The sequence below is a fragment of the Paenibacillus sp. JJ-223 genome, assembly GCF_927798175.1.
Lineage (GTDB): Bacteria > Bacillota > Bacilli > Paenibacillales > Paenibacillaceae > Paenibacillus > Paenibacillus hubeiensis.
The window spans coordinates 1-55,913 of record NZ_CAKMMP010000026.1; the positions used below are offsets into that span (position 1 = coordinate 1).

The 55,913-nt window shown below is 49.2% G+C and carries 69 protein-coding genes and 1 other annotated feature (1 of these 70 running past the window's edge); of the genes, 68 read left to right on the forward strand and 1 reads right to left on the reverse strand.

What is annotated here, in order from left to right; translation table 11 throughout:
* Nucleotides 1–252 precede the first annotated feature (252 nt).
* The 8 genes from L6H98_RS29940 (at nt 253) to pssA (ending at nt 10,162) form a co-directional block, all read left to right on the forward strand.
* Nucleotides 253–1,431: a GNAT family N-acetyltransferase gene (locus L6H98_RS29940; RefSeq protein WP_236421429.1), complete on the forward strand. Its 1,179-nt coding sequence runs from the start codon at nt 253–255 to the stop codon at nt 1,429–1,431.
* A 433-nt stretch (nt 1,432–1,864) separates the two neighbouring features.
* Nucleotides 1,865–2,326: a CtsR family transcriptional regulator gene (locus L6H98_RS29945; RefSeq protein WP_236421367.1), complete on the forward strand. Its 462-nt coding sequence runs from the start codon at nt 1,865–1,867 to the stop codon at nt 2,324–2,326.
* Between the two features lie 22 nt (nt 2,327–2,348).
* Nucleotides 2,349–2,873: a UvrB/UvrC motif-containing protein gene (locus L6H98_RS29950; RefSeq protein WP_236421368.1), complete on the forward strand. Its 525-nt coding sequence runs from the start codon at nt 2,349–2,351 to the stop codon at nt 2,871–2,873.
* Between the two features lie 37 nt (nt 2,874–2,910).
* Nucleotides 2,911–3,981, forward strand: coding sequence for a protein arginine kinase (locus L6H98_RS29955; protein ID WP_236421369.1), 1,071 nt, complete (start codon nt 2,911–2,913; stop codon nt 3,979–3,981).
* Between the two features lie 173 nt (nt 3,982–4,154).
* Nucleotides 4,155–6,614, forward strand: coding sequence for an ATP-dependent protease ATP-binding subunit ClpC (gene clpC, locus L6H98_RS29960; RefSeq protein WP_236421370.1), 2,460 nt, complete (start codon nt 4,155–4,157; stop codon nt 6,612–6,614).
* A 274-nt stretch (nt 6,615–6,888) separates the two neighbouring features.
* Nucleotides 6,889–8,256: a DNA repair protein RadA gene (radA, locus tag L6H98_RS29965; RefSeq protein ID WP_236421371.1), complete on the forward strand. Its 1,368-nt coding sequence runs from the start codon at nt 6,889–6,891 to the stop codon at nt 8,254–8,256.
* Between the two features lie 12 nt (nt 8,257–8,268).
* On the forward strand, nt 8,269–9,345 hold the full coding sequence (gene disA, locus L6H98_RS29970; RefSeq protein ID WP_236421372.1) for a DNA integrity scanning diadenylate cyclase DisA: 1,077 nt from the start codon (nt 8,269–8,271) through the stop codon (nt 9,343–9,345).
* Nucleotides 9,346–9,442: 97 nt separating this feature from the next.
* A complete protein-coding gene (gene pssA / locus L6H98_RS29975) occupies nt 9,443–10,162 on the forward strand; it encodes a CDP-diacylglycerol--serine O-phosphatidyltransferase (protein WP_236421373.1) in 720 nt (239 codons plus the stop codon).
* Between the two features lie 191 nt (nt 10,163–10,353).
* On the opposite strand, the gene L6H98_RS29980 is transcribed toward pssA, so the two are convergent.
* Nucleotides 10,354–10,749 (reverse strand): DUF1573 domain-containing protein, encoded by a 396-nt coding sequence (locus L6H98_RS29980; protein WP_236421374.1) that lies wholly within the window; start codon nt 10,747–10,749, stop codon nt 10,354–10,356.
* Between the two features lie 168 nt (nt 10,750–10,917).
* Here L6H98_RS29980 and L6H98_RS29985 point away from each other — a divergent pair, with 168 nt between their 5' ends.
* The 60 genes from L6H98_RS29985 to L6H98_RS30280 form a co-directional block, all read left to right on the forward strand.
* Nucleotides 10,918–12,006, forward strand: a complete 1,089-nt coding sequence (locus tag L6H98_RS29985) for a PIN/TRAM domain-containing protein (RefSeq protein WP_236421375.1) — start codon at nt 10,918–10,920, stop codon at nt 12,004–12,006.
* A 104-nt stretch (nt 12,007–12,110) separates the two neighbouring features.
* Nucleotides 12,111–12,803 carry a 2-C-methyl-D-erythritol 4-phosphate cytidylyltransferase gene (ispD, locus tag L6H98_RS29990; RefSeq protein ID WP_236421376.1) on the forward strand — a complete coding sequence of 231 codons (693 nt, stop codon included), beginning with the start codon at nt 12,111–12,113 and terminating at the stop codon, nt 12,801–12,803.
* Entirely contained in the window at nt 12,800–13,297 is a 498-nt protein-coding gene (gene ispF / locus L6H98_RS29995; RefSeq protein WP_236421377.1) for a 2-C-methyl-D-erythritol 2,4-cyclodiphosphate synthase, read from the forward strand. Before ispD ends, ispF begins: the two co-directional genes overlap by 4 nt.
* A 16-nt stretch (nt 13,298–13,313) precedes the next feature.
* Complete coding sequence (gene gltX / locus L6H98_RS30000; protein ID WP_236421378.1) at nt 13,314–14,777, forward strand: glutamate--tRNA ligase; 1,464 nt, start codon at nt 13,314–13,316, stop codon at nt 14,775–14,777.
* Nucleotides 14,778–15,420: 643 nt separating this feature from the next.
* Complete coding sequence (gene cysE, locus L6H98_RS30005) at nt 15,421–16,101, forward strand: serine O-acetyltransferase (protein ID WP_236421379.1); 681 nt, start codon at nt 15,421–15,423, stop codon at nt 16,099–16,101.
* A 129-nt stretch (nt 16,102–16,230) separates the two neighbouring features.
* Entirely contained in the window at nt 16,231–17,631 is a 1,401-nt protein-coding gene (gene cysS / locus L6H98_RS30010; RefSeq protein WP_236421380.1) for a cysteine--tRNA ligase, read from the forward strand.
* Nucleotides 17,628–18,185, forward strand: a complete 558-nt coding sequence (locus L6H98_RS30015; protein ID WP_356724922.1) for a ribonuclease III domain-containing protein — start codon at nt 17,628–17,630, stop codon at nt 18,183–18,185. Before cysS ends, L6H98_RS30015 begins: the two co-directional genes overlap by 4 nt.
* A 98-nt stretch (nt 18,186–18,283) precedes the next feature.
* The gene (gene rlmB, locus L6H98_RS30020) at nt 18,284–19,030 is read left to right on the forward strand and encodes a 23S rRNA (guanosine(2251)-2'-O)-methyltransferase RlmB (RefSeq protein WP_236421381.1); all 747 of its coding nucleotides are present in this window, start codon (nt 18,284–18,286) and stop codon (nt 19,028–19,030) included.
* Nucleotides 19,031–19,035: 5 nt separating this feature from the next.
* A complete protein-coding gene (locus L6H98_RS30025; RefSeq protein ID WP_236421382.1) occupies nt 19,036–19,557 on the forward strand; it encodes an NYN domain-containing protein in 522 nt (173 codons plus the stop codon).
* Between the two features lie 184 nt (nt 19,558–19,741).
* Nucleotides 19,742–20,386: an RNA polymerase sporulation sigma factor SigH gene (gene sigH / locus L6H98_RS30030; RefSeq protein ID WP_236421383.1), complete on the forward strand. Its 645-nt coding sequence runs from the start codon at nt 19,742–19,744 to the stop codon at nt 20,384–20,386.
* 312 nt (nt 20,387–20,698) lie between these two features.
* Nucleotides 20,699–20,848 carry a 50S ribosomal protein L33 gene (rpmG, locus tag L6H98_RS30035; protein ID WP_072735843.1) on the forward strand — a complete coding sequence of 50 codons (150 nt, stop codon included), beginning with the start codon at nt 20,699–20,701 and terminating at the stop codon, nt 20,846–20,848.
* Nucleotides 20,849–20,869: 21 nt separating this feature from the next.
* Nucleotides 20,870–21,061, forward strand: a complete 192-nt coding sequence (secE, locus tag L6H98_RS30040) for a preprotein translocase subunit SecE (protein WP_236421384.1) — start codon at nt 20,870–20,872, stop codon at nt 21,059–21,061.
* A gap of 22 nt (nt 21,062–21,083) precedes the next feature.
* Entirely contained in the window at nt 21,084–21,617 is a 534-nt protein-coding gene (nusG, locus tag L6H98_RS30045; RefSeq protein ID WP_236421385.1) for a transcription termination/antitermination protein NusG, read from the forward strand.
* A gap of 67 nt (nt 21,618–21,684) precedes the next feature.
* A complete protein-coding gene (gene rplK / locus L6H98_RS30050) occupies nt 21,685–22,110 on the forward strand; it encodes a 50S ribosomal protein L11 (RefSeq protein WP_236421386.1) in 426 nt (141 codons plus the stop codon).
* A gap of 95 nt (nt 22,111–22,205) precedes the next feature.
* Nucleotides 22,206–22,898 (forward strand): 50S ribosomal protein L1, encoded by a 693-nt coding sequence (rplA, locus tag L6H98_RS30055; protein WP_236421387.1) that lies wholly within the window; start codon nt 22,206–22,208, stop codon nt 22,896–22,898.
* A 67-nt stretch (nt 22,899–22,965) separates the two neighbouring features.
* Nucleotides 22,966–23,114 (forward strand) — a sequence feature (ribosomal protein L10 leader region).
* Nucleotides 23,115–23,157: 43 nt separating this feature from the next.
* On the forward strand, nt 23,158–23,661 hold the full coding sequence (gene rplJ, locus L6H98_RS30060) for a 50S ribosomal protein L10 (RefSeq protein WP_236421388.1): 504 nt from the start codon (nt 23,158–23,160) through the stop codon (nt 23,659–23,661).
* 71 nt (nt 23,662–23,732) lie between these two features.
* Complete coding sequence (gene rplL / locus L6H98_RS30065) at nt 23,733–24,095, forward strand: 50S ribosomal protein L7/L12 (RefSeq protein ID WP_236421389.1); 363 nt, start codon at nt 23,733–23,735, stop codon at nt 24,093–24,095.
* Between the two features lie 101 nt (nt 24,096–24,196).
* Nucleotides 24,197–24,811 (forward strand): class I SAM-dependent methyltransferase, encoded by a 615-nt coding sequence (locus L6H98_RS30070; protein WP_236421390.1) that lies wholly within the window; start codon nt 24,197–24,199, stop codon nt 24,809–24,811.
* A gap of 399 nt (nt 24,812–25,210) precedes the next feature.
* A complete protein-coding gene (rpoB, locus tag L6H98_RS30075; RefSeq protein ID WP_236421391.1) occupies nt 25,211–28,756 on the forward strand; it encodes a DNA-directed RNA polymerase subunit beta in 3,546 nt (1,181 codons plus the stop codon).
* Between the two features lie 113 nt (nt 28,757–28,869).
* Entirely contained in the window at nt 28,870–32,484 is a 3,615-nt protein-coding gene (gene rpoC / locus L6H98_RS30080) for a DNA-directed RNA polymerase subunit beta' (RefSeq protein WP_236421392.1), read from the forward strand.
* Between the two features lie 204 nt (nt 32,485–32,688).
* On the forward strand, nt 32,689–32,937 hold the full coding sequence (locus tag L6H98_RS30085; RefSeq protein ID WP_236421393.1) for a ribosomal L7Ae/L30e/S12e/Gadd45 family protein: 249 nt from the start codon (nt 32,689–32,691) through the stop codon (nt 32,935–32,937).
* 150 nt (nt 32,938–33,087) lie between these two features.
* A complete protein-coding gene (rpsL, locus tag L6H98_RS30090; RefSeq protein WP_236421394.1) occupies nt 33,088–33,510 on the forward strand; it encodes a 30S ribosomal protein S12 in 423 nt (140 codons plus the stop codon).
* Between the two features lie 85 nt (nt 33,511–33,595).
* Nucleotides 33,596–34,066 (forward strand): 30S ribosomal protein S7, encoded by a 471-nt coding sequence (rpsG, locus tag L6H98_RS30095; RefSeq protein WP_007432586.1) that lies wholly within the window; start codon nt 33,596–33,598, stop codon nt 34,064–34,066.
* A gap of 47 nt (nt 34,067–34,113) precedes the next feature.
* Nucleotides 34,114–36,192, forward strand: coding sequence for an elongation factor G (fusA, locus tag L6H98_RS30100; RefSeq protein WP_236421395.1), 2,079 nt, complete (start codon nt 34,114–34,116; stop codon nt 36,190–36,192).
* Between the two features lie 104 nt (nt 36,193–36,296).
* A complete protein-coding gene (tuf, locus tag L6H98_RS30105; RefSeq protein WP_236421396.1) occupies nt 36,297–37,487 on the forward strand; it encodes an elongation factor Tu in 1,191 nt (396 codons plus the stop codon).
* 424 nt (nt 37,488–37,911) lie between these two features.
* Nucleotides 37,912–38,220, forward strand: coding sequence for a 30S ribosomal protein S10 (gene rpsJ / locus L6H98_RS30110; protein WP_017692074.1), 309 nt, complete (start codon nt 37,912–37,914; stop codon nt 38,218–38,220).
* 43 nt (nt 38,221–38,263) lie between these two features.
* Nucleotides 38,264–38,887 carry a 50S ribosomal protein L3 gene (gene rplC / locus L6H98_RS30115; RefSeq protein ID WP_236421397.1) on the forward strand — a complete coding sequence of 208 codons (624 nt, stop codon included), beginning with the start codon at nt 38,264–38,266 and terminating at the stop codon, nt 38,885–38,887.
* Nucleotides 38,888–38,912: 25 nt separating this feature from the next.
* Nucleotides 38,913–39,536: a 50S ribosomal protein L4 gene (gene rplD, locus L6H98_RS30120; protein ID WP_236421398.1), complete on the forward strand. Its 624-nt coding sequence runs from the start codon at nt 38,913–38,915 to the stop codon at nt 39,534–39,536.
* On the forward strand, nt 39,536–39,826 hold the full coding sequence (rplW, locus tag L6H98_RS30125) for a 50S ribosomal protein L23 (RefSeq protein WP_236421399.1): 291 nt from the start codon (nt 39,536–39,538) through the stop codon (nt 39,824–39,826). Before rplD ends, rplW begins: the two co-directional genes overlap by 1 nt.
* 31 nt (nt 39,827–39,857) lie before the next feature.
* On the forward strand, nt 39,858–40,688 hold the full coding sequence (rplB, locus tag L6H98_RS30130) for a 50S ribosomal protein L2 (protein WP_236421400.1): 831 nt from the start codon (nt 39,858–39,860) through the stop codon (nt 40,686–40,688).
* 71 nt (nt 40,689–40,759) lie between these two features.
* A complete protein-coding gene (gene rpsS / locus L6H98_RS30135; protein ID WP_236421401.1) occupies nt 40,760–41,038 on the forward strand; it encodes a 30S ribosomal protein S19 in 279 nt (92 codons plus the stop codon).
* A 36-nt stretch (nt 41,039–41,074) separates the two neighbouring features.
* Nucleotides 41,075–41,407, forward strand: a complete 333-nt coding sequence (gene rplV / locus L6H98_RS30140) for a 50S ribosomal protein L22 (protein ID WP_236421402.1) — start codon at nt 41,075–41,077, stop codon at nt 41,405–41,407.
* A 15-nt stretch (nt 41,408–41,422) separates the two neighbouring features.
* The gene (rpsC, locus tag L6H98_RS30145; RefSeq protein WP_236421403.1) at nt 41,423–42,088 is read left to right on the forward strand and encodes a 30S ribosomal protein S3; all 666 of its coding nucleotides are present in this window, start codon (nt 41,423–41,425) and stop codon (nt 42,086–42,088) included.
* A gap of 2 nt (nt 42,089–42,090) precedes the next feature.
* Nucleotides 42,091–42,528 (forward strand): 50S ribosomal protein L16, encoded by a 438-nt coding sequence (gene rplP / locus L6H98_RS30150; RefSeq protein ID WP_236421404.1) that lies wholly within the window; start codon nt 42,091–42,093, stop codon nt 42,526–42,528.
* Nucleotides 42,515–42,712 (forward strand): 50S ribosomal protein L29, encoded by a 198-nt coding sequence (gene rpmC, locus L6H98_RS30155; RefSeq protein ID WP_236421405.1) that lies wholly within the window; start codon nt 42,515–42,517, stop codon nt 42,710–42,712. Before rplP ends, rpmC begins: the two co-directional genes overlap by 14 nt.
* 47 nt (nt 42,713–42,759) lie before the next feature.
* Entirely contained in the window at nt 42,760–43,026 is a 267-nt protein-coding gene (rpsQ, locus tag L6H98_RS30160) for a 30S ribosomal protein S17 (RefSeq protein ID WP_236421406.1), read from the forward strand.
* Between the two features lie 35 nt (nt 43,027–43,061).
* A complete protein-coding gene (gene rplN, locus L6H98_RS30165; RefSeq protein ID WP_236421407.1) occupies nt 43,062–43,430 on the forward strand; it encodes a 50S ribosomal protein L14 in 369 nt (122 codons plus the stop codon).
* Nucleotides 43,431–43,469: 39 nt separating this feature from the next.
* Nucleotides 43,470–43,823, forward strand: a complete 354-nt coding sequence (gene rplX, locus L6H98_RS30170; RefSeq protein ID WP_090924672.1) for a 50S ribosomal protein L24 — start codon at nt 43,470–43,472, stop codon at nt 43,821–43,823.
* Nucleotides 43,824–43,855: 32 nt separating this feature from the next.
* Entirely contained in the window at nt 43,856–44,398 is a 543-nt protein-coding gene (gene rplE, locus L6H98_RS30175) for a 50S ribosomal protein L5 (protein WP_236421408.1), read from the forward strand.
* Between the two features lie 72 nt (nt 44,399–44,470).
* A complete protein-coding gene (locus tag L6H98_RS30180; protein WP_013312154.1) occupies nt 44,471–44,656 on the forward strand; it encodes a type Z 30S ribosomal protein S14 in 186 nt (61 codons plus the stop codon).
* Nucleotides 44,657–44,688: 32 nt separating this feature from the next.
* Complete coding sequence (rpsH, locus tag L6H98_RS30185; RefSeq protein ID WP_236421409.1) at nt 44,689–45,087, forward strand: 30S ribosomal protein S8; 399 nt, start codon at nt 44,689–44,691, stop codon at nt 45,085–45,087.
* 30 nt (nt 45,088–45,117) lie between these two features.
* Nucleotides 45,118–45,660: a 50S ribosomal protein L6 gene (gene rplF, locus L6H98_RS30190; RefSeq protein ID WP_236421410.1), complete on the forward strand. Its 543-nt coding sequence runs from the start codon at nt 45,118–45,120 to the stop codon at nt 45,658–45,660.
* Between the two features lie 117 nt (nt 45,661–45,777).
* Nucleotides 45,778–46,146: a 50S ribosomal protein L18 gene (gene rplR, locus L6H98_RS30195; protein WP_236421411.1), complete on the forward strand. Its 369-nt coding sequence runs from the start codon at nt 45,778–45,780 to the stop codon at nt 46,144–46,146.
* 30 nt (nt 46,147–46,176) lie between these two features.
* The gene (rpsE, locus tag L6H98_RS30200; RefSeq protein ID WP_236421431.1) at nt 46,177–46,674 is read left to right on the forward strand and encodes a 30S ribosomal protein S5; all 498 of its coding nucleotides are present in this window, start codon (nt 46,177–46,179) and stop codon (nt 46,672–46,674) included.
* A gap of 13 nt (nt 46,675–46,687) precedes the next feature.
* Nucleotides 46,688–46,873 carry a 50S ribosomal protein L30 gene (rpmD, locus tag L6H98_RS30205; protein ID WP_236421412.1) on the forward strand — a complete coding sequence of 62 codons (186 nt, stop codon included), beginning with the start codon at nt 46,688–46,690 and terminating at the stop codon, nt 46,871–46,873.
* Between the two features lie 42 nt (nt 46,874–46,915).
* Nucleotides 46,916–47,356: a 50S ribosomal protein L15 gene (gene rplO / locus L6H98_RS30210; RefSeq protein WP_236421413.1), complete on the forward strand. Its 441-nt coding sequence runs from the start codon at nt 46,916–46,918 to the stop codon at nt 47,354–47,356.
* Entirely contained in the window at nt 47,356–48,654 is a 1,299-nt protein-coding gene (secY, locus tag L6H98_RS30215; protein WP_236421414.1) for a preprotein translocase subunit SecY, read from the forward strand. Before rplO ends, secY begins: the two co-directional genes overlap by 1 nt.
* Nucleotides 48,655–48,745: 91 nt before the next feature.
* Nucleotides 48,746–49,390 carry an adenylate kinase gene (locus L6H98_RS30220; protein WP_236421415.1) on the forward strand — a complete coding sequence of 215 codons (645 nt, stop codon included), beginning with the start codon at nt 48,746–48,748 and terminating at the stop codon, nt 49,388–49,390.
* A 4-nt stretch (nt 49,391–49,394) separates the two neighbouring features.
* Nucleotides 49,395–50,147 carry a type I methionyl aminopeptidase gene (gene map / locus L6H98_RS30225; RefSeq protein ID WP_236421416.1) on the forward strand — a complete coding sequence of 251 codons (753 nt, stop codon included), beginning with the start codon at nt 49,395–49,397 and terminating at the stop codon, nt 50,145–50,147.
* A 10-nt stretch (nt 50,148–50,157) separates the two neighbouring features.
* Nucleotides 50,158–50,466, forward strand: a complete 309-nt coding sequence (locus L6H98_RS30230; protein WP_236421417.1) for a KOW domain-containing RNA-binding protein — start codon at nt 50,158–50,160, stop codon at nt 50,464–50,466.
* Between the two features lie 3 nt (nt 50,467–50,469).
* The gene (gene infA / locus L6H98_RS30235) at nt 50,470–50,685 is read left to right on the forward strand and encodes a translation initiation factor IF-1 (protein ID WP_017692098.1); all 216 of its coding nucleotides are present in this window, start codon (nt 50,470–50,472) and stop codon (nt 50,683–50,685) included.
* Between the two features lie 151 nt (nt 50,686–50,836).
* Entirely contained in the window at nt 50,837–50,950 is a 114-nt protein-coding gene (gene rpmJ, locus L6H98_RS30240; RefSeq protein ID WP_003333770.1) for a 50S ribosomal protein L36, read from the forward strand.
* A gap of 20 nt (nt 50,951–50,970) precedes the next feature.
* Nucleotides 50,971–51,339, forward strand: coding sequence for a 30S ribosomal protein S13 (gene rpsM, locus L6H98_RS30245; RefSeq protein ID WP_095293406.1), 369 nt, complete (start codon nt 50,971–50,973; stop codon nt 51,337–51,339).
* 19 nt (nt 51,340–51,358) lie between these two features.
* Nucleotides 51,359–51,754 (forward strand): 30S ribosomal protein S11, encoded by a 396-nt coding sequence (rpsK, locus tag L6H98_RS30250; protein ID WP_017692100.1) that lies wholly within the window; start codon nt 51,359–51,361, stop codon nt 51,752–51,754.
* A 136-nt stretch (nt 51,755–51,890) separates the two neighbouring features.
* Nucleotides 51,891–52,835, forward strand: a complete 945-nt coding sequence (locus L6H98_RS30255; RefSeq protein ID WP_236421418.1) for a DNA-directed RNA polymerase subunit alpha — start codon at nt 51,891–51,893, stop codon at nt 52,833–52,835.
* 33 nt (nt 52,836–52,868) lie between these two features.
* Nucleotides 52,869–53,234, forward strand: coding sequence for a 50S ribosomal protein L17 (gene rplQ, locus L6H98_RS30260; RefSeq protein ID WP_236421419.1), 366 nt, complete (start codon nt 52,869–52,871; stop codon nt 53,232–53,234).
* A gap of 160 nt (nt 53,235–53,394) precedes the next feature.
* On the forward strand, nt 53,395–54,168 hold the full coding sequence (gene truA, locus L6H98_RS30265) for a tRNA pseudouridine(38-40) synthase TruA (RefSeq protein WP_236421432.1): 774 nt from the start codon (nt 53,395–53,397) through the stop codon (nt 54,166–54,168).
* A gap of 202 nt (nt 54,169–54,370) precedes the next feature.
* Nucleotides 54,371–54,808 carry a 50S ribosomal protein L13 gene (gene rplM / locus L6H98_RS30270; protein ID WP_236421420.1) on the forward strand — a complete coding sequence of 146 codons (438 nt, stop codon included), beginning with the start codon at nt 54,371–54,373 and terminating at the stop codon, nt 54,806–54,808.
* Nucleotides 54,809–54,827: 19 nt separating this feature from the next.
* Nucleotides 54,828–55,220: a 30S ribosomal protein S9 gene (rpsI, locus tag L6H98_RS30275; RefSeq protein ID WP_236421421.1), complete on the forward strand. Its 393-nt coding sequence runs from the start codon at nt 54,828–54,830 to the stop codon at nt 55,218–55,220.
* A gap of 566 nt (nt 55,221–55,786) precedes the next feature.
* Nucleotides 55,787–55,913 carry the 5' portion of a phosphoadenylyl-sulfate reductase gene (locus L6H98_RS30280; RefSeq protein ID WP_236421422.1) on the forward strand. 566 nt of this gene lie beyond the right edge of the window, so only the first 127 of its 693 coding nucleotides appear in the window; it begins with the start codon at nt 55,787–55,789; its stop codon lies off the right edge, out of view.

The window sequence follows — 55,913 nt, forward strand, 5'->3', positions numbered from 1 at the left end:
TCCCGAACACGACCGTTAAGCCCTCTAGCGCCGATGGTACTTGGACCGCAGGGTCCTGGGAGAGTAGGAAGCCGCCAAGCGAAGAACCACTGCCGATGTCATCGGTGGTGGTTTTTTTATTTTATAATAATAAGTATACATGAATTGACTTTGTTCCGTACCTCTGACAGACTCATAAGATGAGACATTCTTTTGGATCAATGGCTTATAGTGGCTCAATCCGAAAATTCAGAGAACGAGGTGCAGAAGGATATGGACATTCGCAAATTAACGACAGATGACTACGAAGACAGCATTGCGCTCTCCCAGTATGCCTTTCAGTACGTTTTGACCGAAGAAAAGAAGGAGAAGCGGCGCAGTCAGTTTAATGCTCAGGACACATGGGGTGTATATGAAGGAGGACAACTGGGAGCGAAGCTCCACATTGTTCCTTTTGAGACCTATATTCATGAAAAGGCTTTTGCCATGGGCGGGATTGCGGGGGTTGCCACCTGGCCCGAATATCGACGCAAAGGATGGGTCGCCAGCTTATTGCGCCATGCGCTAAAAGAGATGAATCGCAACAAGCAAAGCATTTCGTTTTTACATCCATTTTCATTTGGCTTTTACCGCAAATACGGATGGGAAGCGTACATCGAATACAAGAAGTATCGAGTCCCGGTAACGCATCTGCCTGCAAAGAAGGAGACCCCTGGTGCGATTCGTCGGGGTGAGCCTGAGCTCGAACTGCTCGATAGGATATACCAGGCTTACGCAAGCCGGTTTAACGGAACGCTCGTTCGGGATCGAAATTGGTGGGAGTACTCCGTATTGACGGAAGGTACCAGCCAGAAGGCCGTGTATTACGATGCAGCCAAACAACCGCAGGGCTACGTTTTATACGAGGTGAAGGATCGCAAGTTTACCATCGATGAGATGGTCTGCCTGAACGAAGAAGCGAAACAGGGGCTCTGGACATTCATTGCCAACCACGATTCCATGATTGAAGAGGTGACGCTTCAGGCGCCTGCGAGCGATGATCTTGCTTTTCGACTGGATAATCCGCGAATCCAGCAGGAGATCGTTCCATACTTTATGGCGCGAATCGTGAGCGTGGAGCAGTTTGTATCGCAGTACCCTTTTGCAGACCTGGATTCCCCGATTCGCCTTATGCTTCAAGTCCAGGACGAACATGCTCCATGGAATGAGGGCGTATGGGAATTGAATATTGCGTTAAACGGCACGGCCTCCATCTGGAAGTCTTCTGCAGAAACGAACGCGGACGGACAAGACGTCAAGGTCAGCATTCAGACGCTAACAACGATGCTTTTGGGCTATAAAAGACCTTCGGAGCTGTTGGCTATGGGTCGTATTGAAGGCAATACGGAGAGTGTGGCCGCACTGGAACGGGCCATTCCGAATAGGGAGACGTATCTGCTGGACTTTTTTTGAGATGTCCTGCCGGAAACGGTGGGGAGCGAGGAATTCCCGATTGGGGCATGGTACGCTTAACGAGAGATACGGAGAAAATGGAAGACAAAAGGACTTCTTTCCACGATGGAGAGAGGTTTTTTTGTATATGCGGAATATTTCGTGTAAAATCGTAAAAAATGAAGGAAGACCCCTCTTGGCAAAACCACAGAATATGTTATAATGTAAATAAAGTCAAAGAAAGTCAAAGTCAACTGAAAGTCGAAATCAGCCTTGATCTTGTGGTGATAAGGCGAATTTCCATCAGAACTTCAAGCGTCCTCACCCACCGGTTGCCGGCTTGGAATGCAGATTCGTTGTTTCCTTGAATGGTTAAAATGGGGGAGAGGTTGTACTCTGTGGGGGCGTGTGGGTCCTAATTGACTTAACGTTTCAAACAGTGGAGGATGAGTCGATGCGTAATATCTCTGATGTTATCGAACAATATCTGAAGAGTATTTTGCATGAAAGTCCCGAGGGGATGATTGAGATTCAGCGCAACGACCTTGCTGATCAATTCTCATGCGTGCCTTCGCAGATCAACTATGTCATCAGCACGCGTTTTACGCTCGAAAAAGGTTACCTGGTCGAAAGCAAACGTGGTGGCGGCGGTTATGTCCGGATACAGCGGATCGAATTGCCCGCACATTCGGACCTACATCACCATTTGCACCATAGCATAGGCGAGGAGATCGGGCAGACGGCGGCTGAGGGGCTGATTTATCAACTTGAGGAAGCGCGTTTCCTGAGCAAGCGGGAGGCAGCTTTAATGCGTGCCGCGATGTCGAGGGAAATTATAATGGTCAAACTTCCTTACCGGGATCAAATTCGTGCCAGAATGTTGAAAGCAATGATCATCTCGTTGCTCGGTAAATAAAACGTTTGGGGGGTACATCATTATGCTGTGCCAGGAATGCAACAAACGTCCGGCGACACTTCATTTCACGAAAATCGTAAATGGAGAAAAGACGGAATTTCATATTTGCGAGTCATGTGCTCGCGAAAAAGGGGAGATTATCCCCGGAACAGCAGGCGGATTCTCGATTCACAACCTGTTGTCGGGGTTGCTTGATTTCGATCCTGCCGGCAAAAACGGCTCCGCAGGCGCATCCTCTCCACAATCGCTGAGATGCGAAGAGTGCGGAATGACCTATTCACAGTTTAGCAAAATCGGCCGATTCGGCTGCAGCTCATGTTATAAATATTTCGACAGTCGGCTGGATCCGTTATTCAAGCGGGTGCATGGCAGCACCTCTCATGTGGGTAAGGTCCCTGCGAGAGCGGGGGGACGCATCAAGCTGAAACGGCAAATCGCCGATCTGAAGAAGGACCTTCAGGAAAGCATTGCCGGAGAGGAATTCGAAGCCGCCGCGGGGATCCGCGATCAGATCCGGGAGCTTGAAAAACGGCTGGCTCAGGAGTAAAGTTTGGTCAAGAGTCATGAGTAGGAGGGATATGCAAATGCCTAGTCTGCGCTTCACGGAACAGGCACTAAGCGACTGGATGCGAAGCGATGCAGCCGATTCCGAAATCGTCATCAGCAGCCGCGTTCGGATCGCCCGCAACCTGCAGCACTATCCGTTTCCGATGCTGGCCACCAACCAGCAATCCGAAGAAGTGCTGAACAAACTGAGCGAAGTGCTTCAACATGATGATATTCGGGCTTTTGCCAACTTCCACACGTTGGAATTGGCAGATGTCCCTGACCTTGATAAAAGGGTGCTCGTCGAGAAACATCTGATCAGTCCCAGCTTGGCGAGCGAGTCCAGAAATGGCGCCGTCATTCTGAGCGAGGATGAATCCATCAGCATCATGATTAACGAAGAGGACCATCTGCGCATCCAATGTCTTTATCCGGGATTTCAGGTGAAGGAAGCGTGGGAGAGGGCATCTTCGATCGATGATGCTTTTGAAGCCCATGTGGATTATGCCTTCGATGATCGAAGAGGTTATCTGACCAGCTGTCCGACGAATGTAGGCACAGGGGTCAGAGCATCGGTCATGATGCATCTGCCTGCACTGGTCATGACACAGCAGATTGGCCGTATTTTGACGGCCGTTTCCCAAGTGGGGCTTACCGTACGAGGCATCTATGGGGAAGGCAGTGAGGCGATGGGAAACCTGTTCCAGATTTCCAACCAGATTACGCTTGGACAGACGGAGCAGGAAGTCATCGACAATCTGCACGGCGTGGTGCTCCAAATTATCGAGCATGAACGTACAGCGAGAAAACGTTTGATGACAGACTCCAGGCTGCGAATCACGGATAGGGTGATGCGTTCTTACGGTATTTTGTCCTATGCGGCTGTCATGGATTCCAAAGAAGCGGCACAGCGCCTCTCCGACGTCAGGTTGGGTGTGGACCTTGGTCTCCTTGATGGATTGTCCATCCCCGTCATGAATGAGCTTAACGTCATGACGCAACCCGGCTTTTTGCAGAAAACGTTCGGGGAAGACATGCGAGCGGATGAACGGGACATCTACCGTGCGCAGCTGATTCGTGATACGATCAGTACAACCAAAAATTCCTAACGGCTTCACCAGAGAATCGATTTGGGTTTCACGTCCGCGTTAAAGCGGCTTTTATATAATGATATTATTCGCGGCATATGGTCGCAAAAAGACATTACAACAAAGATTACTACAGCGGAGCCTTTGATTAGGATGGTCCCGCTTATATCCAAAACCATGGAGGTGCAGGAGATATGATGTTTGGAAGATTTACGGAACGGGCCCAGAAGGTGCTCGCACTCGCGCAGGAAGAAGCTGTCCGTCTCGGTCACAATAACATCGGTACAGAGCATATTTTGCTCGGCCTCATTCGAGAAGGCGAAGGCATTGCGGCCAAAGCGCTGATCGGCCTGGGACTCGGATTGGAAAAAATTCAAGATGAAGTAGAGACGCTGATTGGCCGCGGCCAGGAGCAGCCTACGAACATTGCATATACGCCTCGTGCGAAAAAAGTGATCGAATTGTCCATGGATGAGGCACGCAAGCTGGGCCACACTTATGTGGGCACAGAACATATTTTGCTTGGTCTGATCCGCGAGGGTGAAGGCGTTGCGGCACGTGTGCTCAACAATTTGGGTATCAGCCTCAACAAGGCTCGTCAGCAAGTATTGCAATTGCTTGGCAGCAGCGAAGCGGTATCCAGCCATAATGGAGCACCTGCGAACGTTAGCACGCCAACGCTGGACAGCTTGGCCCGCGATTTGACGGCATACGCGAAAGAAAACAACCTTGATCCGGTTATTGGCCGCAGCAAGGAAATCGAACGCGTAATTCAGGTGTTGAGCCGCCGCACCAAAAACAACCCGGTATTGATCGGGGAGCCGGGCGTAGGTAAAACGGCGATTGCCGAAGGCCTTGCCCAAAAAATCATCAATAACGAAATTCCGGAAACGCTGCGAGACAAACGCGTAATGACTCTGGATATGGGTTCGGTCGTTGCAGGTACGAAATACCGGGGCGAATTCGAAGATCGTTTGAAAAAAATCATGGACGAAATTCGTCAGGCAGGCAACATCGTGCTGTTCATTGACGAGCTGCACACCCTGATTGGTGCAGGTGGAGCCGAAGGCGCCATCGATGCTTCCAACATCCTGAAACCGGCGCTGGCACGCGGTGAGCTGCAATGCATCGGGGCAACAACGCTGGATGAGTACCGCAAATACATCGAGAAAGACGCTGCGTTGGAGCGCCGTTTCCAACCGATTACGGTGGATCAGCCTTCTCCGGAAGAAGCCATTCAAATTTTGCACGGCTTGCGTGATCGTTACGAAGCGCATCACCGCGTGAAAATTACGGATGAGGCCATTGTACAGGCCGTGAAACTGTCCGATCGGTATATTACGGATCGTTTCCTGCCAGACAAAGCGATTGACCTGATTGACGAAGCGGGTTCCAAAGTAAGGCTGAACTCGTATACCATTCCGCCGAATCTGAAACAGCTGGAAGGCCGTCTTGAAGATATCCGCAAGGAGAAAGACGCAGCCGTCCAAAGCCAGGAATTCGAAAAAGCGGCAGCGCTGCGCGATACTGAACAAAAAATTCGCGAAGAACTGGATCTGACCAAAAACCAATGGAAAGAAAAACAGGGACGCACCGATTCCGAAGTAACACCGGAAGACATCGCTCAAGTCGTAGCGAACTGGACCGGCATTCCGGTGAACAAGCTGAAAGAAGAAGAAACTCAGCGTTTGCTGAATCTGGAGCAAATTTTGCATGAACGCGTCATCGGTCAGGATGAAGCCGTTAAATCCGTGAGCCGTGCCGTACGCCGCGCACGTGCCGGTCTGAAAGATCCGAAGCGTCCAATGGGCTCCTTCATCTTCCTCGGTCCAACCGGGGTCGGTAAAACCGAGCTGGCTCGTGCCTTGGCAGAAGCGATGTTCGGTGACGAAAATGCGGTAATCCGCATCGACATGTCCGAATATGGCGAGAAACACTCCACGGCTCGCCTGGTCGGAGCGCCCCCAGGATACGTTGGTTATGAAGAAGGCGGTCAGCTGACCGAGAAAGTGCGCCGCAAACCATATTCCGTCGTATTGCTGGACGAAGTTGAGAAGGCACACCCTGAAGTGTTCAACATCTTGCTGCAGGTGCTGGAGGATGGACGCCTGACCGATTCCAAGGGCCGGGTTGTCGACTTCCGCAATACCCTCATCATTCTGACATCCAATGTCGGAGCTGAAGCGATCAAACGCAATTCCACGCTCGGCTTCACCGCGGTTATGGATGCGGGCGCCGATTACAGCAACATGAAGGGCAAAGTGATGGATGAGCTGAAGAAAAGCTTCCGTCCGGAGTTCTTGAACCGGATCGACGAAATCATCGTATTCCATTCTCTCGAAGAGAAACATATCGCCGAGATCGTTTCTCTTATGAGCGAAGAACTGCGCAAACGTCTGCGTGATTACGATGTGGACTTCGAATTGACGGATTCGGCCAAAGCGTTCCTGGCTAAAGCAGGCTTTGATCCCGCTTACGGTGCACGTCCATTGCGCCGGGCCATTCAGAAGCACATCGAGGATCGTCTGTCCGAAGAATTGCTCACAGGCAGCGTAAAGAAAGGCGATTCGTTGTTGATTGATGAAAAAGACGGCGAGCTGTCGGTTACGAAAAAGGAAATTGCTCCTGCCAATGAGGAAATCGAAACCAAATAACCGGATCTTCATGGACGGGTTCCGTCCTAGATCCGACCATAAAGTTATTCCTTTCGGCTTCGGCCGATCGGACGTTAAGTACAAAGAGGCCTGCCGATTTTTGGCGGGCCTCTTTTTGCTATGCAACAACATGTGTAAAGTTTACGATAATCCTTTACGAAAAATCTCAAACAATGGTAAACTTTTAGTATGCCTGCCTGTCAGGATGTTCGGGTCAAAATTCGTCGAAAAATGCAAAACGTTGAAATAAAATAAAACTTTTCAGGAGGCTGAAGTGGCTAAAACAAAGACCAAGTTTCAGTGTACAGAATGCGGCTACGAAGCCCCGAAGTGGTACGGCAAATGCCCGGGCTGCCAATCCTGGAACTCCATGGTGGAGGAAACGGAAACAATTGTCAAAACGCAGGGGAGAAATTCACCTCTGTTTGACAGTAAAGATAAACCCCTTCCCATCATAAACATAGATAGTGGCCAGGAACCTCGCGTGCATACGGGCATCGGTGAGTTGAACCGCGTGCTGGGCGGCGGCATCGTTCCAGGCTCCCTTGTATTGGTGGGGGGAGACCCCGGAATCGGGAAATCCACGCTGATGCTTCAGACATCCCATGCGTTAACCCATTCAGGTTTGAGGGTGTTATACGTTTCGGGAGAGGAGTCGGTGAAACAAACCAAATTGCGGGCAGATCGCCTCAATGCGTTATCGCCCGAATTGTACGTTTTATGCGAGACGAATATGGAACGTGTTGAAGAGGCGGTGGAGCAGATCCAACCGCATTTTCTTGTCATCGATTCGATCCAGACCGTGTACTTGCCCGAGGTGACCAGCGCCCCCGGCAGCGTTGCCCAAGTCAGGGAGTGTACCTCGCGATTCATGCGAATTGCGAAAGGCAAGGGCATTGCAACCGTACTTGTGGGGCATGTTACGAAGGAAGGAGCCATTGCGGGTCCCCGCTTGCTGGAGCATATGGTGGATTGCGTTCTTTATTTCGAGGGAGAGCGTCACCACACGTATCGCTTGTTGCGAGCGGTCAAAAACCGTTTCGGCTCAACAAACGAGATCGGCATTTTCGAAATGGGCGAGGATGGGCTGCGCGAAGTGGGCAACCCTTCCGAATTGTTTTTGTCGGAGCGCCCGCTCGGCGTGGCAGGATCTACCGTCGTCGCCAGCATGGAAGGCACGCGGCCGATGCTTGTGGAACTGCAGGCGCTGATATCGGCAACCCACTTTCCATCCCCGCGCCGGATGGCGACAGGCATCGATCATCATCGTTTAAACCTGATCATTGCCGTGCTGGAGAAAAGGATGGGCATGTTTTTGCAAACGCAAGACGCCTATCTGAACGTGGCGGGCGGAGTCCGTCTGGATGAGCCGGCTGTTGACCTGGCCGTCGCGGTCAGTATAGCATCCAGCTTGCGGGATGTGCCGACCAAGCCGGATGACGTCATTTTTGGCGAAATCGGCCTGACGGGGGAGGTCAGAGCGGTATCGCGTGCAGAACAGCGCGTAAAGGAAGCGGAGAAACTTGGATTTAAACGGGTCATTTTACCCGAAAAAAGTTTGAAGGGATGGAAGCATCCCCGCGGAATACAGTTGATCGGTGTGAATACTGTGGCAGATGCACTAGCGGTTGCTTTAGATTAGGGGGCATAAGAGATGAAGGATTCGAGCCAACTGGATAAAATGAATGATTTATTAAGGCTGATCGCGCCAGGCACACCGTTCCGGGAAGGGTTGGAGAACGTGCTGCGCGCCAAAACGGGAGCATTGCTGGTCGTCGGCTACAGTCCCGAGGTAATGGAAGTGGTGGATGGAGGATTCTCCATTAATTGCGACTTCTCCCCGAACTATTTGTATGAGCTTGCCAAAATGGACGGCGCCATCATTCTTAGCGAAGATTTGAAGCGCATTTTATATGCCAATACTCAGCTGATCCCGGATTCATCGATCTCGTCCTCAGAGACGGGCATTCGTCACCGGACAGCGGAACGTGTGGCAAAGCAAACGGGAAAACTCGTCGTTTCCATCTCCCAACGGAGAAATATCATTACCCTTTATCAAGGAACGCTGCGATACTCGCTCAAGGAGATCGGAGTCATTTTGACGAAAGCGAATCAGGCCATCCAGACGCTGGAGAAATACAAGGCGGTTCTCACGCAAGCTCTGACGAATCTTAGCGCATCGGAATTCGAAGAGCTGGTGACGATTCCGGAGGTGGTCAATGTCATCCAACGGACCGAGATGGTCATGCGCATCAAAATGGAAATCAAACGTTACATCCACGAGCTTGGCAACGAAGGACGGCTGATTTCGATGCAAATGGAGGAACTGGTCGGCACAACGGAGGAAGAAGCCTGGTTGCTCTATAAGGATTATGCGCGCGACGATAGCGATGAAAAAATCCGCGATATCATTTTGGGATTGAAACGGTTGTCTGACGACGAATTGCTGGACGCGCATCATATCGTGCGTTTGTTAGGTTATCCTTCCTCCGCTGCGACATCCGAAGAATCGGTTGCGCCTCGCGGATTCAGGGTATTGAATAAGATACCTCGTCTTCCCAACGTGATCATTCACAATTTGGTGGAACGGTTCGAACAGCTTCCGCACGTGATCATGGCAACGATCGAAGAATTGGATGAGGTGGACGGCATCGGTGAAGTCCGTGCCCGCACGATCAAGGAAGGCCTGAAACGTCTGCAGGAGCAGATGTTCATTGACAGACAGATGTAACCCTTAACTCCACGGTGCCGTAAACAGATAAGAATGGAATATTTGAACGTGAATAGGGTTCTGCGAGAATGGTTCCAAGACGATGAGGTGAACAACGATGATAACAAGATTCATTCCGAATCTCTTTACCCTGGGCAATCTGTTTCTTGGAATGATGGCGATTCTGCTGGCAATCAACGAAAGTTACAGCTTGGCTGCCATTATGGTCATCATCGCCATGCTGCTGGATGGTTTGGATGGCAGGGTGGCCCGGGCTCTAGATGCTCAAAGCGACTTCGGGAAAGAATTGGATTCCCTTTCGGACATGGTTTCGTTTGGAGCAGCGCCAGCGCTGATCATGTTCATGGTATCGTTTCAGGACACCCTGCCCATGCTGGCATGGATCGCCACGGCAAGCTTCCCCATCTGCGGCGCGATCCGTCTGGCTCGCTTTAACGTACGTCCCGGAATCCCGGGGTATTTTACGGGTCTTCCGATTCCGGCAGCCGGAGGCGTGCTTGCAACGCTGACGTTGTTCAATAAAGACATCAGTCCGGTCAGCATGATGATTGCCACGCTCTTGTTGTCTTATCTTATGGTCAGCTCCCTCAAGTATCCCAATTTCAAAAAAGTGGGCTTTCCGCGAAAAGCGATATGGATCGCACCCTGGGTTGTATTGCTGGCCGTGGGGATGGCGGTGATGTTCCCGGAGCAGTTATCCAAACTGATTTTTATCCCCTTGGTGTTATACGCACTCTACGGAATGAAACATAGCATGCGAACCACCGCGTCCCGAAACCGGGCCAAAAAGCGCAAGGACGAAAAATCCTCCCGGTGATTCCAATTGACGTTGTGCCGTTCATTATTATTGCATAGCCGATCCAAGAAACATGAGAAAAGCACGCATTTCCGAAAGGAAAGAGGCGTGCTTTTTTGAATTTATTTTCCATGCCACCTAGGTGCCAGGAAATGATTTATGCAAGGTGCTATTAACTTAACGATTTGCAAGCCGTGTGATCTGTATTTTACTTAAGACAAATTAAACATGCCAAGCGTCGAGCATTTCTGGGACTCGCTTTCCACGACGTCTTCCATGCTAATGTTCAGCAGATTGCAGAGTGCCGACATATAAAACAGGTTGCGGCCCAGTTCGGAGCTGATAACCTCCTTGCAGTTTTCGCACAATTCACCTTCCACATGGGTCTCGAGCAAGGGCGTATTTTGCGCAATATTGCGCTCAGGAGCATACTTCTGCTTGGTGGCGTGCAGTTCAATGCAGCCACACTCGGTAATGGCCTTGGACACGGCACGGTTCACGGAAGCACCAGCTTGTCCCGTTTTGGACAGTACATCAATCAGACTGCGATGACGAAGCAACAGCTCGGAAACCTGATCCTGAAATGCCTGTAAACTTGGCGTACTCATTTTGCCCACTCACCTCGGTTATGAATTGAATTCATTATATGCCAATAATTTACCTCCTTCAACCAAGGATTGCTTCACTTCCAAAAAGTTCTTGTTTAACGGATTAGCAATCCACGAATTGGATCATACTGGATATGAGAAAACATTTGAAGGAGGTGCAGGGGACTTATGTGGAAAAGAGGCATTTTAACTTTTACGGGATTGTGCGGTGCATGGTTTGGTTACACGGCATATCAACTGGCTGGAAAATCGGTCCCTTGGATGGCGGAATGGATTCAATCGGCAGGGTTGTTGGGCGCGGGCATAGCGACCATTCTCGGTGCGGTGCTGTTCATCGCATTATGCAGCATTGGAGGAACAATGCTTGCCGCGAAATTGAATCATGGCATTGATGCACTGGCCAAAATTCCGATGAACGAACTGGCTGCTGGTGCAGCCGGCATCCTCACAGGACTTGTCGTTGCGCTGCTGCTCTCCCCGTGCCTGGCATGGTTGGGAACATCCGGGGAAGTGCTTCAGCTGGCTTTGACGATGATCAGTGCGTATTCGGGATATATGCTGGCCATGGCAAAGAAAGAGGATCTGGCAGCCTTCTGGATGTCCGGACGCTGGGGACACGGCGATGGTGCAGAAGAAGAGAGACGGCTCGAGGAGCACAAAATTTTGGATACGAGTGTCATCATCGATGGCCGCATCGCGGATATCTGCAAAACCGGATTCATTGAGGGAACCATCGTCATTCCGGAATTCGTGCTGGAGGAGCTGCAGCATATTGCCGATTCCTCGGATCTGCTCAAGCGTAACCGCGGCCGGCGTGGTCTGGACATTCTGAACAAAATCCAGAAAGAGCTCGACGTTAAAGTTTTGATCTACGAAGGAGATTTCGAAGAGATTTCCGAGGTCGACAGCAAGCTGGTCAAGCTGGCCAAAGTACTGCAGGGCAAAGTGGTAACCAACGATTTCAACCTCAACAAAGTGTGCGAGCTTCAAGGGGTTTCGGTGCTGAACATCAACGACCTTGCCAATGCAGTGAAGCCGGTGGTGCTGCCTGGCGAAGAGATCATGGTACAGATCATCAAGGACGGCAAGGAAAACGGTCAGGGCGTCGCTTATCTGGATGATGGCACCATGATCGTAGTTGAAGGCGGGCGCGATTACATCGGCCTGATGATGGAGGTGCTCGTCACCAGCGTACTGCAGACTTCTGCGGGACGAATGATTTTTGCGAAACCGAAACTGTTGGAAAAAGCCCAATAAAGCGGTATGATGGGTAGTGTGTCGTTTGGCGATAGCCCGAACGCGTCCCGAGGCGCGGGAATATCGATCAGCGATAAACTGACAGACAAGGCAGGGATCGCGGCATGAGGAAAGAATGGGGCGTTGTCGTTGTGGCAGCAGGACGGGGAACCCGAATGGGTACCGATGAGAGCAAGCAGTTTCTGCTGCTGCAGGACAAGCCCGTTTTCATACATACGCTTGAAGTGTTTGCCGCTTTGGACGACATTGGCGAAATCGTGCTGGTGACTGGAGCGGCGGACGTTGAACGCTGCCTGAAATGGGTAAAGGAATATCGTCTGGAATCGCGCGTACGCGTCATCCCCGGAGGGAAGGAGCGGCAACATTCGGTGCATGAAGGCTTAAAAGCTCTGGGCACCGAGTGGGTCCTCGTTCACGACGGGGTTCGTCCTTTTGTGAGCGGGGAACAGATTCGGGCTTGCATGCAGGCCGCGATAGACATTGGAGCTGCCGTGCTGGCTGTACCGGTGAAGGATACGATCAAACAAGTCAATGCTGAGGGCATCGTCATTGCAACGCCTGAACGCAGCAGTCTGTGGAGCATTCAGACCCCGCAGGCTTTTCGTCTTTCTTCCCTGCTCCATGCGCACGAGTCGGCGGAACGGGACGGATTTCTGGGAACGGACGATGCCATGCTGGCGGAGCGCCACGGCATGTCCGTCAAAGTTGTGGAAGGCAGTTATACCAATATCAAATTGACTACACCGGAAGATTTGCATTATGCCGCATTTGTGCTGGGGGGAGAGAAGAAACAATGATACGCGTAGGACAAGGGTTTGACGTACACCAACTGGTAGAGGGGCGCCCGTGCATTATTGGCGGAGTCACGATCCCGCATGACAAAGGTTTGCTGGGGCATTCCGATGCCGACGTGCTGCTGCATGCCATCAGCGATGCCATTCTCGGGGCGCTTGCGCTGGGAGACATCGGCAAGCATTTCCCGGATACGGATCCCGAATTCAAGGATGCCGATAGTCTGAAGCTGCTTGAGCATGTATGGAAGCTCGCCAAAGAGCGTGGATACCGTCTGGGTAACATTGATTCGACCATCATTGCCCAGAAGCCGAAAATGGCTCCGTATATCCCTCAAATGGCGGAGATCATTGCCAAGGCGCTTGAAGCGGACGTGGAGCAAGTCAACGTCAAAGCGACGACGACCGAGCAGCTTGGATTCCCGGGCCGAGGAGAAGGTATAGCTGCCCAATCCGTGGTTTGCCTGGTTCGGGGACCCGTGGTATCATCAACGAATTAGAGACGGAGGGGATAGTATGAGCACGGAAGTTCGTGTGCGCTATGCGCCGAGTCCGACAGGGCACCTGCATATCGGGAATGCCCGGACCGCGCTGTTTAACTACTTGTATGCCAAACACAATAACGGAAAATTCATCATCCGTATAGAGGATACGGACGTGAAACGCAACATTGCGGGCGGGGAAGAAAGCCAGCTGAAATATTTGAAATGGCTGGGCATGGATTGGGACGAGAGCATTGATGTGGGGGGCGAATACGGACCGTACCGCCAAACCGAGCGCCTTGACATCTACCGGAAATATACGCAGGAATTATTGGATAAAGGGCTGGCATACCGCTGCTACTGCACGGAAGAAGAACTGGAGCAGGAGCGTGAGGAGCAGACCGCTCGTGGCGAAACGCCGCGTTATTCAGGCAAGCACCGGAACCTGACTCCGGAGCAAATTGAGGCGTTCGAGGCCGAGGGCCGCGTGGCTAGCATCCGTTTCCGCGTACCTGAAGAGCGGGTATACACGTTCGATGACATGGTGAAGGGCACTATTTCGTTTAACAGCAAAGAGAGCGGAGACTTCGTCATCGTAAAAAAAGACGGCATTCCCACGTACAACTACGCCGTTGCCATTGACGATCATCTGATGAAAATCACCCACGTACTGCGGGGAGAGGATCATATTTCGAACACGCCGCGTCAGCTGATGATTTACGAAGCGCTCGGCTGGGAGCCGCCGATATTCGGCCACATGACGCTGATCGTAGGCGAGAACCACAAAAAGCTGAGCAAACGCGACGAATCCGTCATTCAGTTCATCTCGCAGTATGAAGAGCTCGGTTATTTGCCCGAAGCGTTGTTCAATTTCATTTCCTTGCTTGGCTGGTCTCCGGAAGGGGAAGAGGAAATTTTCTCTCAAGAGCAGCTGATTTCCATTTTCGATACGAAGCGCCTGTCGAAGAGCCCGGCAGTTTTCGATACGAACAAGCTGGCCTACCTGAACAACCATTACATCAAAAATGCCGATCCGGAACGAATTGCCGAAATGGCCATTCCGCATTTGCAAAAAGCGGGCCGCCTTCCGGCCGAATTGTCGTCCGAGCAGCGGGAATGGGCGCACGCGCTTGTACGTTTGTACCAAGAGCAAATGACGGCTGCTTCCGACATCGTGGCCTTGTCTGAGGTGTTTTTCCGCTCGAGCCTGGAACTGGACGAGGAAGCAAGTGCTGTTCTGGCAGAGGAGCAAGTGCCGACTGTGCTGAAGGCTTTTGCCGATAAGGTACAGGACAGCGATGAATTCACGCCAAGCAAAATGGCTGCTTTGATCAAGGAAGTGCAGAAGGAAACCGGGTTTAAGGGCAAACAGCTCTTTATGCCGATTCGTGTAGCGTTGACCGGTCAAACCCATGGTCGCGATTTGAACCAAACGATCGTGCTGCTGGGCAAGGATACGGTCATCGAGCGTCTGCACGCACAGGTTCAAGGCGCGTAACTCGTTTAACATTTTGTGTGTCTGAGGCAAGGAACGTTATTGTCAGTCTCTGTCCTTTTCGCTATAATAGCAACACAAAGGCATAAGTTTTGATTTTAGATGTTCAATTTACGTTAATCATACAAACGGCAAGGACCGGGAGGAGTACGCTGAACCGGACAGCACCAGAGAGGATGGTCCCGTTCGCAGGGTTGAAAAGGCCTGTGAGCGGTGGCTGCGAGCCATCCGCTGTCCGTCAGCCGAATTGCGCCCGTGAGCCGCACAGCCGAATCCGGCCCCGCCTGAGCACGAATAGATCAGGAAAACGTCAGGATAGGTTATGCCGAGTGGTTCCCGTTACCGGACCGCAAGAGGGTTCTTGCGTGCGTTACGCATATTTTGCGTTGCTTACGAAAGAACCAAGCAGAGTGGGACCGCGACCAACGCCTCTGCAGCTTCGGGCTGCAGGGGCGTTTTTTTATTGCACCTGGGAGCGCGGACTCACGATTATCCTGCGGAAGCCATTAGGGTGCGCGATGGTGGTTCGCTTTAAAAATCCCGGTACACCAATGCATGAGAGAGGATTCGAGCTTGGCGCACGATCATGAAGATCCTGTTTCCTGCGCAAGCGGGAGAACGCAGAACTGAACAAGAGGGGAAGAACATGTTCAAAAAGATCAGATCGGATATTCAGGCGGTATTTGAAAACGATCCGGCGGCGCGCGGTTGGTTTGAGGTGGTGTTTACCTATTCCGGCTTGCACGCCATATGGGCACACCGCATGGCACACGCGTTGTACAAACGGAAATGGTTTTCTTTGGCACGGGTTATTTCGCAAGTCAGCCGCTTTATGACAGGTATTGAGATTCACCCTGGCGCAACGATCGGCGAGCGGTTGTTCATTGACCACGGCATGGGCGTCGTGATTGGCGAAACGTGCGAGATCGGCGATGATGTCGTCATCTACCAGGGGGTGACCCTCGGGGGGACCGGGAAAGAAAAGGGAAAGAGACACCCCACAATTGGCAATAATGTGGTTATCTCGTCAGGTGCAAAGGTGCTGGGTTCATTTCGCGTCGGCGATCAGAGCAATATCGGCGCCAATTCGGTCGTGCTGAAGGAAGTTCCGCCAAACAGTACGGTGGTGGGCATTCCGGGAAAGATCGTCAAACGGGACGGCAAACGGGTGGATCGCTTGAACCAGCAGCTTCCCGATCCGGTCGTTGACTCCTTGCGCAGCATGCAGCAGGAAATCGAACGATTGCGGGACGAAATGCGTACAATGCAATCAGCGCGCGAAACCGAGCGCGAGCGTGATACAATTAACGGGGGAAGCAAAGGTTAATTTGGCAGAGGCTTGCACCGGTTAAGCGGCTGTTGATACGATCGCTCTCCCGTGCCAAAGAACGGTGATTAACGTTCAGAATTTTAGGTTCAGGTTTTATATACGGAAACGGACGAAAGGAAAGTGACTATGACGCTTCATATTTATAATACGATGAGTCGTGCGAAGGAAGAATTTGTTCCCCAAGAGCAGGGGAAGGTAAAAATGTATGTATGCGGCCCGACCGTATATGATTATATTCACATCGGGAATGCCCGGCCGGTGATCTTTTTCGACGCGGTTCGCGGTTATCTTGAACAGATCGGCCATGAAGTGAATTATGTCGTGAATTTTACCGATGTCGACGACAAGCTCATCCGCAAAGCAGAGCAGCTTGGAACAGATGTGCCTCATGTCGCCGAGAAGTTCATCGCGGCGTATTATGAAGACCTTGAAGGATTGGGCATTCCGAGAGCGAGCAGCAATCCGCGCGTAACGGAGAACATGCCGCTTATCATCGATTTTATCCGTGAGTTGGTCGACAAAGGGTATGCCTATGAAAACGGAGGGGACGTCTATTACCGCACGGGCAAGTTCCCCGAGTATGGCAAATTGTCCAAGCAAAACCTGCAAGAGCTGCAGTTCGGCATCCGCATCGGCGTGGATGAGCGCAAGGAACATCCCGAAGATTTCGTGCTTTGGAAGGCTGCGAAGCCGGGAGAGATTTATTGGTCGAGCCCATGGGGAGACGGGCGTCCGGGCTGGCATATCGAATGCTCGGCCATGGCGCGCGAATATTTGGGCGACACGCTCGATATCCATGGCGGCGGACAGGATTTGCAGTTCCCGCACCATGAGTGCGAATGCGCGCAATCCGAAGTGCTGACCGGCAAGCCGCTGGCCAATTATTGGATGCATAACGGCTTTATCCGCATCGATAACGAAAAAATGTCGAAATCGCTCGGAAACGGCGTGTTGGTCAAAGATTTGCGAACACAATACAAACGCGAGGCCATCCGTTATTTTATGTTGTCGACGCATTATCGCAATCCGTTGAACTTTACGGAGGATACGATGGAGCAAGCTCAGAAAAGCGTAGACCGGATCGCGAACGCTGTGGGCAACCTCAAGCACCGTCTGCAGGCCGTGACGATGGAACGGGAAACTTCGGCGGAGCTGGCAGCCCGCCTGGAACAGATTCGCAGCCAGTATCATGAGAAGATGCAGGATGATTTCAATACGCCTGACGCGATCACGGCATTGTTCGAATGGGCTGCCGAGGCCAACCTTCTGCTGCAGCAGGATGTGGTCAATGCGGGAGACATTCGCGCGCTGCTGGAATTGTTCGCGGAATTGAACGCCGTGCTCCGCCTTTATACGGAAGCGGAGCCGGAGCTTCTGGACGAGGAGATCGAGCGTTTGATCGAAGAGCGCACCGAAGCGCGCAAAGCGAAAAACTGGGCAAGAGCCGATGAAATTCGCGACATTTTGTCGGCAGAAGGCATTTTGCTGGAGGATACGGCACAAGGCATGAGATGGCGGCGCAAATGAGCGAGGGCCTGAAGAAAACGTCCATAGACTCCACCGCTCCCAACGTGGCTGAAACGACTGGACACGACGCGGATCTGCAGGCTGAGCCGGCAGGCGGGGCGGCGGATTCGTCCGGCGGTCGTTCGGCGGAACGCTCGGCCGGGGGCTGGTTCCCGTATCCCCCTTCGCGTCCGGCCCATCTGATTCCGCCGATCGCTCTTGCTTACATCGGCGATGCGGTTTACGAAGTCGCGGTTCGACAATATTTGCTGTCCAAGCCCAATATGCGACCCGCTCATTTGCATCGAAGTGCGACGGGGCTGGTGTCGGCCAAGGCCCAGAGTCGAATTTTGGCAGGCATCGAAAGTTTGCTGAACGAAAAAGAACAGGATATCGTCCGGCAGGGACGCAACGCCAAGTCGGGCAGCGTTCCGAAAAATGCAGACGTGCTCGAGTACAGGCATGCCACGGCGCTGGAATGCCTGATCGGCTATTTGTACAGCAGCGGACAACATGAACGGATGATCGAGTTGATTACACAGGGCATCGAACACGCCCAAAGCTTGACGAAATAAACGGAAAATCAACGAAATGCGCGAAGTTGAGCATGGGGACAGGCTGTCGAATCGGCCCGACCCAACAACTTGGCGCTACAGAGAGGATAGAACGAAACATGGAAGAAGAATGGATTGCCGGCAAACACTCCGTCACAGAGGCGCTGCGTTCAGGCCGGACCATCAACAAAATATGGATTGCAGATACGGCGCAAAAACATTTGACAGGACCGATCATTGCGGAAGCCAAAAAACTGGGGATCGTTATCCAGCACGTGGACAAACGCAAGCTGGACCAAGCGGTCCCAGGCATTCAGCATCAGGGCGTGGTGGCCCAAGCCGCTCCCTACGCTTACGTCGAAGTAGAAGACATTTTGGCCGCGGCTGCGAAAAAGGACGAGCCTCCTTTCCTGATCTTGCTGGACGAGATTGAAGATCCGCATAACCTGGGTTCCATCCTGCGTACGGCAGACTGCACGGGAGCTCATGGCGTCATTGTGCCCAAACGCCGCTCGGCGGCCGTTACGGCAACCGTGTCCAAAACCTCGGCAGGAGCGGTGGAATACGTGCCTGTAGCCCGGGTCAGCAACCTGGGCCAAACGATTGATCGGCTGAAAGAGGCAGGGATATGGGTAGTCGGCACGGACGTTGCCGCGACAGAGAACGTGTTTGGCAACGGCGTGTTCACGGGTCCCGTAGCGCTTGTGATCGGAAACGAAAACAAAGGCATGGGCCGGCTCATTCGCGAGAAATGCGACGTGCTCATCAAACTGCCGATGCAAGGCCAGATCAATTCGCTCAACGCTTCGGTAGCTGCGGGCGTTGTCATGTATGAAGTGCTCCGGTCGCGCCAAGCGCAAGGATAACAGCCATGGCTGATTCCCGTGATGTGCTTCTTGTGGACGGGTACAACATGATCGGTGACTGGCCGGAACTGACCCGATTGGCGGAAAGCGGGCTGGAGGAAGCGAGGAATCGGCTTCTTTCCCGCCTTGCGGACTATCAGGCATTTTCCGGCCGCCGGGTCATCGTGGTGTTTGACGCATACCTCGTGCCCGGACTCGGCAGGTCGTATTCTCAGAGCAAGGTTCAGATTTATTTTACCAAGGAAAAAGAGACGGCCGATGAATGCATCGAGAGACTCGTTCGGGAGTTGAGCACGCGAAGACGCCAAATCTACGTAGCTACCAGCGATATGGTGGAACAGCATGTCATTTTCGGTCAGGGAGCGCTAAGGGTATCTGCCAGGGAGCTGCTCATCGAGGTCGAGCAGAATGAAAAAGAACTGCAAAAGCGGCTCGAAGAAGATCAGGCGAAATCCACAAGAAATACGCTTGGGGCCAAGCTGAGTCCCGAAATATTAAAGCAATTCGAACGCTGGCGCCGGGAGTGATCCGGGGAAATTCGGCGATGTCTGGCATAAATTTCAATCTTGAAACTCTTGACAATTATGTTATTCATGATCTTTTTTAGGGACGGCGTGGTTGACGGTGTGAGGTGGCATCATATATACTGTTCGTATATTTCATAGAGTAGAGTAACGGGGGTACCTTGCGTTGCAGCCGGAGGGATTGTCTGTGAGTGTCGACCTCAAAGATATCATGTTATCCAAGTATGATTACCAAAGCGACGAAGACATTGTCGAAGCGGTCCGTGAAGGTGAGAGCGAAGCGCTGGAATATCTGATCAACAAATATCGGAATTTCGTACGCGCCAAGGCGAGATCTTATTTTCTGATTGGGGCTGATCGGGAGGACATCATTCAGGAAGGAATGATCGGCCTCTACAAGTCTATTCGGGACTTCAAAGGGGACAAGCTGGCCTCGTTCAAAGCGTTTGCCGAGCTGTGCATTACCAGGCAGATTATTACGGCAATCAAGACAGCGACGCGGCAGAAGCACATTCCGCTGAATTCCTATGTGTCACTTGATAAGCCAATTTATGACGAAGAATCCGATCGTACGTTACTCGACGTAATTTGTGGAACACAGGTTAGCGATCCAGAGGAACTGATCATCAACCAGGAAGAGTTTGTTGGCCTGGAAGACAAAATGTCGGAGATTCTGAGCGACCTGGAACGAAAAGTGCTGATGCTGTATTTGGACGGAAGATCCTATCAGGAAATTGCCGTAGACCTGGATCGGCATGTGAAATCGATTGATAATGCGCTTCAGCGCGTCAAGCGCAAGCTGGAGAAGTATTTGGAAGTTCGTGATCATTGAGCTGGATAAGAAGTTGTCGTTGACGGAAAAGGCTCGGAAGTTGAGTCTTTTTTTGCTTGTCTTTCGTTTAGAAAATTTGAAAATGACTATACTAGTAATCGCTTGGTTCGAGCAGGAGCAGAGGAAAAAAAGGAGAGGTGAAGCGGCTGCGTAACGGCCGGAACTTTTACCAGGTTCTGAAAGGTGATTCTTTCGTTGACATGGAAATACCCTTATGATAAAGTGTTTTAGGTAGGCCTAAATTCGCGGCTTTTTTTTAGGTTCAATTAAGAGACTCTGCTTCAAAGTGGAAGTCTTCGGGAGGTGTACATCATGCGGGTAATTATTACTTTGGCTTGTACAAATTGCAAACAAAGAAATTACACAACGACAAAGAACAAGCGTAATCACCCCGACCGCATGGAGATGAAGAAATTTTGCAAGTTTTGTAACGAGCAGACTTCTCATCGCGAAACCAGATAGTTTTTGGGAGGTGTAGTCGGCGTGAAACGCAGTTTCAAATCTCTGTTTTCCTTTTTCTCCGAAAGCTGGGCTGAACTTAAAAAGGTTCGCTGGCCTAATCGTAAAGAGCTGACCAACTACACATTGATCGTTCTAGGCACTGTTGTGGTTATGACGCTGTTTTTTTGGGTCGTTGATATCGGCATCTCCGCTGTGATCGAAGCGATTATTTAAGAAGGGTCCCAGGTGGCTTGATATGGAAAAAAGATGGTACGTTGTTCATACCTACTCCGGGTATGAGAATAAGGTCAAAGCCAATTTGGAAAGACGCGTAGAGTCCATGGGCATGGAAGACAAAATTTTCCGCGTTCTTGTTCCTATGGAAGAAGAAGTGGTAAACAAGGACGGCAAGAAAAAAACCGTCATGCGTAAAGTTTACCCCGGATATGTTTTGGTGGAAATGATCCAGACGGACGATTCTTGGTATGTTGTTCGCAACACGCCAGGGGTTACGGGATTTGTCGGTTCGACAGGTTCCGGGTCCAAGCCAACCGCCTTGCTGCCCGAAGAAGTGGAACAAATTCTGAAGCATATGGGCATGGTTGAACCGAAGCCGAAAATTGAATTCGATATTAAGGAATCCGTGCGCATCAAAGTGGGTCCTTTTGCGAATTTTGTGGGCTCCGTGGAAGAAATTTTGGTAGACAAAAGCAAGTTGAAGGTTCATGTGAACATGTTTGGACGGGAAACGCCGCTTGAGTTGGAATATACCCAAGTGGAGAAGATATAGCTCTTCAAGTTTCTTGTGGGAGGACCGGAAGGTCCGGTGACCACTATTTCGCAAGGAGGTGTCAATCATGGCAAAAAAGGTAATCAAAATGGTAAAACTGCAAATTCCAGCAGGTAAAGCGAATCCAGCGCCTCCAGTAGGTCCGGCTTTGGGTCAAGCGGGTGTCAACATCATGGCATTCTGTAAAGAGTTCAATGCGCGTACAGCTGATCAAGCGGGATTGATTATTCCTGTTGAAATTACAGTATTCGAGGACCGTTCCTTTACGTTCATCACCAAAACTCCACCAGCAGCAGTCCTGCTGAAAGTTGCGGCGAAAGTCGAAAAAGGTTCCGGCGAACCGAACAAGAAAAAAGTTGCTACCGTTAAACGCGACACAGTTCGCCAAATCGCGGAGCAAAAAATGCCTGACCTGAATGCAGCGAACGTTGAGTCCGCTATGCGTATGGTCGAAGGTACTGCCCGTAGCATGGGTATCACCATCGAAGACTAATTTTTCTTAGGAAACATGGCTTCGTAAAGCCGGCCGATTCGCGGCCGGTCAATGTGGGAGGTATATCCGCTAAAACCACAAAGGAGGAATATAACATGGCTAAACACGGTAAAAAATACCTGGAAGCTGCCAAGCTGATCGACAGCGAAGCAACTTACGAGCCTTCAGAAGCTGTTGAGCTTGTGAAAAAGGCAGCCACTGCTAAGTTCGATGAAACCATCGAAGCTGCAGTGCGTTTGGGCGTAGACCCTCGTAAACAAGACCAGGCTGTACGTGGTGTTGTTGTCCTGCCGCATGGTACAGGTAAAACACAACGCGTACTGGTATTTGCAAAAGGTGACAAAGCGAAAGAAGCGGAAGCGGCTGGCGCGGATTATGTTGGCGATGCAGATATGATCAACAAAATCCAACAAGGCTGGTTCGAATTCGATGTCTGCGTAGCGACACCTGATATGATGAGCGAAGTAGGTAAATTGGGCCGTCTGCTCGGCGGTAAAGGCCTGATGCCTAACCCTAAAGCCGGAACGGTAACTTTCGACGTAACCAAAGCTGTTCAAGAAATCAAAGCTGGTAAAATCGAATACCGTCTGGATCGTGCAGGTCAAATTCATGCACCGATCGGTAAAGCCTCTTTCACTGCAGAGCAACTGAACGAGAACTTGAAAGCTCTCATGGACGCTCTGAACCGTGCTAAACCGGCGGCAGCAAAAGGTGTTTATCTGAAGAACGTTTCTCTTTCTTCCACGATGGGCCCTGGCGCACGCGTGAACGCAGCTGCTTTTAGATAATATCTGTTGACAGACTTGTTCTGTTCTGATATGCTATAAGAGTTGTGAGTCCGAGTGACTGACCGTTGATATTTGAATATGCTTACCGTAGACAGTAGGTGCCTCAGGGCTTAATTTCCTACCGAGGTGTGATTATAGAGCTTAGACTGATTTCGGATCGGTTATGAGTATATATCAAGCCTTCGTGATTCTACGGAGGCTTTTCTTATTGGGATAAGTCCGGTGTGCCGGACGTGAAATTTGACAGGAGGTGTACAGTTTGGCAAATGCAAAAGTGATTCAAGCAAAAGAAGAGTCCGTTGCAGTAATTACGACAAAATTGCGCGAGAGCGCAACGACAGTTGTGGTTGACTACCGCGGATTGAACGTTGCTCAAGTAACTGAGTTGCGTAAGCAACTTCGTGAAGCCGGAATCGAATTCCAAGTGCTGAAAAACACGTTGCTTCGCCGTGCGACTGCTGCAGCAGAACTGACTGAACTCGATAGCGTTCTGACAGGTCCTACTGCGATTGCATTCAGCGGAGAAGACGCTGTGGCTCCAGCCAAAATTCTGAACGACTTCGCTAAAAAGAACGACAAGCTGGAACTTAAAGGTGGAGTTGTTGAAGGTCGCGTAGTGGGTGTAGAGGAAGTCAAAGCGCTGGCAGAACTGCCATCCCGCGAAGGTCTCCTTTCCATGCTCCTCAGCGTGCTTCAAGCGCCAGTGCGCAACTTCGCGCTTGCGGTTAAAGCTGTTGCAGAAAAAGAAGAGCAAGGCGCGTAAGCTTCTTGATCTGAATGCTGCTTAAGCGGTAATGAAATAAAAAAATCTAAACTATATATGGAGGTTCAATCATGAGCAAAGAGCAAATCTTGGAAGCAATCAAAGGCATGACTGTACTGGAACTGAACGATCTCGTTAAAGCAATCGAAGAAGAATTCGGCGTAACTGCTGCAGCTCCAGTAGCTGTTGTAGGCGGCGGCGCTGCTGCAGCTGAAGCTGAGCAATCCGAATTCGACGTAATCCTGGCTAACGCTGGTGCGTCCAAAATCAACGTAATCAAAGCAGTTCGCGAAATTACAGGTCTGGGCCTGAAAGAAGCGAAAGAAGTAGTAGACAACGCTCCAAAAGCGCTGAAAGAAAAAGTAAGCAAAGAAGAAGCTGAATCCATCAAAGCTAAATTGGAAGAAGCAGGCGCTACAATCGAAGTTAAATAATTTAGCTTATTCTAGCTAACATTATTAAACAAAACAACAAACCCCTTGAACTACTTCAAGGGGTTTGTTGCTGTAATTGTACATGGAAAGCGAGTGAGGACATGTCCAATCATTATTATTCGGATAAACCGCAAGTGGCGCATGACAGAAAAGTGAATGAATCGCTGCTGCGCGGGTTTGGAATGCGGTTCGTTTCGGACGCAGGGGTGTTTTCCAAAAACGGAATTGATTATGGCAGCAGAGTATTGATCGATGCGATGGAATTGCCTGCAGGTGCGCTTGTCTTGGATGTTGGCTGCGGATATGGGCCGATCGGGCTCACGGCAGCAAAGCTTGTGCCGAATGGACATGTCACCATGATTGATATCAACGAGAGAGCGGTTGAGCTTTCCAAGGAAAATGCACGGGCGAATGGCGTTGCCAATGTTACGGTGATGCAAAGCAATCTACTTGCTGAAGTGGAGAGAACGGATTTTGACGTCATTCTGACCAATCCGCCCATCCGAGCCGGCAAAGACACGGTTCATGCTATTTTTGAGCAGGCGTACGATCATTTGAAGATGGGTGGTTCACTATGGGTGGTCATTCAGAAAAAGCAAGGAGCGCCGTCGGCCAAGGCTAAACTGGAGTCTTTGTTTGCAAGGGTGGAAGAGGTTACGAAGGACAAAGGTTATCGCATTTTTAAAGCTACAAAGGACGAAGTGGTGGTTTCATAATCTTTTCTTCGTTTTTTGTAAAGTAAGCAGGCATAAGATTTTTTAGCAATAGGACTATTGACTTGAAAAACCAGTCGTGGTATTATTATAAAATGTCAGTATTAAGATGCCCTACTTGGCTTTAGCTAACTAAAAATGTCCACCTTTTTTGCGCCGAACGGGCATATTATGCCTACGTTTGGCGTATAATATGTACATTTTGGGCAAACTGGGGATAAGTATGATTGGCAAGATATCCACCGAATACAAGGTTGCTCTTTTTTCGAACGACATTCGAGTAAGGGCTTTTCTTTATTTGTGGATGCATTGCTTTGCTCTGTATGTGTACCATTATAAGGTTACAAACAGAGGTTCGCAACGAAATTTTTATGTGAGTAGACATTGAGGGGTGAGTTTAAGTTGGCAGGACATCTTGTTCAATATGGTCGACGCACTCGGCGCAGTTATGCACGAATTAACGAGATACTCGAAGTTCCGAACCTGATTGAAATCCAACAAAAATCTTACGATTGGTTTTTGGAGGAAGGGTTGCGCGAAATGTTCCAGGATATCTCGCCGATCCAGGATTTCACAGGCAACTTGATTTTGGAATTTATCGATTACAGTCTCGGTGAACCGAAGTATACAGTAGACGACGCCAAAGAGCGTGACGTTACTTATGCAGCACCGCTTCGGGTCAAAGTCCGGCTCATTAATAAGGAAACCGGCGAAGTCAAAGAGCAGGAAGTATTCATGGGAGATTTCCCGCTGATGACCGAAACCGGCACATTTATTATTAATGGTGCGGAACGGGTTATTGTCAGCCAGTTGGTTCGCTCTCCTAGCGTTTACTTCAGCACAAAAGTAGATAAAAACGCCAAAAAAACGTATACCGCTACAGTGATTCCTAACCGTGGCGCTTGGCTGGAACTTGAGATGGACGCGAAGGACATCGTTTACGTCCGGATCGACCGCACACGCAAAATACCGGTGACGGTTCTGCTGCGTGCACTTGGTTTCGGCACAGACGCTGAGATTCTGGATCTTCTCGGTAATGACGAATATATTCGCAACACACTGGACAAAGACAACACGGATTCCACGGAGAAAGCACTCATCGAGATTTACGAGCGTCTCCGTCCGGGCGAGCCGCCAACGCTGGATAACGCGAAAAGCTTGCTCGTAGCGCGCTTCTTTGATCCAAAACGTTATGACCTCGCCAACGTAGGTCGTTACAAAATCAACAAAAAGCTTCACATCAAAAACCGCTTGTTCAACCAGCGTCTTGCGGAGTCCTTGATCGATACGGACACTGGCGAGATCATCGCTGAAGCGGGCCAAATGGTAGACCGCCGCTTGTTGGATGAAATTATGTCCTACCTCGAGAAAAGCGTCGGGTTCCGCACATACCATGTGGCAAACGGTGTATTGGATGCCAATGATATTCCGGTACAGACGATTGATGTATTCTCTCCGATTGAAGACGGCAAAGTAGTCAAGCTGATTGCTAATGCGAACATCGATAAATCGGTTAAAAATATCACGCCTGCGGACATCATCTCGTCCATCAGTTACTTCCTGAACTTGTTGCATGGCATCGGAAGCACGGATGACATCGACCATCTGGGTAACCGTCGCTTGCGTTCCGTGGGCGAGCTCTTGCAGAACCAATTCCGCATCGGTCTTTCCCGTATGGAACGCGTTGTGCGCGAGAGAATGTCCATCCAGGACGCTAACGTGATCACGCCGCAGGCTTTGATCAACATCCGTCCGGTCATTGCATCGATTAAAGAGTTCTTCGGCAGCTCTCAGTTGTCGCAGTTTATGGATCAAACGAACCCGCTGGGTGAGTTGACGCATAAACGTCGTCTGTCCGCACTCGGACCGGGCGGTTTGACGCGTGAGCGTGCCGGCATGGAAGTCCGTGACGTCCATCCATCCCACTATGGCCGGATGTGTCCGATCGAGACGCCGGAGGGACCGAACATCGGTTTGATCAACTCCCTGTCGACATTTGCCCGCGTGAACGAATATGGCTTCATCGAAGCGCCGTATCGTTGGGTTGACCCGAAAACAGGCGTAGTCACGGAGCAAATCGACTACCTGACGGCGGACGAAGAAGATAACTACGTTGTCGCTCAGGCGAATGCGAAGTTGAACGAGGACGGAACGTTTGCCGAAGAGTCGATCATCGTGCGTTACAACAAACAGTCGGATAACATCCTGACGATGCCGAGCGAGCGCGTTGACTACATGGACGTATCTCCGAAGCAGGTCGTATCCGTTGCGACGGCGCTCATTCCGTTCCTTGAGAACGATGACTCCAACCGCGCGTTGATGGGATCCAACATGCAGCGTCAGGCCGTTCCTTTGCTCGTGCCTAAAGCTCCGCTTGTCGGAACAGGTATGGAACACAAAGCCGCAAAAGATTCCGGTGTATGTATTGTTTCCAAATACGACGGGATTATCGAACGTTCTTCTGCCAATGAAATCTGGCTCCGTCGCATAGAAGCGATCGATGGCCAAGAGGTCAAGGGCGATATCGTTAAATATAAATTACACAAATTTATGCGTTCCAACCAAGGAACATGCATTAACCAACGTCCAATCGTCAAACGCGGCGACGTCGTCAAAGCGGGAGATATCCTTGCTGACGGCCCATCCACGGAAATGGGCGAATTGGCACTGGGCCGCAACGTAGTCGTTGCCTTCATGACTTGGGAAGGTTACAACTACGAGGATGCGATCCTGCTGAGCGAAAAACTCGTGAAGGAAGATGTGTACACATCCATCCATATCGAGGAATACGAGTCCGAGGCACGTGATACGAAGCTTGGACCGGAAGAAATTACGCGTGACATCCCGAACGTCGGCGAAGAGGCTCTTCGCAATCTGGATGAGCGCGGGATTATCCGCATCGGTGCCGAAATCGCAGCCGGCGATATCCTGGTTGGTAAAGTAACGCCTAAAGGCGTAACGGAACTGACTGCCGAGGAACGCCTCTTGCATGCGATCTTTGGTGAGAAAGCACGTGAAGTTCGTGACACTTCTCTGCGCGTACCTCATGGTACGGACGGTATCGTAGTCGACGTTAAAGTGTTTACACGCGAAAACGGCGACGAGCTGCCTCCAGGCGTTAACCAGCTGGTTCGTGTCTATATCGCTCAGAAACGTAAAATCTCTGAGGGTGACAAAATGGCCGGACGTCACGGTAACAAAGGGGTCGTGGCACGTATTCTGCCTGAAGAGGATATGCCGTTCCTGCCGGACGGTACTCCGGTACAGATCGTTCTTAACCCGCTGGGCGTACCATCGCGGATGAACATCGGTCAGGTGCTTGAGGTCCATCTTGGTATGGCTGCGATGCAGCTGGGTATTCACGTGGCAACGCCTGTATTCGACGGAGCGAAGGAGTATGACGTCTTCGATACGATGGAAGAAGCAGGCATGCAGCGCAATGGTAAAACGGTTCTGTACGACGGCCGCACGGGAGAACGCTTCGAACGTGAAGTTACGGTCGGTGTCATGCACATGATCAAACTGGCGCACATGGTTGACGATAAAATCCATGCCCGTTCCACAGGTCCTTACTCTCTGGTTACGCAGCAACCGCTGGGCGGTAAAGCCCAATTCGGTGGCCAGCGTTTCGGGGAGATGGAGGTTTGGGCGCTTGAAGCCTACGGCGCAGCCTACACGCTTCAAGAAATCCTGACCGTCAAATCCGATGACGTTGTAGGTCGTGTGAAAACGTATGAGTCCATCGTCAAAGGCGAGAACGTTCCGGAACCGGGTGTTCCTGAATCGTTCAAAGTTTTGATCAAAGAGCTGCAAAGCTTGGGTATGGACGTCAAAATCCTGAGCGAAGACGAACAGGAAATTGAAATGAAAGAAATCGACGATGAAGATGACGCTGCGAACGACAAACTCAGCCTCAACCTCGAGGGTGCAGAGGTCGGAGCGGAATAATCGCCTTCGGGCATAGCTGACCGGCGTTTTTTCATCAGGCTCGCGTCTTTCTCCGGCTTCGGCCGGGGAGGGCGTAACCTAGAATACAGGACTTGGTTAAGGAGGGTTGCTCCTTGTTGGACGTCAACAATTTCGAATACATGAAGATCGGGCTTGCTTCCCCTGAAAAAATTCGTTCTTGGTCCCGCGGAGAAGTGAAGAAACCGGAAACGATCAACTATCGTACGTTGAAACCGGAAAAAGAAGGGCTGTTCTGCGAAAAGATTTTTGGCCCTACGAAAGACTGGGAATGTCATTGCGGTAAATACAAACGCGTTCGTTATAAAGGCGTCGTCTGTGACCGTTGTGGCGTTGAAGTAACACGTGCGAAAGTACGTCGCGAACGGATGGGGCATATCGAGCTTGCTGCTCCGGTATCGCATATCTGGTACTTCAAAGGTATTCCGAGCCGTATGGGTCTTGCTTTGGATATGTCTCCAAGATCTCTTGAGGAGATTATTTATTTTGCATCTTATGTAGTAACCGATCCAGGAGAAACTCCACTGGAGAAAAAACAACTGCTGTCCGAGAAAGAATATCGCAGCTACCGTGAAAAATACGGATATGGATTCCAGGCCGGCATGGGTGCAGAGGCAGTCAAAAAACTGCTTCAAGACCTTGATGTGGAAAAAGAGCTCGACTTCCTGAAAGAAGAGCTTCGCACTGCGCAAGGACAACGTCGCAACCGTGCGATCAAACGTTTGGAAGTCATTGAAGCTTTCCGCAATTCCGGCAATAAGCCTGAGTGGATGATCATGGATGTTCTTCCAGTGATCCCGCCAGAACTTCGTCCAATGGTACAGCTGGACGGCGGACGTTTCGCAACGTCTGACCTCAATGACCTGTATCGCCGTGTAATCAACCGTAACAACCGTCTGAAACGCCTGTTGGATCTTGGCGCACCGGACATTATCGTGCAAAACGAAAAACGGATGCTTCAGGAAGCGGTTGACGCATTGATCGACAACGGCCGTCGCGGACGCCCGGTAACGGGTCCTGGTAACCGTCCTTTGAAATCCCTCAGCCACATGCTGAAAGGTAAACAAGGACGTTTCCGTCAAAACTTGCTCGGTAAACGTGTTGACTACTCCGGTCGTTCGGTTATCGTCGTAGGACCTTACCTGAAAATGTATCAGTGCGGTCTGCCTAAAGATATGGCGCTTGAACTGTTCAAGCCTTTCGTGATGAAAGAGCTTGTGAATAAAGGGCTTGCCCACAATATCAAGAGCGCTAAGCGCAAAGTCGAACGCGTAAGCCCGGAAGTTTGGGACGTTCTTGAAGAAGTCATTAAAGAGCATCCGGTTCTGCTCAACCGTGCCCCTACGCTTCACCGTCTTGGTATTCAAGCGTTTGAACCGATTCTGGTTGAAGGTAAGGCAATTCGTCTTCACCCGCTCGTATGTACGGCGTATAATGCCGACTTTGACGGTGACCAAATGGCCGTGCACGTTCCGTTGTCTGCGGAAGCTCAAGCAGAAGCACGGATTCTGATGCTTGCATCGGGCAACATTTTGAACCCGAAAGACGGTAAACCGGTTGTTACCCCTTCCCAGGATATGGTTCTCGGTTCTTACTACCTGACCATGGACAACAAGGAAGAAAAGGGAACAGGCATGATTTTGCGTACGGTAAACGAAGCTGTATCCGCATATCAACGCGGTACTGCAGGTTTGCATGCACGCGTGGCTATTCCTGTTAAAGCACTGGGCAAAACAAGCTTCACGGAAAAACAACAAGAGGCGATGCTGCTGACAACCGTCGGCAAAATCATCTTTAACGAGATTTTCCCTGCGAGCTTCCCGTACATCAACGATGCTACACGTGCTAACCTTTATCAAGGTACTGCGGAGCACTCGTTTGTATATGAGAAAGGTGCCGATCTGAGAGAAGCGATCATGAATGCTCCTCAAGCCGGCGGTGTCGGAAAAGAATATCTCGGTTCGATCATCGCGCGTTGTTTCGAAATTTATCACACAACGGAAACAGCCGTTATTCTGGATAAAATCAAACAACTCGGATTTACGTATTCGACCCGTGCCGGTATTACCGTGGCCGTGTCGGACGTTGTCGTGCCTGATGAAAAAATCGACATTCTCAAGCAGTCCGAAGAAAAAGCCCAAATCGTTACGAATCAGTACCGTCGCGGTCTGATCACGAACGAAGAGCGCTATGACCGCATCATCGATATCTGGTCGAAATCGAAAGACGATATCACCGATATCCTGATGAAGTCGATGGATCGTTACAATTCGATCATGATGATGGTTGACTCCAAAGCGCGGGGTAACAAATCGCAGATCACCCAGCTGGGCGGTATGCGTGGTCTGATGGCCAACCCATCCGGCCGGATTATCGAACTCCCAATCAAATCGAACTTCCGTGAAGGTCTGACGGTACTCGAGTACTTTATCTCGACGCACGGTGCCCGTAAAGGTTTGGCCGATACGGCCCTTCGTACGGCGGACTCCGGTTACTTGACTCGTCGTCTCGTAGACGTAGCCCAAGATGTCATCGTACGCGAAGATGACTGCGGTACAGACAAAGGCTTCACTGTTAGCCGTATCCAGGACGGCAAAGAGGTTATCGAGGATCTCTATGACCGTATCGAAGGCAGATACTGCTTTGAAACGGTTCGTCATCCGGAAACGAATGAAATCATTGCGCACCGCAATGAATTGATCGATTCCGACAAAGCGGAAGCGATCGTCAAAGCCGGCGTAACGAAACTGCAAATCCGCTCCGTACTCAGCTGCCGTGCTCGTCATGGTGTCTGCAAAAAATGTTACGGTCGCAACCTGGCGACAGGTAAACATGTGGAGATCGGGGAAGCAGTCGGTATTATCGCTGCACAATCCATTGGTGAGCCAGGAACCCAGTTGACGATGCGTACGTTCCACACCGGTGGTGTAGCCGGAGACGATATCACGCAAGGTTTGCCGCGTATCCAAGAGCTCTTCGAAGCCCGTAACCCTAAAGGTCAGGCTACGATCAGTGAGATTGACGGTGTCGTTAAAGAGATCCGCGAGGCGAAAGATCGTCGCGAAATCGAAATCCAAGGTGAAGCGGAGTCCAAAGTATACTCGGTTACCTATGGTTCCCGTGTGCGCGTAAGCGAAGGCATGGAGATCGAAGCGGGCGACGAGTTGACGGACGGTTCCATCGATCCGAAAGAAATGCTGCGCATCAAAGGCGTACGTGGCGTGCAGAACTACATTTTGCAGGAAGTACAGCGCGTATACCGTAACCAGGGTGTAGAAATCAACGATAAACACGTTGAAGTCATGATCCGTCAAATGCTGCGCAAAATCCGCATCGTAGATGCAGGGGACACCAACTTGTTGCCAGGATCGTTCGTGGATACCCACGAGTACGAAAAAGCAAACAAAGCGGCATTCCTCAGCAACAAAGAGCCAGCGGTTGCCAAACCGATCCTGCTCGGGATCACCAAAGCATCCCTGGAGACCGATTCCTTCCTGTCCGCGGCATCCTTCCAGGAGACGACACGTGTCCTGACAGATGCAGCGATCAAAGGAAAAGTCGATCAGTTGCTCGGTCTGAAAGAAAACGTAATTATCGGTAAACTGATTCCTGCAGGTACGGGTATGAACCGTTACCGCAGCATCGAGTTTGCCGGTCCGGAAGACGGCGAATCTTCGGTAGAAGAGCTGGAGCCGGTATCCGTAGATTAATCGCTTTTTCTAGCACCTGAACAAAGAAATAGAGTTTTGGGCATCAGGGGATGATGGCATGAGCGTGCCTATACGTCCTCTGATGCTGCAAAACTTTATGATAAATGTTTGTGATTAGCATTGACAATGCTTGCGCTAGATGCTAATATATCAAAGGTGCGTGAGCAGATGATTGTATTTGATCCAATTTCGGAGGAATGTACGATGCCTAATGAAAAAGGTCTGCAAGATGCTCATGTCAAGATTGGTACCAAACAGACCATGCGGATGGTTCAGTCAGGAATGGCTTCCGAAGTCTATGTGGCTGAGGATTGCGATCCGCAGCTTACTTCCAAAATCATCGCTTTGTGCGAAGAGCACAATGTCAAGTACACGAAAGTGGACACGATGAAAAATCTCGGCAAGGCATGCGGGATTGGAGTAGGGGCAGCAATGGTAGCTGTCGTTAAATAATGTTAGGAACGTTTTTGTCAGGGAACATTTTTATGGATTCTCAAAGGCAAAAACTTTTCATTTGTCTTTTTATGAACCGCCTGGGTCTGTGGGCTTAGAGTAAAGGTTTATAAAGAAACATGAATAATTGAGGAAGGGGGTGGCAATCACATGCCAACTATTAACCAACTGGTTCGTAAAGGACGCCAAGCTAAAATCTACAAGTCCAAATCGCCAGCCTTGCAAAAAGGGTTCAACGCTCTGAAACGTGAAGCTACTAACATCAGTGCCCCACAAAAACGTGGTGTCTGCACTCGTGTAGGTACAATGACTCCGAAAAAACCGAACTCCGCGCTTCGTAAATACGCTCGTGTTCGCTTGACGAACCGCGTAGAGGTGACGGCTTACATTCCGGGTATCGGACATAACTTGCAAGAGCACAGCGTTGTGCTGATCCGTGGCGGTCGTGTAAAAGACCTTCCGGGGGTACGTTATCACATCGTTCGTGGCGCTCTTGATACTGCAGGCGTGAACAACCGTATGCAAGCTCGTTCCAAATACGGCGCGAAACGTCCAAAAGCTAAAAAAGCCTAATTGAAGAATAGCGGCAATCTCGGCATGATTCTGGCTGCTGCCAGATAAGCCGGATTAGCCGAACAAGAAAGAAAGGGGGATATCCATGCCACGCAAAGGTCCAGTTACGAAAAGAGACGTGTTGCCAGATCCGGTATACAACAGCAAGTTGGTTACTCGTTTGATCAACCGCATCATGCTCGACGGAAAACGCGGTGTTGCTCAAAGCATCCTGTACAATGCGTTCAAGTTGATTCAAGAACGTACGGGTAATGACCCGATGGAAGTATTTGAAGCAGCAATCAAAAATATCATGCCAGTCCTGGAAGTTAAAGCTCGCCGTGTCGGCGGTGCCAACTACCAAGTACCAATCGAGGTAAAACCAGAGAGACGTACTTCCCTGGGATTACGTTGGCTCGTGAACTACTCCCGCAACCGCGGTGAGAAAACGATGGAAGAGCGTTTGGCGGCTGAGATCATCGACGCTTCCAACAACACAGGCGCTTCCGTTAAAAAACGCGAAGACACGCACAAAATGGCTGAAGCGAACAAAGCGTTTGCTCACTACCGTTGGTAGGATTCAGTTCATACTAAAAACTTCAATTTTGAAGGGAGACCCATTTCATGGCAAGAGAGTTCTCCTTGAAAAATACACGTAATATCGGGATCATGGCTCACATTGACGCGGGTAAAACCACTACAACTGAGCGGATCTTGTTCTACACAGGCCGTACGCACAAAATCGGTGAAGTTCACGAAGGCGCTGCGACAATGGACTGGATGGAACAGGAACAGGAGCGCGGGATCACGATTACTTCCGCTGCGACTACCGCTTCTTGGAAAAACCACCGCGTCAATATCATCGATACCCCGGGACACGTTGACTTCACTGTTGAAGTTGAACGTTCCCTTCGTGTATTGGACGGAGCAGTAGGTGTATTCAGTGCGAAAGAAGGCGTTGAGCCTCAGTCCGAAACCGTATGGAGACAGGCTGACCGTTATGGCGTACCTCGGATCGCATATGTAAACAAAATGGATATCATCGGTGCCGACTTCTTGAACGTTGTTGCTGACATGCGTGATCGCCTTCAAGCGAACGCTGTTGCAATCCAACTGCCAATCGGCGCGGAAAATGATTTCAAAGGCATCATCGATATCATTGAGCAAAAAGCTCATATGTACCAGGATGACCTGGGACAAAATATCGATGTTGTGGACGTTCCTGCGGAATTCGCTGACCAAGTCGAAGAACTCCGTAACGAACTGATCGAGCGCGTTGCAGAACTCGACGAAGATTTGACGATGAAATACCTGGAAGGCGAAGAGATCACAGTTGATGAGATCAAAGCCGCTCTCCGTAAAGGTGTAGTCGAAGTTAAAATCTTCCCGGTTATCTGTGGTTCCTCGTACCGCAACAAAGGTGTTCAGCTGATGCTGGATGCCGTAATCGACTTCTTGCCAGCTCCAGTTGACGTACCGGACATCAAAGGTGTTCTGGAAGACGGAACTGAAGCGGTTCGTAAATCTTCTGATGAAGAGCCGTTCTCCGCATTGGCTTTTAAAATCATGACAGATCCTTACGTTGGTAAGTTGACGTTCTTCCGTGTTTACTCCGGCGTACTTCAATCCGGTTCTTACGTATTGAACGCTACTAAAGGTAAACGCGAACGTATCGGCCGTATCCTTCAAATGCATGCGAACAGCCGTCAAGAGATCACTGAAGTTTACTCCGGTGATATCGCAGCTGCCGTAGGTTTGAAAGATACTGGTACAGGTGATACACTGTGTGATGAGAAACATCCGGTTATCCTGGAGTCCATGAACTTCCCTGATCCGGTAATCGAAATCGCCGTAGAACCTAAAACTAAAGCTGACCAAGATAAAATGGGTGTTGCTCTCGGTAAGTTGACTGAAGAGGATCCAACTCTTCGCGCACATACTGATGAAGAAACAGGCCAAACCATCTTGGCTGGTATGGGTGAGCTTCACCTTGATATCATCATCGACCGTATGCGTCGTGAGTTCAAGGTTGAAACGACTGTGGGTAAACCGCAAGTAGCTTACCGCGAAACATTCCGTGCGCCAGCTCGGGTCGAAGGTAAATTCGTTCGTCAGTCCGGTGGTCGTGGTCAATACGGTCACGTATGGGTTGAGTTCGAACCTCTCGAGCCAGGTACAGGTAACCAATTCGACAGCAAAATCGTCGGTGGTTCCGTTCCTAGAGAGTATATCGCACCAGCTTTGGCAGGGATCGAAGAGCAAATGAAAAATGGTGTCATTGCAGGCTTCCCGGTAGTAGACGTTAAAGCTACCATCGTGGATGGTTCTTATCATGATGTCGATTCCAACGAGATGGCGTTTAAAATCGCCGGTTCGATGGCACTGAAAGCGGCAAAAGATAAAGCACAACCAGCACTGCTTGAGCCAATCATGAAAGTTGAAGTAACCGTTCCGGAAGAGTACATGGGTGACGTTATGGGTATGTTGAATTCCCGTCGTGGCCGCATTGAAGGTATGGATTCCCGTGGTGGAGCCCAAATCATCCGTGCTAAAGTACCTTTGTCCGAAATGTTCGGATACTCTACAACTCTTCGTTCCGGTACGCAAGGACGCGGCGTGTTCTCGATGGAGCTTTCTCACTACGAAGAAGTTCCTAAATCGATCGCTGAAGAAATCGTATCCAAGAACAAAGGCGGCGAATAGTTTCTCCACATCAGGTGAACGTGTGCTCACGGCTCTATGAGCGTGTGAGTCCATACCACCTGATGCAAACATAAATCAAATTATTATAAGGAGGCCACGTTCAAATGGCAAAGGCTAAATTCGAACGTAATAAACCACACGTTAACATTGGTACTATCGGTCACGTTGACCATGGTAAAACAACTCTGACTGCTGCAATCACTACTGTATTGTCCAAAACTTACGGTGGCGCAGCGATCGCTTTTGATCAAATCGACAAAGCTCCAGAAGAGCGCGAACGCGGTATCACAATCTCCACAGCACACGTTGAGTACGAAACTGACGCTCGTCACTACGCTCACGTTGACTGCCCAGGTCACGCCGACTATGTTAAAAACATGATCACTGGCGCGGCTCAAATGGACGGAGCGATTCTGGTTGTATCCGCAGCTGACGGCCCAATGCCACAAACTCGCGAACACATCCTGTTGTCCCGCCAAGTAGGCGTTCCTTACATCGTCGTATTCTTGAACAAATGCGACATGGTTGAAGACGAAGAGTTGCTTGAACTGGTTGAAATGGAAGTTCGCGACCTGTTGAACGAATATGAGTTCCCAGGCGATGACACTCCAATCACTCGCGGTTCCGCTCGTGAAGCTCTGCAAAACCCAGAAGGTCCTTGGGCTGAAAAAATCGTTGAGATGTTCAAAGAAATCGATACTTACATCCCAACTCCAGAGCGCGACACTGAAAAACCATTCTTGATGCCAGTCGAGGACGTATTCTCCATCACTGGTCGTGGTACAGTTGCTACTGGCCGCGTAGAGCGTGGTACAGTTAAAGTCGGCGACGAGGTTGAAATCGTTGGTATCCACGAAGAAACTAAAAAATCCGTCGTTACGGGCGTTGAAATGTTCCGTAAATTGCTGGATTCCGCTCAAGCGGGTGACAACATCGGCGCATTGCTGCGTGGTGTTGACCGTACTCAAATCGAGCGCGGACAAGTATTGTCCAAGCCGGCTTCCGTTAAGCCACACACTGAGTTCACAGCTCAAGTTTACGTCCTGACTAAAGAAGAGGGTGGACGTCACAAACCTTTCTTCACAGGATATCGTCCACAATTCTATTTCCGTACAACTGACGTAACAGGTATCATCAACCTGCCAGAAGGTACTGAAATGGTAATGCCAGGCGACAACATCACAGTAACTGTACAACTGATCGCTCCAATCGCGATCGAAGAAGGTACTCGCTTCGCGATCCGCGAAGGTGGCCGTACAGTTGGTGCCGGTGCGGTAGCAACAATCCAAAAATAATTCGGCTTCTTGCTGAATGATTATAAGTAACATTGTACTGGAACGAGTAACGCTGTACTGGAACGAAGCTTCGGAAAAGAGTTCTTTATCCGATATCGGGTAAAGAACTCTTTTGTTTTATGAATCGGAACGGGCGTCAGGGAATAACAGCAAACATTGACGAGAAGAAACGGTAAAGGCAACAGGCATAGCAAATGAACATTTGAATGAGTTGTTTCTGCAAAGAATTATTCTTTTAAATGTATTTCTTAAATATGCTTGCAATACGCCTATCTTTTCTGTATAATAATGAATGTTGTTCTGAGACGTTGCGATGATGTGAGAGGTTACTGACACACCCGGCCCCTTTGCCATGGGAGGGTGGTCGGAAAATTTTCACGGAGTATGTCCGATACCAAATTGGGCGATAGAAGGAGGGACTAAAATGGCAAAGCAAAAAATTCGTATTCGTTTGAAAGCTTACGACCACAGAATTCTTGATCAATCCGCGGAGAAAATTGTTGAAACAGCAAAACGTTCCGGTGCTGGTGTATCCGGTCCGATTCCGCTTCCGACTGAAAAACAAATCATTACTATTCTTCGTGCGGTGCACAAGTACAAGGATTCTCGGGAACAGTTCGAGCAGCGTACACATAAACGTTTGATCGACATCGTTAACCCGACTCCACAAACTGTGGATGCCTTGATGCGCTTGGATCTGCCGTCCGGTGTAGATATCGAAATCAAACTGTAATAGATGAAATAAATCTCATGTACAAAGGAAAAGAGGTGTCAACATGAAAGGTATCTTAGGAAAAAAACTTGGAATGACTCAAGTGTTTACGGCTGAAGGTAATGTTATTCCTGTAACAGTTATCGAAGCAGGACCTTGTGTTGTTTTGCAAAAGAAAGATCTTGAGAATGATGGCTACGAAGCAATTCAAATCGGCTATGCTGATAAGAAAGAGAAAAATGCTAACAAGCCAGAAGCAGGGCACGCCAAAAAAGCGAACACTGCCCCTAAGCGCTACGTTCGTGAACTTCGCGGAATCAACCTTGCGGATTATGAAGTTGGCCAAGAGTTGAAGGCTGATATTTTCGCAGAAGGCGAGTTTGTTGACGTAACGGGTATTTCCAAAGGTAAAGGTTTTGCCGGCGTAATCAAACGTTGGGGACAAAGCACTGGTCCTATGTCTCACGGTTCGCGTTACCACCGTGGTCCGGGTTCCATGGGTTCCATCCAAGCGAACCGCGTTCCTAAAGGCAAACACTTGCCAGGACACATGGGTCATGAAACAGTAACGATCCAACGTCTTGAAGTTGTTAAAGTCGACGCTGAGCGTAACGTTCTGCTCGTTAAAGGCTCCATCCCAGGACCTAAAAACAGCTTCGTGAATGTTAAAGAAACGGTGAAAAAATAACCACTAAAGAAAGGAGGAACACGAAATGCCAAAAGTAGCAGTTTACAATGTTGAAGGTAGCCAAGTTGGCGAAGTAGAATTGAATGATGCAGTATTCGGTATCGAGCCGAACGTGCATGTTCTTCACGATGCAGTATTGCTGCAACGCGCTTCCCTGCGTGCGGGTACTCACAAAGTAAAAGGACGTTCCGAAGTCCGTGGCGGTGGACGTAAGCCTTGGAAACAAAAAGGTACAGGTCGCGCTCGTCAAGGTTCGATTCGTTCTCCACAATGGAAAGGCGGCGGTATCGTATTTGGTCCGACTCCTCGGAGCTATGCGTTCAAACTGCCTAAAAAAGTTCGTCGTTTGGCGATCAAATCGGCTCTTTCTTCCAAAGTTGTCGACAAAGACATTATCGTATTGGACGCTCTTGCACTGAGCACGCCAAAAACCAAAGAATTTGTTAACATTCTGAGCAAACTGAATGTTGACCGCAAAGCTTTGATCGTAGCTCCTAGCTTCGATGATAATGTTGCACTTTCCGCACGGAATATTCCAGGCGTGAAATTCGTTGCAGCTGACGGCATTAATGTTCTTGACGTGCTCGCGCACGACAAACTGATCATTACGAAGGAAGCAGTTCAGAAGGTAGAGGAGGTGCTCGCGTAATGAAGGATCCTCGTGATATTATCAAACGTCCGATTATTACGGAACGTACTGCTGACATGATGAACGACTTGAAATATGTATTTGAAGTCGATATCCGTGCAAACAAAACCGAGGTTAAAAAAGCTGTAGAAGCGATCTTTGGCGTGAAAGTGAAAAACGTGAACACTCTTCGTGTTCCGGCGAAACCAAAACGCTATGGCCGTTACAGTGGTTACACTTCCGAGTGGAAAAAAGCGTTCGTTACGCTGACTTCGGACAGCAAATCGCTTGAGTTCTTTGAAACTGTTTAATTGATCTTGCTAAAGTAAGGAGGGAAAACTCGTGCCAATCAAAAAGTATAAACCGACATCCCCGGCAAGACGGAATATGTCCGTATCGACATTTGAGGAAATCACCACAAATCAGCCGGAGAAATCGTTGCTCGCTCCTTTGAGTAAAAAGGCAGGCCGCAACAACCAAGGTAAAATTACGGTTCGTCACCACGGTGGTGGACACAAACGTAAATACCGTATCATTGACTTCAAACGGACCAAAGATGGAATACCGGGCCGCGTTGCTACAATCGAGTACGATCCAAACCGTACTTCGAACATCGCCCTGATCCACTATGCAGATGGTGAGAAACGTTACATCATCGCGCCTAAAGGTCTGAAAGTTGGCGATCAAGTGTTCTCTGGACCAGAAGCCGACATTAAAATCGGTAACGCGCTCCCATTGGAAAACATTCCAGTAGGTACCGTTATCCACAACATCGAGTTGAAACCAGGTAAAGGCGGACAGTTGGTTCGTGCTGCTGGTACAGAAGCTCAATTGCTCGGTAAAGAAGAAAAATACGTTTCCGTTCGTCTCTCTTCCGGAGAAGTTCGCCGTATTCTGAAAGTTTGCCGTGCAACAATCGGTTCCGTAGGTAACGAAGACCACGAGCTCGTGAAAATCGGTAAAGCCGGTCGTAGCCGTTGGTTGGGTCAACGTCCTGAAGTTCGCGGGGTAGTAATGAACCCTAACGATCACCCTCACGGTGGTGGTGAAGGCCGCGCTCCAATCGGACGTAAATCGCCTATGTCTCCATGGGGTAAACCAACTCTTGGTTACAAAACGCGTAAGAAAAACAAAGCTTCTGATAAATACATCATCCGTCGCCGCACGAAGTAATACACACTGTGCATAACTTCGTGAGGCATCTACGGATGCATAATAGCAACGGTTGAAGGGAGGATTTTACCATGAGTCGCAGTTTGAAAAAAGGGCCTTTTATTGATGGCTACCTGCTCAAAAAAGTAGAAGACATGGACGCTTCCGGCAAGAAACTTGTCATCAAAACGTGGTCCCGTCGTTCTACAATTTTCCCGCAATTCATCGGACATACATTTGGCGTTTACGATGGTCGTAAACACGTGCCGGTTTATGTTACTGAGGATATGGTCGGACACAAACTGGGTGAGTTCGCTCCAACCCGTACGTACAAAGGCCATACAGATGACGATAAGAAAACAAGAAGATAAATTGATTATCTCTAACGTTTGAGAGGAGGTTACACAATGGAAGCAAAAGCACATGCTAAGTTTATCCGCATTGCTCCTCGTAAAGTTCAACTCGTTGTTGACTTGATTCGCGGCAAGCAAGTTGGTGAGGCGGTTGCCATTCTTCGCCATACTCCGAAATCCGCTTCTCCGGTTGTTGAGAAATTGCTCAACTCGGCGATTGCGAATGCGGAACACAACTACTCTATGGATGTTAATAACTTGGTTGTTTCTCAAGTGTTCGTAAACCAAGGACCGACAATGAAACGTTTCCGCCCTCGTGCAATGGGACGTGCAAGTCGTATTAACAAACGTACTAGCCACATCACTTTGGTGGTATCTGAAAAATAGAAGGAGGGAAAACGTGTGGGCCAAAAGGTAAATCCAGTCGGACTTCGTGTCGGTATTATTCGTGACTGGGAATCGAAATGGTATGCAGGCAAGGACTTCGGTGATCTCTTGTTGGAAGACGTGAAGATTCGTGAATTCCTTAAAAATAAACTGAAAGACTCCGCTGTATCTCGCATCGAAATCGAGAGAGCGGCAAACCGTGTGAACGTAACAATCCACACCGCGAAACCAGGTATGGTTATCGGTAAAGGTGGTTCGGAAGTTGAAAATCTGCGTGGTCAAATCACCAAAATCGCAGGTGGCAAAAAAGTTCACATCAACATCTCTGAAATCAAAAACCAAGACCTGGACGCGGTCCTCGTTGCTGAAAGCATTGCACAACAACTGGAACGCCGTGTTTCTTTCCGTCGTGCTCTGAAACAAGCAATTCAAAGAACTATGCGCTCCGGTGCTAAAGGGATCAAAACTCAAGTGGGCGGACGTCTTGGCGGTGCTGAGATCGCACGTTCGGAAGGCTACAGCGAAGGAACTGTTCCACTGCATACGCTTCGTGCCGACATCGACTACGGTACAGCTGAAGCTCATACTACTTACGGTCGTCTGGGCGTAAAAGTATGGATCTATCGTGGAGAGGTTCTTCCTACGGCTAAGAAACAAGCTGCTAAGGAAGGAGGCAACTAATCATGTTGGTACCAAAACGTGTAAAACACCGTAAGCAACAACGCGGTCACATGAAAGGCCAAGCTAAAGGCGGAACTACGCTGAACTTCGGCGAATACGGTCTGCAAGCAACGGAACCAGCTTGGATTACTAACCGTCAGATCGAAGCGGCTCGTATCGCGATGACTCGTTATATCAAACGTGGCGGTAAAGTATGGATCAAAATTTTCCCTGATAAACCGATCACTCAAAAGCCTCTCGAGGTTCGTATGGGTAGCGGTAAAGGTAACGTAGAAAAATGGGTAGCAATTGTGAAACCAGGCAAGATCATGTTCGAACTTGCTGGCGTACCAGAAGAAGTTGCTCGTGAAGCAATGCGTCTGGCTGCTCACAAACTGCCGATCAAAACGAAGTTTGTGAAACGTGAAGAAGTGGGTGGTGAAGCAAATGAAAGCAACTGAATTTCGCAACCTAACCTCTGCTGAAATCGAGCAAAAGATTGCCGGATTTAAAGAAGAACTCTTTAATCTGCGCTTTCAACTTGCTACCGGTCAGCTGGATAACCCGACTCGTATCCGTGATGTGCGGAAAGAAATAGCTCGTGCTAAAACCATTATCCGTGAAAGAGAACTGGGAATCGGTTAATATCGACCGGATGGATATTCCGTCCGTGATCAGGAAGGAGGCCAACAATGAGCGAAGAACGTAACGCACGTAAAGTGCAAATCGGTAAAGTGGTTAGTGACAAAATGGACAAAACAATCGTTGTTGCTGTAGAAACTTACAAAAAACACGACTTGTACCATAAACGCATTAAATACACAAAAAAATTCAAAGCGCATGACGAAGAAAACACTGCGAAAATCGGTGACACCGTGAAAATCATGGAAACTCGTCCGCTTTCGAAAGATAAACGCTGGAGACTGGTTGATGTCGTTGAAAAAGCGGTTATCATCTAATGACTCGGCAGCATAGCTGAAAGGAGGAAAACTAAATGATTCAACCATTTACACGTTTGGCTGTAGCCGACAACTCTGGTGCGAAGGAACTGATGTGTATCCGTGTACTGGGTGGTACGGGACGTCGTACAGCTCAAATCGGCGATCTGATCGTTTGCTCTGTAAAACAAGCAACACCAGGCGGCGTTGTCAAAAAGGGTGATGTAGTAAGAGCGGTTGTCGTTCGTACGAAACGTTCTGTACGTCGTAAAGACGGTTCCTACATCGGGTTTGACGAAAACGCAGCGGTTGTTGTCAAAGAAGACAGAAGCCCGCGCGGAACACGTATTTTCGGACCTGTTGCTCGTGAACTTCGCGAGAAGGATTTCATGAAAATCGTTTCCTTGGCTCCAGAAGTTATCTAATAGCTTAGCTCGTGATGTGAGAAACAGGAGGTGTACGAAATGCCAAGAGTGAAAAAAGTTCTGGAATCCCATAACAACAAACTTCACGTGAAAAAGGAAGACACAGTTATGGTGATCAGCGGTAAAGACAAAGGCAAAAAAGGCCGTGTCATCGCTGCTTATCCTCGTGAGAACCGCGTCCTTGTGGAAGGTGTGAACATGGTGAAAAAACACCAGAAGCCTAACCAACAAAACCCGCAAGGCGGCATCATCGAGAAAGAAGCTCCGATTCATGTTTCCAACGTGATGCATATCGATCCAAAGAGCGGAAAAGTAACCCGTATCGGTTACAAAGTATTGGATAACGGTAAAAAAGTTCGCGTTGCAAAACGTTCCGGAGAAATCATCGACTAATCGAACCGATCAAGAAAGGAGGGCTATGATTCATGGCATCAAGAATGAAAGAACGTTACCTGAACGAAATCACTCCTGCTTTGGTGCAGAAGTTTAACTATACGACGGTAATGCAAGTGCCGAAAATCGAGAAAGTTGTAATCAACATGGGTGTGGGCGATGCAGTCCAAAACTCCAAAGTGTTGGATTCGGCTGTAAACGATTTGCAGCTGATCGCAGGTCAAAAACCTGTAATCACTCGTGCGAAAAAATCCATCGCAGGTTTCAAACTGCGTGAGAACATGCCAATCGGTGTGAAAGTAACGCTGCGCGGTGAGCGTATGTACTACTTCCTCGATAAATTGTTCAACGTAACTTTGCCACGCGTCCGCGACTTCCGCGGTGTGTCCAGCAAAGCGTTTGACGGCCGTGGTAACTACACTCTGGGTCTGAAAGAGCAATTGATCTTCCCAGAGATCGAGTACGATAAAGTAGACAAAGTTCGCGGTATGGACATTGTTATCGTAACTACTGCAAAAACTGACGAAGAGTCCCGCGAGTTGCTTACGCAACTGGGAATGCCTTTCGTAAAATAAGTTGACGTAACGTTTCCGGGTGTCTGGAAAGACTCCCTTTTCTCCGAAATTATTTAGGAGGTGTCAGGCTAAGTGGCAAAAACTTCGATGAAAGTTAAACAACAACGCACACCTAAGTTCAAAGTACGTGCTTATACACGCTGTGAGCGTTGCGGACGTCCACACTCGGTGCTGCAGAAGTTCAAAATTTGCAGAATTTGCTTCCGTGAATTAGCTTATAAAGGCCAGATTCCTGGCGTGAAAAAAGCAAGCTGGTAAAAAGTTCTGAACGGGAAGGAGGTTAACTCACAATGACTATGTCTGATCCAATTGCAGATATGCTTACTCGTATTCGTAACGCGAACACGGTTCGTCACGAAACGGTAGAAATGCCTGCTTCGACGATGAAAAAACAAATCGCTGACATTCTGAAGCGTGAAGGTTTCATCCGTGATGCAGAATATATCGATGATAACAAACAAGGGATTATCCGTGTTTTCCTGAAATACGGACAAAACAACGAGCGCGTTATCTCTGGTCTGAAAAGAATCAGTAAACCAGGTCTTCGTGTTTACACGAAGAGCAACGAAGTACCTCGCGTACTCGGCGGTCTCGGAATCGCGATCATCTCGACATCCAAAGGTGTTATGACGGACAAAGAAGCTCGTCAAGCAAAAGCCGGCGGCGAAGTCGTATGCTACGTTTGGTAATATAACGTCACAAGATAGGAGGTGCAACATATGTCCCGTATTGGTCGCAAACCAATCACTGTACCAAGTGGTGTAGACATCACTTTGGAAAACTCCGTTATTACGGTTAAAGGTCCAAAAGGAACGTTGACTCGTGAACTTCACAAAGACATGAAGGTCACAGTTGAAAACAACGAAATTACAGTTGTGCGTCCTTCCGACAACAAAACTCACCGTTCCCTGCACGGAACTACGCGTAGCGTTGTAAACAACATGGTGAGTGGCGTAACTGAAGGTTTCGCAAAATCTCTGGAACTGGTTGGGGTCGGATATCGTGCAAGCAAATCCGGAGATAAAATCGTACTGAACGTTGGATACTCCCACCCGGTTGAAATCACTCCGGAAGCGGGAATCGAATTCGAAGTTCCTTCGAATACGAAAATCATCGTTCGCGGGATCGACAAAGAGCGCGTAGGTGCTTACGCTGCTAAAATCCGTTCCGTTCGTGAACCTGAGCCGTACAAAGGTAAAGGTATTAAATATGAAGGCGAGCGTATCATCCGTAAGGAAGGTAAAGCCGGTAAGAAGAAATAAGATTTCTCTTACCGCCTTTGCGCGGCTTTCGGCTTGCTTGCTTCTCGTGTATCTAATATACCCCGTGGCTTCATCTCTGAAGCCTGCGAGGTAACCTGAAAGGAGTGAAATCCAGAGATGATTACGAAACAGGATAAAAACAAGGCACGTCTGAAAAGACATCTGCGCGTTCGTAAGAAAATCCAAGGAACGGCAGCGCGTCCTCGTTTGAACGTTTTCCGTTCTGGTAAACATATTTACGCTCAAATCATCGATGACGTAGCTGGTGTAACGATCGCTTCCGCGTCTACTGTAGACAAAGAACTGAGCAGCGACATCAAAAACGGCGCATCTGTTGAGTCTGCTCGTAAAGTTGGCGAACTCGTCGCTAAACGTGCGAAAGACAAAGGTGTATCGAACATCGTATTTGACCGTAGCGGTTATCTGTACCATGGTCGCATCGCAGCATTGGCTGAAGCGGCTCGTGAAGCAGGACTTGAGTTTTAAGATATTTTTCAAAAGGAGGTTAACGACTTGTTGCGTGTAGATCCGAATACTTTGGAACTGACTGAAAGAGTTGTAAATATTAATCGCGTAGCTAAAGTAGTAAAAGGCGGACGTCGTTTCAGCTTCAGCGCACTGGTTGTTGTCGGTGACGGCAATGGCTGGGTTGGAGCTGGTATCGGTAAAGCAGGCGAAGTACCTGACGCGATTCGCAAAGGTATCGAAGATGCTAAGAAAAATCTGATCCACGTACCACTCGTAGGAACTTCGATTCCTCACTTGGTAACTGGTAAATTCGGCGCAGGACGCGTTCTGTTGAAACCAGCTGCTGAAGGTACTGGAGTTATCGCCGGCGGTCCGGTTCGTGCGGTTCTCGAGCTGGCTGGTGTGGGCGACATTTTGACAAAATCTCTGGGTTCTTCGAATTCCATGAACATGGTCAATGCGACTTTGGAAGGTTTGTCCCGTTTGAAACGTGCTGAAGATGTTGCAAAACTGCGCGGCAAATCCGTCGAAGAGCTTCTGGGTTAAGGAGGGGAATCTCATGGCTAAATTGGAAATTACCCTCGTCCGCAGCTTGATCGGACGTCCGGAGACGCAAAGAACAACTGTGAAAACATTGGGCTTGCGCAAAATCAACAGCAAAGTGGTTCAAAACGACAATCCTGCCATTCGTGGTATGATCAACAAAGTAAGCCACCTGGTTTCTGTTAAAGAAATCGAGGCTTAAGACGGGTAAATCCCACAAATCTTTAAGGAGGTGCAACGAACGATGAAGTTACATGAGCTTTCCCCAGCTCCTGGATCCCGCAAAGAGCGCAAACGCGTAGGTCGCGGTCCAAGTAGCGGTACGGGTAAAACATCAGGTCGCGGTCACAAAGGACAAAACGCTCGTTCCGGCGGTGGTGTGCGTCCGGGCTTCGAAGGTGGACAAAATCCATTGTATCGTCGCTTGCCAAAACGCGGTTTCGTAAACCCAACTCGCAAAGAATATGCGGTTGTGAATATTGAAGACCTGAACAGTTTTGCTGCGGGTACTGAAGTAACTCCAGAATTGCTGCTGACAAACGGCGTTGTTAAAAACGCTAAGTCCGGCATCAAAATTCTGGGTAACGGCGAAGTCACTGTACAGTTGACTGTTAAAGCTAACAAGTTTTCTCAATCTGCGGTGGAGAAAATTGAAGCTGCCGGCGGTAAAACCGAGGTGATTTAATGTTCAAGACCCTAAAGAATATCTGGCGGGTTGAAGATCTGCGCAAAAGGGTATTATTTACCCTTTTTGTCCTGATCATTTATCGCATCGGATCGTTCGTTCCTGTACCGGGAGTTGACAAAGCAGTTTTTGAAGCAACAAACTCTGCAGGTAAGGAAATTTTTGGGCTGCTTAATACGTTCTCGGGTGGAGCGCTGTTCCAGTTCTCGATTTTTGCACTCGGGATCGTACCTTACATTACAGCATCGATTATCGTGCAGCTGCTGTCCATGGACGTCATTCCTAAATTGACAGAATGGGCTAAGCAGGGCGAGCAGGGTAAGAAAAAATCGGCACAGCTTACGCGTTACCTAACGGTAGCTTTGGCATTGATTCAAGCGTTTGGTACTTCGATCGGATTCAATCGCTTGTACAATACTCAAATGATACCGAATGCAACCTTTGCAGATTATATCCTGATCGCAATTGTTCTTACAGCGGGTACATCATTCCTGATGTGGCTTGGTGAGCAGATCACCGAGAAGGGCATCGGAAACGGGATTTCGATTTTGATCTTTGCAGGTATCCTGGCAACAGCGCCTAACATTATCAAACAAACCATCGAGTCCGATTTCATCCAAGCTGATCAATTGTTTATGAACATCCTGAAAGGTGTAATCATTGCAATCGTGATTGTATTGATTATCATGGGGGTCATTTACATTCAGCAGGCGATTCGGAAAATTCCGGTTCAATATGCCAAACGTGTTGTAGGCAACAAAATGTACGGTGGACAGAATACTCACATTCCGCTGAAGATTAATGCAGCTGGTGTAATTCCTGTCATCTTTGCTTCGTCACTGCTGATGTTCCCTACGATCATCGCAAACTTCTGGGCTGACCGTGCTTGGGCACAATGGATCGGAGCCAACCTGACAACGCACAAACCACTCGGTATGGTATTGTATGTTGTCATGATCTTTGGTTTCACCTTCTTCTATACTTTCGTACAGATGAATCCGCAGCAGATGGCTGATAACATGAAAAAGAACGGCGGTTACATCCCAGGCATTCGCCCGGGGAAAGCAACTGAGAAATATTTGACCCGCGTCATGACTCGTTTGACAATGGCCGGAGCCATCTTCTTGGCTGTCATTTCCGTACTGCCTGTAATCTTGGGCGCACTTTCTGGTTTGCCTCAATCCGCGCAAATTGGAGGAACTTCCCTCCTGATCGTTGTCGGTGTTGCGCTGGATACGATGAAGCAAATCGAAAGCCAATTGATCAAACGCCACTACAAAGGTTTTATCAATAAATAGGCAATAGGTACCGGTCAAGCTAACATTTACTTGCCCGGCACCTATTGTGCTGTTTGTTGATGTAGGGTAGTCTTGGAGGGAGTGACATAACGTGAACATCCTATTCATGGGCCCTCCGGGGGCAGGAAAAGGAACGCAAGCAGACGTCATCGTGAAAGAGTTCGGTATTCCCCATATCTCAACAGGCGATGCATTTCGCCTCGCGATTAAACAGGGAACTCCCATTGGCCTGAAAGCCAAGGAATACATGGATCAAGGTTTGCTCGTACCGGATGATGTGACCATCGGCATCGTTGAAGAACGTTTGCAGCAGCCTGATTGCAAGGAAGGTTTTCTCTTGGATGGATTTCCAAGAACCCTTTCCCAAGCAGAAGCGCTGGATGGCATTCTGGAACGTTTGAACTCTGGTCTGGATCATGTCATCAATCTGAAAGTAGACCGCAACAAGCTGCTGGCTCGTCTTACCGGACGCCGGATTTGCAAAAATTGCGGAGCTACCTATCATGTCGTGTTTAATCCGCCTAAGCAGGAAGGTATTTGTGATAAATGCGGAGGCGAGTTATACCAACGCTCGGATGATAACGAGGAGAGCGTAGGCACACGCCTTGACGAATATATCAACAAAACAGCACCACTCCTCACGTTCTATGAGAACAAGGATCTCCTTCGCCAAATTGACGGAGAGCAAGAGATCGAACAGGTTTCTCAAGAAATCGTGTCCTTGTTGCGGGGTTAATTGAATGATCATTGGTAAGTCAGAAACGGAACTGGGCTTGATGAGGGAAGCAGGGAGGATTGTTGCGGAAACGCATCGGCTCCTGGCAGAGCATATCGCTCCCGGAATTACGACTGGTGAACTTGACCGTATGGCCGATCAATATATCCGTAGTCAAGGAGCTGTGCCGTCTTTCAAAGGTTATAACGGTTTTCCTGCCAGTGTGTGCGCTTCAGTCAATGAAGAGTTGGTGCATGGATTTCCCGGCAAACGCAAGTTGAACGAAGGCGATATCGTTACGTTTGACATTGGCGCGCAGTACCAGGGGTATCATGGAGATTCTGCCTGGACTTATCCAGTCGGCCGTATTTCCGAAGAAGCCGAGCGTCTTCTGGACGTTACCGAGGCTTCGTTATACGCAGGTCTGGCGCTGGTTAAACCGGACGTTCGCTTGTTTACAATATCTCATGCGATTCAAAAATATATCGAGGATGCAGGCTTTTCAGTCGTTCGCGAATATACCGGTCACGGCATAGGCGCAGAGCTGCACGAAGATCCTGATATTCCGAACTACGGTCTCCCTGATCGGGGACCACGGCTCAAAGCGGGCATGGTGCTGGCCATTGAGCCGATGGTTAACGCAGGCAAACGGTATGTGAGAACATTGGAGGATAATTGGACCGTCGTCACAGTAGATGGCTCATTATGCGCCCACTTTGAACACACCGTGGCAGTTACGCCCGATGGCATGGAAATTTTCACAAAACTGAATGCGTAGGTGATAAGGCATGAACAATACCTCTACTCCGCAGCTCGGTCAACTTGTGAAGATCCGTAAAGGCCGCAATGCGGACCAAGCCGCAGTAATTGTTGCTATCGCGGACAGCAGGTTCGTATATATTGCGGATGGAGACAAACGTAAGTTTGATCAGCCCAAGAAGAAAAATATTCTTCATCTGGAGCTCCAGCCGATGATTAGCAGCGAGGTCGTAAACAGTTTAAACGAGAGTGGGCGGGTGACGAACGGAAAGCTGCGCTATGCGGTGCATTCGTTTCTGGAATCCACCAACATTCAAGCTGAAGAGAAAGGAGACTGAATTATGGCCAAGGAAGATGTCATTGAAGTGGAAGGTACCGTCCTTGAACCGCTTCCGAACGCGACGTTCAAGGTTGAGCTTGAGAATGGTCACCAAATTCTCGCTCACGTTTCCGGCAAGTTGCGGATGCACTTCATCCGGATCCTGACTGGAGACAAAGTGGTTGTACAGTTATCGCCTTATGACTTGACAAAAGGTCGCATAACTTACCGTAAATAGTTGTAGACAGTTGCAATGAACTGTGAAGCTTATGAGCGGGTTTTGCCCGGCAAAACTTGCGAAAGCTTCGAAGCCGGTTTTACAATGGTAAAACCAGGTCAATGCTTACGAAGAGAGTTTTGCTAAGCAAAACTTTGAGGAGGTAATTCACATGAAGGTAAGACCTTCGGTCAAACCGATTTGCGAAAAATGCAAAGTCATTCGCCGCAAAGGGAATGTAATGGTTATCTGTGAAAATCCGAAACACAAACAAAAACAAGGTTAATGAAGGGGGTGTAGCGTAAAATGGCACGTATAGCTGGTGTGGATTTGCCACGTGATAAGCGCGTTGAGATCGCCTTGACTTATATTTTCGGAATCGGTAAAACGACTTCCCAGAAAATTCTGAGCTCTACAGGCATCAATCCGGACACTCGTGTTCGTGATTTGACGGAAGATGAAGTCAGCAAATTGCGTGAAAGTATCGACAAAGAGGTCAAAGTAGAAGGTGACCTGCGTCGTGAAATCTCTTTGAATATTAAACGTTTGACGGAGATCGGATGTTACCGTGGAGTTCGTCATCGTCGTGGTCTGCCTGTTCGCGGACAACGTACGAAAACGAATGCCCGTACTCGTAAAGGTCCTCGTCGTACTGTAGCGAACAAGAAGAAATAATAAGGGGGGATAAGAGAAAATGGCTAAACCGAAAAAAGTCGTACGTACTAAACGTCGTGACCGTAAAAATATTGAATCTGGCGTGGCACATATCCGCTCCACGTTCAATAACACCATCGTTACCATTACGGATCCTCACGGAAACGCAATTTCGTGGGCAAGTTCCGGCGGCCTCGGATTCAGAGGTTCCCGTAAATCGACTCCGTTTGCTGCACAAATGGCTGCTGAGACTGCTGCCAAAGCTGCAATGGAACATGGTATGAAAGCCGTTGAGGTTATGGTTAAAGGACCAGGCGCTGGCCGTGAAGCTGCGATCCGCTCTTTGCAAGCCGCTGGTCTTGAAGTTAACCTGATCAAAGACGTGACTCCAGTCCCGCATAACGGATGCCGTCCTCCAAAACGTCGTCGTGTCTAATGAGATTTGCCCCTGCGTGTGGTATAAAAACCGTGCAATCTGCTAATAATGGTTGTTTAGGCATACTACTACATGTTTTCGCAAGAGAAGGTAAATGTTTCATAGAGGACCGACGTTTTGAAGGAGGGGTATTGCAGTGATTGAAATCGAAAAGCCGAAAATTGAGACGGTAAACGTCAACGATGATGGCACCTATGGGAAATTCGTAGTAGAACCGCTGGAGCGCGGGTACGGTACGACGCTGGGCAACTCGCTTCGCCGTATTTTGCTCTCCTCGCTGCCGGGTGCGGCAGTGTCTTCGGTTCAAATCGATGGCGTTCTACATGAATTTGCTACAGTTCCTGGCGTAATGGAAGATGTGACGGAAATTATCCTGAACCTGAAAGCTTTGTCGCTGAAGATTCATTCGGACGAGGAGAAAGTGCTCGAGATTGATGCTGAAGGCGAAGGAGTTGTAACGGCAGGAGACATTCGTGCGGATTCCGACGTGGAGATCCTTAACCCGGATCTGCATATCGCTACGCTTGGACCAGGTTCGAGACTTCATATGCGTATTTTTGCCAATCGCGGTCGCGGCTACGTCCAGGCAGATCGGAACAAACGCGATGACCAGCCGATCGGCGTCATCCCTGTCGATTCGATCTTTACCCCGATCAGTCGCGTCAATTATGCCGTGGAAAATACGCGTGTCGGCCAGGTAACCAACTATGACAAGCTCACGTTGGAAGTTTGGACTGACGGAAGTATTCGTCCGGAAGAGGCAGTAAGCCTTGGCGCTAAAATTTTGACCGAGCATCTGATGCTCTTCGTAGGTCTTACAGACGAAGCGAAAGACGCAGAGATCATGGTTGAAAAAGAAGAAGACAAAAAAGAAAAAGTGCTCGAAATGACGATCGAAGAGTTGGATCTCTCTGTTCGTTCCTACAATTGCCTCAAACGTGCCGGCATCAACACGGTACAAGAGCTGACCACGAAAACGGAAGAAGACATGATGAAGGTGCGCAACCTGGGTCGCAAGTCTTTGGAAGAAGTTCAGGAGAAGCTCGAGGAATTGGGACTGGGACTTCGTACAGAAGAATAACCAGCCGAGTGCTTGTGTGGAGGAGGGAAAACAATGGCATACCAAAAGTTGGGCCGTAACTCCAGCGCGCGTAAAGCTTTGTTCCGCGATCTGGTAACCGACCTGTTCTTGTACGAACGCATTCAGACAACTGAGGCTAAAGCAAAAGAGGTTCGCTCTATTGCTGAAAAACTGATCACGAAAGCGAAGCAAGGTGATCTTCATGCCCGCCGTCAAGTGGCAGCTTACGTTCGTCGCGAAACAATCGATGGAGAGCAAGATGCAATCCAAAAACTGTTTAGCGAACTGTCCACTCGTTACGCTGAGCGTCCAGGCGGATACACTCGTATCCTGAAACTGGGACCTCGTCGTGGTGACGCAGCTCCTATGGTTTACCTGGAACTGGTAGACCGCGCGTAAAAACAGATGGGATAAGAAAGGGGACAGAATCTGAGGATTTTGGATCATCCCTTTTTTTCTCTTCATTTCGGATTCCGCGCTGTAATTGAAGCTCCGAAAGGGGCTTCTTTTGCTGTTCGGGACAGGAACAGGCTTAGTATGGAACAAAGGTGAGGTAATGATGCGCAACTTGTGTATGACGTTGACCTATGACGGTACGGCTTATTACGGCTTCCAGTCGCAGCCGGACGGGAATACGATCCAGGATTATATTGAAAAGGCCATCTTTGAGCTAACCGGAGAAAAGGTCAAGATTACAGGCTCCGGCAGGACCGATGCAGGCGTTCACGCCCGCAGGCAAATTTTCAATTTCCACACGTCTTCCCAAATTCCGGTGGAACGATGGTGCGTAGCGTTAAACTCCCGTTTGCCTTCCGACATTGTCGTGATCGATGCGATCGAGGTGCCGCTTGATTTTCACTCCCGATATGAGGCGAAAAGAAAAACGTACCGCTATACCATCAATGCGAACCAATTCGCGGATGTGTTCAACAGGAGGCTGCAATACCATCACCATGCAAAGCTGGATATCGCGGCCATGCAGGAAGGGTTGCGTCATTTTATAGGGACGTATGATTTTACGACCTTCGCTTCGAGGCACTCGCAGAAGGATAACCATGTCCGTTCCATATACGACGCCTGGCTTGAGGTGGATCGTTCCATGTGCAGAGATAACCCGCGAGATCAAGGTGTGATTCACATTTATGTGACCGGTAACGGTTTTTTGCAGCATATGGTCCGAATCATGGTGGGCACGCTGCTGCAGATCGGAGAGGGCAAGCGGAAAGCCTCTGATGTGCCAAAGATGATTGCTGCGTGCGATCGTGCTGCTGCAGGTCCTACTGCGGTAAGTCATGGTTTGATGTTATGGGATCTGGAATACAAGAAAGAATAAATTTGGTTTACGAAACTGCAATTTATACTTGCGATTTTGTCCCTTATCCTGTAATATAAAAGTTGTGTTTTCTTAATGGCTTTCCCACAGCCCCAATTAAGAGCTGCACAATGAACAACTATCCATCAACACCTAAAGTTATAACTTAACGAACGAAGATAAATGAAAATGATGATTGGAAACAATTAAGGAGGAACTATTCATGCGTACCACGTACATGGCGAAGCCAAACGAAGTTGAGCGCAAATGGCACATCATTGATGCTGAAGGCAAAACGCTCGGACGCCTGGCAAGCGAAGCAGCTGCATTGATCCGCGGCAAACATAAGCCACAATTCACTCCACATGTGGATACTGGTGATTTCGTTATCATCATCAATGCGGAGAAAATCGTATTGACTGGTAAAAAAATGTCCGATAAAAAATACTACCGTCACTCGATGCACCCAGGTGGTTTGAAAGTAACTACTGCTGAAGAGATGGTTAAAAACAAACCTGAACGTATGTTGGAATTGGCTGTTCGCGGCATGCTTCCTAAAACTCGCATGGGCGAGCAAATGAAGCTGAGACTCAAAGCGTACAGAGGCACAGAGCATCCACATGCAGCACAAAAACCAGAAGTTTACGAACTTCGCGGTTAATTAAAAGGAGGACAGTTTCATGGCACAAGTACAATACTATGGGACAGGTCGTCGTAAACATTCGGTAGCTCGTGTTCGTCTCGTACCGGGTGAAGGACGCATTGTCATCAATAAACGTGATATCAATGAATACTTCGGTTTGGAAACTCTTAAACTGATCGTAAAACAACCACTGACTTTGACTGAAACATTGAACAACTACGATGTTCTGGTTATCGCTCATGGTGGCGGAATCTCCGGTCAAGCCGGTGCAATCCGTCACGGGATCTCCCGTGCTCTGCTGAAAGCAGATCCGGAGTACCGTGCATCCCTGAAAAAAGCTGGATTCCTGACTCGTGACCCACGCATGAAAGAACGTAAAAAATACGGTCTCAAAGCGGCTCGTCGCGCTCCTCAGTTCTCCAAGCGTTAATTTGTACGACAAAAGCCTTTGGCCTATGGCCAGAGGTTTTTTTTATCTTTCAAAGGAAGGCACAGATTTAATGAATGGATGAAGGGAAAGGGGCTGCAACCATGATTTAACTGTCGTTAAATTCATAATGGATGAAAGTCATCAGGATTTCTTATGGATTTCATCAGCATTACTTAGAGATAACGACAGAATACAGGACATTTCAGGCTTGCATTTTATTCCCTTAATTTCGATCTGATATGAAGCGTGGAACGTTTTAGTCTGAAAGGATGTATGATGAACAATTCGTAAAGCCTTGCTCCAGCAACGCCTTTGAATGCAGCTGTTCGAAATGCGCTCCCTTTAGTCAGGACCTGCGTTTGCACTTTTCTTCGCTGGTAATGTAAAACTGATGAAAGCTGCAGCTGAAGTGAATAAAAATAACAGCCCTTAACAGGCGTTGGAGGGCCATTTTTGCCAAATGTCAGGCATTGACAATGCCAATGAAAGATTTATACTATGTATAATTCATATTCGTTTAGTCGGTTTTATGTTTTTTGAAAAGCAGATTGGGGGGATATTCAATCATGAATTTGTTCGAAAAGGAAGAGCTTGCGCGCACGAAGGCCGAGGAGTTGGAGAACGCAAGTCCCGAGGATATAATTCGTTACGCGATCGAGACATTTCCGAAGATTACGTTTGCATGCAGCTTCG

Bases quoted from the DNA above. Each gene is read 5' to 3' on its own strand.
- rplD (WP_236421398.1), top strand. From the start codon at position 38,913: ATGCCAAAAGTAGCAGTTTACAATGTTGAAGGTAGCCAAGTTGGCGAA.
- rpsS (WP_236421401.1), top strand. From the start codon at position 40,760: ATGAGTCGCAGTTTGAAAAAAGGGCCTTTTATTGATGGCTACCTGCTC.
- rplL (WP_236421389.1), top strand. From the start codon at position 23,733: ATGAGCAAAGAGCAAATCTTGGAAGCAATCAAAGGCATGACTGTACTG.
- L6H98_RS29985 (WP_236421375.1), top strand. From the start codon at position 10,918: ATGTGGAAAAGAGGCATTTTAACTTTTACGGGATTGTGCGGTGCATGG.
- rplQ (WP_236421419.1), top strand. From the start codon at position 52,869: ATGGCATACCAAAAGTTGGGCCGTAACTCCAGCGCGCGTAAAGCTTTG.
- L6H98_RS29940 (WP_236421429.1), top strand. From the start codon at position 253: ATGGACATTCGCAAATTAACGACAGATGACTACGAAGACAGCATTGCG.
- rplC (WP_236421397.1), top strand. From the start codon at position 38,264: ATGAAAGGTATCTTAGGAAAAAAACTTGGAATGACTCAAGTGTTTACG.
- pssA (WP_236421373.1), top strand. From the start codon at position 9,443: ATGATAACAAGATTCATTCCGAATCTCTTTACCCTGGGCAATCTGTTT.
- L6H98_RS30085 (WP_236421393.1), top strand. From the start codon at position 32,689: ATGCCTAATGAAAAAGGTCTGCAAGATGCTCATGTCAAGATTGGTACC.
- cysE (WP_236421379.1), top strand. From the start codon at position 15,421: ATGTTCAAAAAGATCAGATCGGATATTCAGGCGGTATTTGAAAACGAT.
- rpmC (WP_236421405.1), top strand. From the start codon at position 42,515: ATGAAAGCAACTGAATTTCGCAACCTAACCTCTGCTGAAATCGAGCAA.
- rpmJ (WP_003333770.1), top strand. From the start codon at position 50,837: ATGAAGGTAAGACCTTCGGTCAAACCGATTTGCGAAAAATGCAAAGTC.
- truA (WP_236421432.1), top strand. From the start codon at position 53,395: ATGCGCAACTTGTGTATGACGTTGACCTATGACGGTACGGCTTATTAC.
- rplR (WP_236421411.1), top strand. From the start codon at position 45,778: ATGATTACGAAACAGGATAAAAACAAGGCACGTCTGAAAAGACATCTG.
- rplP (WP_236421404.1), top strand. From the start codon at position 42,091: ATGTTGGTACCAAAACGTGTAAAACACCGTAAGCAACAACGCGGTCAC.
- nusG (WP_236421385.1), top strand. From the start codon at position 21,084: ATGGAAAAAAGATGGTACGTTGTTCATACCTACTCCGGGTATGAGAAT.
- ispF (WP_236421377.1), top strand. From the start codon at position 12,800: ATGATACGCGTAGGACAAGGGTTTGACGTACACCAACTGGTAGAGGGG.
- L6H98_RS30230 (WP_236421417.1), top strand. From the start codon at position 50,158: ATGAACAATACCTCTACTCCGCAGCTCGGTCAACTTGTGAAGATCCGT.
- rplO (WP_236421413.1), top strand. From the start codon at position 46,916: ATGAAGTTACATGAGCTTTCCCCAGCTCCTGGATCCCGCAAAGAGCGC.
- rpsI (WP_236421421.1), top strand. From the start codon at position 54,828: ATGGCACAAGTACAATACTATGGGACAGGTCGTCGTAAACATTCGGTA.
- tuf (WP_236421396.1), top strand. From the start codon at position 36,297: ATGGCAAAGGCTAAATTCGAACGTAATAAACCACACGTTAACATTGGT.
- L6H98_RS30025 (WP_236421382.1), top strand. From the start codon at position 19,036: ATGGCTGATTCCCGTGATGTGCTTCTTGTGGACGGGTACAACATGATC.
- rpsL (WP_236421394.1), top strand. From the start codon at position 33,088: ATGCCAACTATTAACCAACTGGTTCGTAAAGGACGCCAAGCTAAAATC.
- rplA (WP_236421387.1), top strand. From the start codon at position 22,206: ATGGCTAAACACGGTAAAAAATACCTGGAAGCTGCCAAGCTGATCGAC.
- L6H98_RS29980 (WP_236421374.1), bottom strand. From the start codon at position 10,749: ATGAGTACGCCAAGTTTACAGGCATTTCAGGATCAGGTTTCCGAGCTG.
- rplW (WP_236421399.1), top strand. From the start codon at position 39,536: ATGAAGGATCCTCGTGATATTATCAAACGTCCGATTATTACGGAACGT.
- L6H98_RS30015 (WP_356724922.1), top strand. From the start codon at position 17,628: ATGAGCGAGGGCCTGAAGAAAACGTCCATAGACTCCACCGCTCCCAAC.
- rplM (WP_236421420.1), top strand. From the start codon at position 54,371: ATGCGTACCACGTACATGGCGAAGCCAAACGAAGTTGAGCGCAAATGG.
- gltX (WP_236421378.1), top strand. From the start codon at position 13,314: ATGAGCACGGAAGTTCGTGTGCGCTATGCGCCGAGTCCGACAGGGCAC.
- rpsM (WP_095293406.1), top strand. From the start codon at position 50,971: ATGGCACGTATAGCTGGTGTGGATTTGCCACGTGATAAGCGCGTTGAG.
- rplN (WP_236421407.1), top strand. From the start codon at position 43,062: ATGATTCAACCATTTACACGTTTGGCTGTAGCCGACAACTCTGGTGCG.
- rpmG (WP_072735843.1), top strand. From the start codon at position 20,699: ATGCGGGTAATTATTACTTTGGCTTGTACAAATTGCAAACAAAGAAAT.
- rplV (WP_236421402.1), top strand. From the start codon at position 41,075: ATGGAAGCAAAAGCACATGCTAAGTTTATCCGCATTGCTCCTCGTAAA.
- cysS (WP_236421380.1), top strand. From the start codon at position 16,231: ATGACGCTTCATATTTATAATACGATGAGTCGTGCGAAGGAAGAATTT.
- rplF (WP_236421410.1), top strand. From the start codon at position 45,118: ATGTCCCGTATTGGTCGCAAACCAATCACTGTACCAAGTGGTGTAGAC.
- L6H98_RS29945 (WP_236421367.1), top strand. From the start codon at position 1,865: ATGCGTAATATCTCTGATGTTATCGAACAATATCTGAAGAGTATTTTG.
- fusA (WP_236421395.1), top strand. From the start codon at position 34,114: ATGGCAAGAGAGTTCTCCTTGAAAAATACACGTAATATCGGGATCATG.
- rplX (WP_090924672.1), top strand. From the start codon at position 43,470: ATGCCAAGAGTGAAAAAAGTTCTGGAATCCCATAACAACAAACTTCAC.
- rpsG (WP_007432586.1), top strand. From the start codon at position 33,596: ATGCCACGCAAAGGTCCAGTTACGAAAAGAGACGTGTTGCCAGATCCG.
- rpsQ (WP_236421406.1), top strand. From the start codon at position 42,760: ATGAGCGAAGAACGTAACGCACGTAAAGTGCAAATCGGTAAAGTGGTT.
- clpC (WP_236421370.1), top strand. From the start codon at position 4,155: ATGATGTTTGGAAGATTTACGGAACGGGCCCAGAAGGTGCTCGCACTC.
- rpsK (WP_017692100.1), top strand. From the start codon at position 51,359: ATGGCTAAACCGAAAAAAGTCGTACGTACTAAACGTCGTGACCGTAAA.
- rplK (WP_236421386.1), top strand. From the start codon at position 21,685: ATGGCAAAAAAGGTAATCAAAATGGTAAAACTGCAAATTCCAGCAGGT.
- ispD (WP_236421376.1), top strand. From the start codon at position 12,111: ATGAGGAAAGAATGGGGCGTTGTCGTTGTGGCAGCAGGACGGGGAACC.
- rpsH (WP_236421409.1), top strand. From the start codon at position 44,689: ATGACTATGTCTGATCCAATTGCAGATATGCTTACTCGTATTCGTAAC.
- infA (WP_017692098.1), top strand. From the start codon at position 50,470: ATGGCCAAGGAAGATGTCATTGAAGTGGAAGGTACCGTCCTTGAACCG.
- rpsJ (WP_017692074.1), top strand. From the start codon at position 37,912: ATGGCAAAGCAAAAAATTCGTATTCGTTTGAAAGCTTACGACCACAGA.
- disA (WP_236421372.1), top strand. From the start codon at position 8,269: ATGAAGGATTCGAGCCAACTGGATAAAATGAATGATTTATTAAGGCTG.
- rplE (WP_236421408.1), top strand. From the start codon at position 43,856: ATGGCATCAAGAATGAAAGAACGTTACCTGAACGAAATCACTCCTGCT.
- L6H98_RS30070 (WP_236421390.1), top strand. From the start codon at position 24,197: ATGTCCAATCATTATTATTCGGATAAACCGCAAGTGGCGCATGACAGA.
- secY (WP_236421414.1), top strand. From the start codon at position 47,356: ATGTTCAAGACCCTAAAGAATATCTGGCGGGTTGAAGATCTGCGCAAA.
- map (WP_236421416.1), top strand. From the start codon at position 49,395: ATGATCATTGGTAAGTCAGAAACGGAACTGGGCTTGATGAGGGAAGCA.
- L6H98_RS29950 (WP_236421368.1), top strand. From the start codon at position 2,349: ATGCTGTGCCAGGAATGCAACAAACGTCCGGCGACACTTCATTTCACG.
- rpmD (WP_236421412.1), top strand. From the start codon at position 46,688: ATGGCTAAATTGGAAATTACCCTCGTCCGCAGCTTGATCGGACGTCCG.
- L6H98_RS29955 (WP_236421369.1), top strand. From the start codon at position 2,911: ATGCCTAGTCTGCGCTTCACGGAACAGGCACTAAGCGACTGGATGCGA.
- rlmB (WP_236421381.1), top strand. From the start codon at position 18,284: ATGGAAGAAGAATGGATTGCCGGCAAACACTCCGTCACAGAGGCGCTG.